The sequence below is a fragment of the Streptomyces sp. NBC_00414 genome (assembly GCF_036038375.1).
Taxonomy (GTDB): Bacteria; Actinomycetota; Actinomycetes; order Streptomycetales; family Streptomycetaceae; genus Streptomyces.
In genome coordinates, this window is the sequence record NZ_CP107935.1 from 4478878 (window position 1) to 4536548 (window position 57671).

The following is a 57671-nucleotide window of genomic DNA, read 5'->3' on the forward strand; positions in this document are numbered from 1 at the left end:
CCTACGCGGCGGGCTTTCGACGTACCGGCACGGCCCGCTCCCGGTACGTCGTCGGCTGCCGGGTGTGTGGGGGCGGACGTTCTCCTTCGGGTGGTGGGGATTTCCACAAGTGGGGGGTTGTCCACGGGCGTCCGCGGGAATCTTGGCGAGGCTGCAGTCTGGGGGCTCGATCCCTCTCCGACCGCAGGCGGTGGTACTCGTGTCGCAGCTGTCTTCCTTTCCGCGTCCGTTGGGCACGGACGTTCCCGGTACGTGCCAGGTGCCGCATTTCGCTCCTGTACGGGTGCGGGGCGGGCGGCATCAACTGCGTCGGCTGGTTCGGTGTCGGAGGCGGGCCCTGGCGGCGGGACTGGCGGTGACTGCGGCGGCCCTGGTCGCGGCCGGGCCCGGAGACACGGTGGCGCGGGACACGGGGCCGCCGCGGGCCCGGGCGGTGGTCGAGGCCGGGCGGGAGCGGCGGCCGGTCGAGAGGGTGACGGCGGCTGTGCGGATCGCCGACGGCGCTACCGTGCGGCTGCTCAGGCCCGGGGACCTCGTGGACGTGATCGCGGCCGAGCAGTCGGCGGCGGGTGACGCACGGGTGGTGGCCCGCGGGGTGCGGGTGACGAAGGTCCCGGAGCCTTTGGACAGCGTGTCCGAGGGCGGTGCGCTGGTCGTTCTGTCCGTGCCGAGGAGGACTGCTGCGCGGCTGGCCGGGGCAGGCGTGACCTCGCGGCTGGCGGTGACCCTGTGCTGAGCGTGGTCAGGGGCGTCGCCGTGGGGCTGTCAAGTCGCTCGTTGGAGTTATGGAATTGGACAGGGCGGCCGCACCCTGACGTAGGTTGCGGAGCTGTTCGTTCCACAATCTGTGCAACCGAGAAGGGTCCCCCTGGTGAGCGAGAAGAAGAAGGACCCGAGCATCCTGGACGGCTTCAAGGCCTTCCTGATGCGCGGGAACGTCGTCGACCTGGCTGTCGCGGTGGTCATCGGCGCTGCCTTCACCAACATCGTCAACTCCGTGGTGAAGGGCGTGATCAACCCGCTGGTCGGCGCCTTCGGCACCAAGGACCTCGACAAGTACAGCTCGTGCCTGAAGTCCCCCTGCGACTTCGACGAGGCGACGGGGACCGCGACCAGCGGAATCCCCATCATGTGGGGCACCGTCCTCAGCGCGACGCTGACCTTCGTGATCACCGCCGCCGTCGTCTACTTCCTGATGGTCCTGCCGATGTCCAAGTACCTCGCCCGGCAGGCGGCCCGACAGAAGGCGAAGGAAAGCACGCAAGAGGTGATCGAGGTGACCGAGCTGGCGGTTCTCAAGGAGATCCGCGATGCCCTGGTGGCGCAGCGCGGTGCCGGTGGCGCCGGCGGTGGCACTGGCGGTGGCGGCCTCAGCGAGCGGTAGCCGCGACAGCGGGGGTACGCGCCGCCTGCGCCGGCCTTGCGGCCTGGGTGGCGATCGTCGGTGGCCTCGTTCAAGCGGCGGCCGACGTGGGCCGCGCCCGCTCGGCGGCTGTCGTTCGGACGGTCCGCCGGTGGGATCAGATGTGGTGGGGCGGCTTCTCGTCCAGGAAGCGGGCCAGGTCCGCGGCGCTGTCTCCGGTCGGCCGTTCGCCCCACCCGTGGTCCGTGTCGTCCGCGGACGGCCGGCTCAGCGGGTCGTCGAAGACCAGCGCGGCCTTGGGCTCACGCGGTTCGGGGGTGGGCGTCTCACTCATACCTCCAGGGTACGCGCTGGGAGCGTGGCTCCGGGTGACGTCGGGTCGACACTGGGCTCATGACAGTTGATGCTCTGACCGATGTGACCGGGGTGCGTGTGGGGCATGCCACGCGGATCGGCGACGGCCGGCTCACCGGCACGACAGTCGTCCTGGCTCCGGAAGGCGGCGCCGTCGCGGCCGTGGACGTGCGCGGCGGCGGGCCCGGCACCAAGGAGACCGACGCGCTCGATCCGCGCAATGTGGTGAGCAAGGTCGAGGCGATCGTGCTGACCGGCGGCAGCGCGTACGGGCTGGACTCGGCGACCGGTGTGATGGCCTGGCTGGAGGAGCGGGGGCGCGGGGTGCGGGTCGGCCCCGATCCGCACCATGTCGTGCCCGTCGTGCCGGCGGCCTGCGTCTTCGATCTGGGCCGGGGCGGCGACTTCCGGGCCCGGCCGGACGCGGCGACCGGCCGCGAGGCGGTGGAGGCCGCGGCGGCGAGCGAGCTGGGCGCGCCCGTGCCGGAGGGGTGCGTGGGCGCCGGGACCGGCGCGGCCGTCGGAATGATGAAGGGCGGGGTCGGTACGGCGAGTGCCGTCCTCGAATCGGGGATCACGGTGGCGGCGCTCGTCGTGGCCAACGCCGCGGGATCGGTGCTGGAACCGGAGACGGGGGCGCTCTACGGGGAGTTGGTCCAGGGGCGGCTGAGCTGTCCGGCCGCGGAGGTCCACCGGGCGGCGCGGGCACGGCTGGCCGAGGCCGCGGCGAAGAACACGGTTCCCCCGCTCAACACCACGCTGGCGGTGGTGGCCACCGACGCCGACCTGTCGAAGGCACAGGCCCAGAAGCTGGCGGGCACGGCACACGACGGCATCGCGCGAGCCGTCCGGCCGGTGCATCTGCTGCACGACGGGGACACGGTGTTCGCGCTCGCCACGGGCGCGCGAGCGCTCGCGGTCGAGGACCCCCTCGCGTTGAACGAGATCCTCGCCGCCGGCGCGGACCTGGTGACACGCGCGATCGTACGGGCGGTTCGGGCCGCCGAGTCGGTGGAGGGCCCGGGCGGATCGTGGCTCGCCCACCGGGAGTTGTACGGAGGAGGAAGGGAGTAGGGCAGGCGCGCAAGTAGGGCTGTGGGGCGTGGGATTGTCCCGACTCTGTCACGTGATGGTGTTCGGGGCGGGCTGTGGGAACCCGGGCGGTCCGAGTCTCCCTCCTTGTTCATGGATCTTCCGCCATGGACCGGAGCGGACCGTCCCACACCACAAGAATCTGGAGCAGCCCGTGACAACGCCCGACACGACAGCGAGGCGCACGCTGGTGGCCTGTGCCGCCCTGATGGTCGGCGCCCTGACTCTCACCGCCTGTGGCAGCGACGCCAAGGCCGACAACAAGGCCGGTGGGTCCAAGTCCGGGGCGGGGATCGTGATCTCCGCGAAGGACGGTTCGGCGGGGGCGTCGATCAACTCGACCGGTGTGAAGGTCGGCGACGGGAAGCTGACCGAGGTGAAGATGACGGAGTCGGAGACGGGAGAGGCCGTACCGGGGGCGATATCGGGGAACGGGAAGAGCTGGAAGCCCGAGGAGCGGCTGGAGCGCGGGACGAAGTACCGGATATCGGCCACCGCCAGGAGTGGGAGCGGAAAGACCTCGGCGGCCGATTCCACCTTCACCACGGTCTCCGAGGACAACAGCTTCATCGGGACGTACACGCCCGACGGTGGGGCGAAGGTCGGGGTCGGGATGCCGGTGTCCTTCACCTTCGACAAGGCGATCACGAACAAGAAGGACATCGAGTCGCACATCGAGGTCTCGTCCAGCAGCGGCCAGAAGGTGGTCGGGCACTGGTTCGGCGCGCAGCGGCTGGACTTCAGGCCCAAGGAGTACTGGAAGGCCGGTTCCAAGGTCACGACGAAGGTCGACCTGGACGGGGTCGAGGGAGCGAACGGCGTCTACGGGGTGCAGGACAAGACGGTCACCTTCACGGTCGGGCGTTCCCAGGTGTCCACGGTCGACATGGACACACAGACGATGAAGGTCGTACGCGACGGGGCGACCGTCAAGACGATCCCGATCTCGGGCGGCAGCCCGGACAACAGCACGTACAACGGGCAGATGGTGATCGCCGAGAAGTTCCGGCAGACGCGGATGGACGGGTCGACGGTCGGCTACGGCGGTGAGTACGACATCGCTGACGTGCCGAACGCGATGCGGCTGACAGCCTCGGGGACCTTCATTCACGGCAACTACTGGTACGACAAGAGCAACCCGCCCTTCGGGAAGCAGGGCACCAGCCACGGCTGCGTCGGCCTCGCGGATGTGCAGGGTGCCGGGAGCGACACGAACGGCAAGTGGTTCTTCGACAACTCGCTCGTCGGGGACGTCGTGACGGTCAGGAACTCCCCCGACAAGACGGTCTCGCCGGACAACGGGCTCAACGGCTGGAACATGGCATGGAGTGCATGGACCGCCGGAAGTGCCCTCTGACCTAAGGGTTTTGAGGTTTTCGCGGGCCGCGCGGGAACTTCTCCCGCGGCACCGGCGTTTTCTGTGCGTACGTTTTCTCGGTTCCCGGACATGATGTCCGACCGAGGGGCTACGGTATGCACCCACAAGGTGACATGCAGCAACGCCGGGAGAAGCCTTGAGCGTTCCGTACGAGACGGCAGCGTACGAGCCACCCGAGTCGCCCGAGTCTCCGGAGGAGCATCTCGCGCGACTCCTCGGTCGCGCCCTGAACTCCTTCGAGCTGCCGGACGACACGATACGGCGGCTCGACCGGGCGCTGGCCCACGACAGTTCACTGCACTCCGCGCACCACAGCGCGGGGCTGCACCGCGAAACGTATCGTCATACGTGGCTGCTGGCCGATGGGAGCGCGCTCACGCTCTGGGAGCTGGTCCACAACACCGCGCCGAGCCGGGACACCCAGCACGAGGTCTACGAGGACGAGGAAGAGCTGCGTACCGCGACCGCGCGCCTGCCGCTGCCGATGGACACGCCTGACTTCGAACTGCCCCTGCTGGTGCGGCTGTCGGCCATTCCGGAACCACTGCACGCCTACGTTCCGGACGACTCGGCGGACCACGGGCGGCGGCTGCTGCGGCGCGCCGAGAACGCGGACCGGCCGGGCGAGGACATGGCCGAGCTGCTTCGTACGGCGTTCGCGCACCAGATCACCCAGGCCTTCGGGCGGCCCTGCCGGGCCGGCCGCAGAGGCCTGTGCTTCTCGCTCTACGAGCACGCGTTCCTGCTCCGCGACGGCCGCGAGCTGTCCCTGTGGGAGGTCGAACACACGGCGACGCCCGACGGACGGCACATGTGCGAGGTCTACGCGTCGGAGGAAGAGGCCCGGGAGGCCATGGAGCGCCGGGCCGCCAACCTGCGCTGAGAGCGCGCGAGCGCTGAGGACGCCAACGTGCGCCGAGGGCGCCGAGAGATGCGTGCGGGCAGCTGACCGATACGTGCGGACGCGGCCGTGGCCCGGGAGTGAGTCTCCCGGGCCACGGCCGTGTGCGGGTTCTGCGGTCGAGCGCGCCTACGCCGCGACCGGCTCCTTCGGCTGCGTCGCCGTCGAGGCCTCGGGTGCCTTCTTCGCGCTGCCGTCAGGAGCCTGCTTGCGCATGCCCTTCAGGACGATGACCAGGCCGGCCGTGACCGCCGTGCCGATCGCGATGGCCAGCAGGTAGAGGAAGGGCTTGCCGATCAGGAAGGTGACCCAGATGCCGCCGTGCGGGGCACGCAGGGTCGAGCCGAAGGCCATGGTCAGGGCGCCGGTGACGGCGCCGCCCGCCATCGAGGCCGGGATGACCCGCAGCGGGTCGGCGGCGGCGAACGGGATGGCTCCCTCGGAGATGAAGGACGCGCCGAGGACCCAGGCGGCCTTGCCGTTCTCCTGCTCGGCCGGGGTGAAGAGCTTCTTGCGGATCGTCGTCGCCAGCGCCATGCCGAGCGGCGGGACCATGCCCGCGGCCATCACGGCCGCCATGATCTTCATGGCGGAGTCGCTGGGCGCCGCGACCGAGATACCGGCCGTCGCGAAGGTGTACGCGACCTTGTTGACCGGGCCGCCCAGGTCGAAGCACATCATCAGCCCGAGCAGCACGCCGAGGAGGATGGCGTTGCTGCCGGTGAGGCCGTTCAGCCAGTCGGTGAGAGCGTCCTGCGCCGAGGCGATCGGCTTGCCGATGACCACGAACATCAGGAATCCGACGACCGCCGAGGAGATCAGCGGGATCACCACCACCGGCATGATGCCGCGCAACGGCTTCGGGATGTTCACCCGCTGGATCGCGAGGACGACGCCACCGGCCAGCAGACCGGCCACCAGGCCGCCCAGGAATCCCGCGCCGATGGTGATCGAGATGGCGCCGCCGACGAAGCCGGGAACGAGACCCGGCCGGTCCGCCATGCCGTACGCGATGTAGCCGGCCAGCACCGGGACGAGGAACCCGAAGGCCGCCCCGCCGATCTGGAACAGCAGCGCGCCCCAGCTGTCGATCTGGCCCCAGTCGAAGTGCTCGGTGACCGACTTGGCCTCGTTGATCTGGTAGCCGCCGATCGCGAAGCCGAGCGCGATCAGCAGACCGCCCGCGGCCACGAAGGGGACCATGTAACTCACGCCGGACATCAGCCACTTGCGGAGCTTCGTGCCGTAGCCCTCGCCGGGCTCGCCGGTCCGTTCGACCGGTGTGCCGCCGCCGGGCCTGGCAGCCGCGGTGGCCTCGCCGCGCGCGGCCTTGGCGCGCACATCGGCGATCAGCTCGGCGGGCTTGTTGATGCCCGCCTTCACACCGACGTCCACGGTCGGTTTGCCGGCGAACCGGTCCTTCTCCCGTACGGAGACGTCGTGCGCGAAGATCACGCCGTCCGCCGCGGCGATGACCGCCGGGTCGAGCCGGGTGAAGCCGGCCGATCCCTGCGTCTCGACGACGATCTCGACGTCACCGGCCTCGCGGCCCGCGTTCTCCAGCGACTCGGCCGCCATGTAGGTGTGCGCGATGCCGGTGGGGCAGGAGGTGACGGCGACGATCCGGAACGGCCGGTCGCCCTCACCGGCGGAGGCGGAACCCCCGTCGGCCGTGGCCTCCGGTACCGACTTCGGCGTGGTCGGCGTCGGCGTCGAAGCCGGAGTCGGAGTCGGAGCCGAAGCGGGCTCGGTGGCGTCCCCGGCGGCCTCGGCCGGCTCGTCCCCGCGGATGAGCGCCGCCGCGGACGCCGCGTCGTCCACCGACCGCAGCGCGGAGGTGAACTCGGCGTTCATCAACTGGCGGGCCAGCGACGACAGGATGGTGAGGTGGGCGTCGTCCGCACCGGCCGGAGCGGCGATCAGGAAGATCAGGTCGGCGGGGCCGTCCGGCGCACCGAAGTCGATCCCGTCCGCGCTGCGCCCGAAGGCCAGCGTCGGCTCGGTGACGTGCTCGCTGCGGCAGTGCGGGATGCCGATGCCACCGTCGAGGCCGGTCGGCATCTGGGCCTCACGGGCGGCGACGTCGGCGAGGAATCCATCAAGGTCGGTCACCCGCCCCAGGGAGACCATGCGCTCGGCGAGGGCACGCGCCGCCGCTTCCTTCGTATCGACGGACAGGTCGAGATCGACCAGGTCCGCGGTGATCATCTCGCTCATCGCGGGCTCCTTCGCTCGCGTATCGCCCGGGAAGAGTGGTGGGCGAGGGTGGGGATGGGGACGGGGGTTACTGCGGTTGCTGCCGTTACTTCCGCTACTGCGACTACTGCGGGGTGGGCTGAGGGGGTGTTGCTCATGACGCGGGCTCCGTCAGGACGCGGTCCACCGGGATCTCCGCGGTGACCGTCACCGCGGCCGGGTCGAGGTTCGCCGGGCTCGGCATCACGCTGCCCGGCAGCTGCACGGCCGCCGCTCCGTGCGCCACGGCGGAGGCGAGCGCACCGGGCCCGCTGCCGCCGGCGATGAGGAAACCGGCGAGGGAGGAGTCGCCGGCGCCCACATTGCTGCGTACGACGTCGACGCGGGCGCTCGCGAACCAGGTGCCGTCCTCGCCGACGAGCAGCTGCCCGTCCGCGCCGAGGGAGGCAAGGACGGTCCGCGCGCCCAGCCCCCGCAGTTCCTCGGCGGCCTTGACCGCGTCGCCCACCGTGGTGAGCGGGCGGCCGACCGCCTCGGCGAGTTCCTCGACGTTCGGCTTGACGACGTCGGGCCGTTCGGCGAGGGCCGCGAGCAGCGCCGGTCCCGAGGTGTCCAGCGCGATCCGGGCGCCCGCTCGGTGGGCCCGGGCGACCAGTTCCGCGTACCAGGAGGGTGCGAGGCCGCGGGGCAGGCTGCCGCAGCAGGCGATCCAGTCGGCGTCGCGGGACTGCTCGCGCACGGTCTCCAGGAGCGACTCCTCCTCCGCCGAGGTGAGTTCGGGCCCGGGTGCGTTGATCTTCGTGAGGACGCCGTCCGCCTCGGCGAGGGCGATGTTCGAGCGGGTCGCCCCGGCGACCGGGACCGGCGCGACCTCGATGCCCTGCGCGTCGAGCAGGTCGGCCACGAGCGCGCCGGGGGCGCCGCCGAGCGGCAGGACCGCGACAGTGCGCCGGCCTGCCGCGGCGACCGCCCGCGAGACGTTGACGCCCTTGCCGCCCGGGTCCATGCGCTCTCCGGTGGCCCGGATGACCTCACCGCGGTCGAGCGAGGGAACCTCGTACGTACGGTCCAGGGAGGGGTTCGGGGTGACGGTGAGGATCATGCGCACTCGTTTCCGGCCATAGGCGTTTCGCTGCACACGGAGCACTTCTCGCTAGACACAGAGCACTTCCGTGCCGCCGCGCTCGATGGCGGTGGCGTCTTCGGGGCTCAGCCCGCTGTCGGTGATCAGGAGGTCCACTTCACCGAGGTCGCCGAAGCGCGCGAAGTGCTCCTGGCCGTGCTTCGCGGAGTCGGCGAGCAGCACCACGCGGCGCGCGGCGGCGAGCGCGGCGCGCTTCACGGCGGCCTCGGCGAGGTCCGGGGTGGTCAGGCCGTGCTCGGCGGAGAAGCCGTTCGCGGCGAGGAAGACCACGTCCGCGCGGATCTCCCCGTACGCCCGCAGCGCCCAGGCGTCGACCGCCGCGCGCGTACGGTGCCGGACGCGGCCGCCGATGAGATGGAGCTGGATGCCGGGGTGGTCGGCGAGGCGGGCCGCGATGGGGAGGCTGTGCGTCACGACGGTGAGCGACGTCTCCAGCGGGAGGGCCCCGGCGAGGCGGGCGACGGTCGTGCCCGCGTCGAGGATCATCGTGCCCTCGTCGGGCAGTTCGGCGAGGGCCGCCTTGGCGATGCGGTCCTTCTCGTCCGCGGAGGTGGTCTCGCGCTCGGCGAGGTCGGGCTCGAAGTCGAGCCGCCCGGCCGGTATGGCGCCACCGTGGACCCGGCGCAGCAGTCCCGCCCGGTCGAGGGCCTTCAGATCGCGCCGGATGGTCTCGGCCGTGACCTGGAACTCCTCCGCCAGCGACACCACGTCCACACGTCCACCGTCACGCGCGAGCCGGAGAATCTCCTGCTGCCGCTCAGGTGCGTACATGCCCGTTCGCCTCCACTCTGTGCCCGAACCTGTGGTTTCACGCGCAGGCTACGCCCGAGTTTCGGGAAAGTAAACAGGTTCGGGCATCGATGTGGGCATGAACGGACATCCGGTGTGACATCCGGAAAACACTGCGAGGCCCGGCCCCTTCGAAGGGGCCGGGCCTCGCAGTGCCGGGCAGTGAACCGTCCGGTCGGTGAATCGCCTTGCTCAGCCGACGAGTTCGGGCTCCTGCTCCTTGGTGTCCAGGGCGGGCACGACGGGCGCGGTCTCCATGGCCTCCGCTCCCTCCACGTGCTGGGCGGGGCGCTTCGGGAGGGCGAACATCAGGAGGAAGATGACCGCCATGACCACGGCGACCCAGACCAGCGCCTGCTGGAAGGCGTCGACGAAGGCGGGGCCCGTCCCGGCCGGTGACAGGTGGTCGGACATCGCGCCGAAGAAGACGACGGAGACCAGCGCGAGGCCGAGGGCGTTGCCCATCTGCTGGACGGTGTTGATCAGGCCGGACGCCGAGCCGGAGTGCTCGCGCGGCACCTCGGAGAGGACCGCCTCCGTCAGCGGGGCGACGATCAGGCCCATGCCCACACCCATGACGACCAGCGGAAGGGCCATCTGCCAGGAGGCGATGGACATGCCGTACCGCTCGGACTCCCAGATGTAGAGCAGGACACCGGCGGCCATGGTGAGGGCGCCCGCCTGGAGCACCTTCCGGCCGAAGCGCGGCACCAGCTTCTGCACCGAGAGGCCGGCCGCCAGCGACACCGCGATCGAGAAGGGCACGCCCGTCAGGCCGGCCCGCAGCGGGCTCCAGCCGAGGCCGGTCTGCATGTAGAGCGTCCAGACCAGGAAGAAGATGCCGAGGCCGATCCCGAAGACGGTCTGGACGGCGATGCCCGCCGCGAAGCTCTTCACCTTGAACAGGGAGAGTTCGACGAGCGGCGACCCGTCACGCGCCGTCTTGCGCTTCTCGTACGCCACCAGCGCGCCGAAGACGACGACGGCGCCGCCCATCGAGACGTATCCCCAGGTCGGCCAGCCCAGCTCGCGGCCGCGGATGAGCGGGTAGAGCAGCATCAGCAGACCGAGGGTGACCAGGGCGACGCCGACGAGGTCGAGCTTCAGGGCCCGCGGGGCCTTGGACTCGGTGATGAACTTCCGGCCGAGGATCAGGCCCGCGATGCCCACCGGCAGGTTGATGAGGAAGATCGGCCGCCACTCCAGGCCGAACAGGTTCCACTCCGTGAGCAGCGCGCCGAAGAGGGGTCCTGAGACCGCGCCCAGGCCCACGATCGCGCCGAACAGGCCGAAGACCTTGCCGCGTTCGTGCGCGGGGAACGTGGCGTGCACGATCGACAGGACCTGCGGGACCATCAGCGCGGCCATCGCGCCCTGGAGGATGCGGGACGCGACGAGCATGTCCGGGTTCACCGCGAAGCCGCAGAGCGCGGACGCGAGGGTGAAGCCGCCGATGCCGATGAGGAAGAGCCGCTTGCGGCCGTGGATGTCGCCGAGCCGTCCGCCGGTGATCAGGCCCGCGGCGAAGGCGAGCGCGTAGCCGGCCGTGATCCATTGGATCTGGCTGAAGGTCGCACCCGCGTCCCGCTGGATCGACGGGATCGCGATGTTCACGATCGTCACGTCGACCAGGTCCATGAAGGCGGCCGTCATGACAATGGCCAGCGCGTACCAGCGGCGGCGGTCCGCCGTTGCCGCTGCCGTCGCCGGGGGCGTCGTCGGGGGCGTCGTCGACGGGTCGGCCTCCGGGCCGGGGGGTGTGGAGGTGCTGCTTGGCGAGGTCATGTTGCGAAGGTAGGGGGGATGTAGGTCAGGTCATGTCCTAGTTCTGGTGCATCCTCGGAGGAGTCGAGGATGCCGCGGCGTGTATGGAGGGTGCGGGTGCGTTGTGGCTGGTCGGGCCCACGCGGCGGAGCCGCGAAATGTCGCAGCCCCGCGTCCCTGAGAGCAAGAGATTGCGCCGTTCCCCGCGCCCCTTAAGACGCCATCTCATTTGGGTGACTAGACTTGTGGCGTGTCAAAGATCGTTGAGCGGCTGGTGCCGGACGAGTTGTGGGAGCTGTTCCAACGGGTGGTGCCCGACGCACCGTCGCGGCCCCAGGGCGGTGGCCGGCGTCGGCACGGCGACCGTGAAGTGCTGGCCGCGATCGTCTTCGTGGCGACCTCGGGCTGCACGTGGCAGCAGGTGCCGACCGCGTCGTTCGGCCCGTCCGGCGCGACGGCCCATCGGCGCTTCACCGAGTGGACGAAGGCCCGGGTGTGGGCCAAACTCCACCGCCTGGTCCTCGACGAGCTCGGATCCCGTGGCGAGCTGGACTGGTCCCGGTGCGCGATCGACTCGGTCAACATGCGGGCCCTGAAAAGGGGAACTGACAGGCCCGAATCCTGTAGACCGGGGCAAGTACGGGTCAAAGATCCACTTGATCACAGAGCGGACCGGACTGCCCCTGTCCATCGGCATCTCGGGCGCCAACACGCATGACAGCCAGGCACTGATCCCACTGGTGAAAGGCATACCGCCGATCCGCTCCCGCCGGGGACCCCGGCGACGCAGACCCCACAAACTCCACGCCGACAAGGGCTACGACTACAACCACCTGCGACGATGGTTATCCAGCCGAGGAATCCGGCACCGCATCGCCCGCAGGGGCATCGAGTCCTCGGCCCGCCTGGGCTGCCACCGCTGGACCGTGGAGCGCACGATGTCCTGGCTCGCCGGATGCCGACGCCTGCACCGTCGCTACGAACGCAAAGCCGACCACTTCCTCGCCTTCACCAGCATCGCCTGCACCTTGATTTGCTACCGCAGACTCACCAAATGAGATGACTTCTAAGGGCAAAGGACTGCGCCGTTCCCCGCGCCCCTTGAGGGCAGAGGACTGCGCCGTTCCCCGCGCCCCTGAAGGCAGCGGTTGTCGGCGTCCCGGAAAGCACTAGCAGAGGGAGAAACCATGAGTACGGACACCCCGGCTCGGCTGCTTCAGTTGTTGTCTCTTCTTCAGACTCCTCGGGAGTGGCCCGGTGGGGAGCTTTCGGAGCGGCTCGGGGTGTCGCGGCGGACCGTGCGGCGGGATGTCGACCGGCTGCGGGAGCTGGGCTATCCGGTGCAGGCGACGAAGGGCGCGGACGGCGGCTACCGGCTGGTCGCGGGGAAGGCCATGCCGCCGCTGGTCCTGGACGACGAGGAGGCGGTGGCGATCGCGGTGGGTCTGCGGGCCGGTGCGGGGCACGCCGTCGAGGGCGTCGACGAGGCCTCGGTCCGGGCACTGGCCAAGCTCGAACAGGTCCTGCCGAGCCGCCTGCGCCACCGGGTCTCCACCCTTCAGGCCGCCACCACTCCCCTGACGGCGGGTGACGGCGCAAGCATCGCGCCCGAGACGCTGACCGTGATGGCCTCGACGATCGCGGGGCGCGAACGGCTGCGGTTCGCGTACCGCGCGGGGGACGGGGCGGAGAGCCGGCGCCTGACCGAGCCGTACCGGCTGGTGTCGACCGGCCGCCGCTGGTATCTCGTCGCGTACGACCTCGACCGCGAGGACTGGCGCACCTTCCGCGTCGACCGGGTGTCCGACCCCTTCGCGACCGGGGCCCGCTTCACCCCGCGCGAGCTGCCGACGGGGGACGCGGCCGAATATCTGCGGCAGTCGATGTACCGACGGCAGGAGACGTACGAGTTCGACGTGACGTTCGCCGCGCCCGCGCAGTTCATCGCTGCGCGGCTGCCCGCCTGGCTGGGGGCACCCGAGCCGATCGACGACATGCGGTGCCGGCTGCGGGCCTCGGCCGGTGACGCGGTGGAGTGGCTGGCGGTGCGGCTCGCGATGGTGGACTGCGAGTTCACCGTGCACGGGCCGACGGAACTCGTGGCCTGTGTGCGGGACTTGGGAGGCAGGCTGAGCCGGGCCGTCGGGAACTAGGCCGTGCCCGCAGGGCCTGTCCTGCCGGACGGTGCGGCCGTCGGCAGGGTTTGCCCCCGTGACACAATGTGCCACCTGGGTCACCCCGGGGTTCAGGTTCGGGGTGGCCCAGCTGTCGTGTCCGTACGACGGCACGACCCCGCGGATGGAGTCGAGCCCCGGCGCCAGGGGGGGGAGGCGCCGGAGCTCGACTCTGGAAGAGTCCCGGCACCGGGGGGAGTGCGTCGGGACTCGGTATTTGGGGGTCCTGGAGTTTTGTGCCCCGGGACCGATGTGTTGAAGCGGCTGTAAACGGACTTCCGTGCGACTCCGATGACCGGTCTTGGCCGGTCATGCCGTGCGGCATGACCGACTCGGTTCCGCTCATCTGACCCGCGGTAGGCTCGCGTGCCCCCGAAACGCGGACCCAATCCCCGCGACGAGGATGAGTTTTCCTCACCCCGTCCCGGAGCGCCGCCGGAGCTCGGAGGCGGTGCCGCCCGCGGACCGGACAACCGCCCGGACGGTCTACGCCGCGGCGTCGAACCCCGTGGACCGGGCCAGCTTCTTCAGCTCCATCAGCGCGTGCTTCTCGATCTGGCGGATGCGCTCGCGGGTCAGGCCGTGCTCCTTGCCGACCTCGGTCAGCGTGCGCTCGCGGCCGTCGTCGATCCCGTACCGCATCTTGATGATCGAGGCGGTGCGCTGGTCGAGGCGGCCTATGAGGTCGTCCAGCTCCTCACTGCGCAGCAGCGTGAGCACGGACTGCTCCGGCGACACGGCCGAGGTGTCCTCAAGCAGGTCACCGAACTGGGTGTCGCCCTCGTCGTCCACCGCCATGTTCAGCGAGACCGGGTCGCGGGCCCAGTCGAGTACGTCGACGACGCGCTCCGGCTTCGTGTCCAGCTCCGCGGCGATCTCCGCGGGCTCCGGATCGCGGCCGTGCTCGCGGTTGAACTCGCGCTGCACACGGCGGATCCTGCCCAGCTCCTCCACCAGGTGGACGGGGAGCCGGATGGTGCGCGACTGGTCGGCGATGGACCGGGTGATGGCCTGCCGGATCCACCAGGTCGCGTACGTCGAGAACTTGAAGCCCTTGCGGTAGTCGAACTTCTCGACCGCGCGGACCAGGCCCGCGTTCCCCTCCTGGATCAGGTCCAGCAGCGGGAGACCGCTGCGGGGGTAGCGACGGGCCACCGCGACGACCAGGCGGAGGTTCGACTTGATGAAGACTTCCTTGGCCCGCTCGGCCTCGGCGACCAGCGCTTCGAGCTCCTCGCGGGAGGCCTTCACCTTTGTGTCGGTGGCCTCACCGTCGAGAAGCTGCCGCGCGAAGACGCCGGCTTCGATGGTCTGGGACAGCTCGACCTCCTTGGCGGCGTCGAGCAGCGGTGTGCGCGCTATCTCGTCGAGATACATGCCGACCAGGTCGCGGTCGGCGATCTCGCCGCCTACGACGCGAACACTGCGTGCCGCGTCGGTCTCGCCGGAGGCGGACTTACGACGGGCGACGGCACGGGTTGCCATGCGTGCTCCCTTGCGATGGTGGGCTTGCGGGTCCTAGTGGTGGCTTTGGTGGCTCGGACACCCTCCCGAGTGCCCTGCTTCCGATGGAAACAACGACTGGAATCCGGACAGAATTCCCAACCCGCCCCTCGATTTTTCTGATCTTGCAGTACCCTGTGCCGCCATAAAGGGAGGTCCGGTGCCATCGGAACGTACAGAGGTCCAGGTCAGACCCGGAGTCGAAACGGACCTCGACACCCTCACGGACATCTACAACCACTACGTACGTGAGACGCCGATCACCTTCGACACGGTGGTCTTCACTGCGGAGGAGCGCCGCCCTTGGCTGCTCTCTCACCCTGAAGACGGCCCGCATCGGCTGATGGTTGCCGTGGACGCGGACTCACAGCGGATTCTGGGGTACGCCACATCGAGCGCGTTCCGGCCGAAGCCCGCGTACGGGACGTCCGTGGAGGTGACGGTCTACCTCGCGCCCGGCGCGGGCGGCCGGGGCGTCGGCACGCTCCTCTACAAGGCCCTGTTCGAGGCGCTCTCGGGCGAGGACCTGCACCGGGCGTACGCGGGGATCGCGCAGCCCAACGAGGCGTCCGCGCGGCTGCACGAGCGGTTCGGCTTCCGGCACGTCGGTACGTACCGGGAGGTGGGCCGGAAGTTCGGGCGGTACTGGGACGTGGCGTGGTACGAGAAGGATCTCTGAGGGGGTAGCCCCCAGGGGTCCGGGGGCGGCCCCGCAAGGGAGAAGCGGTCCCCGTCAGCCGAACTGCACCGACCGCTTGGCCAGTCCCAGCCAGAAGCCGTCGATCACGGACCGCTGGGTTTCCAGATCGCCGGAGGCGTCCGCCGCGCCCATGGTCACGAACAGCGGGGCGAAGTGCTCCGTGCGCGGGTGGGCCAGCTGCCCGGCCGGGGACTTGTGGAGGAAGTCGAGGAGACCGTCCACGTCACCCGAGTCGAGCGCCTGGTGGCCCCACGCGTCGAACTCCGCCGACCAGCCGGGGATGCCGCCCTGGCGGAGCGCGGCGAGGTTGTGGGTGAAGAAGCCGGAGCCGACGATCAGGACGCCCTCGTCGCGCAGGGGGGCCAGTTTGCGGCCGATCTCCATGAGGCGGACGGGGTCGAGCGTGGGCATGGAGATCTGCAGGACCGGGATGTCGGCCGTGGGGAACATCTCGACGAGCGGGACGTACGCGCCGTGGTCCAGGCCGCGGTCCGGGATGTCCTGGACCGGCGTGCCGGGGGCGCGCAGCAGCTTGCGGACGGACTCGGCGAGGGCGGGGGCGCCCGGGGCGTCGTACCGCACCTTGTAGTAGTGCTCGGGGAAGCCCCAGAAGTCGTAGACCAGCGGGACGGACGCCGTCGCGCCGAGGGCGAGCGGGGCCTCCTCCCAGTGCGCGGAGACCATGAGGATCGCCTTGGGGCGCGGGAGGTCGGCGGACCAGGCGGCGAGCTGGCCGGGCCAGACCGGGTCGTCGGCCAGGGGCGGGGCGCCGTGCGAGAGGTAGAGGGCGGGCATGCGCTCCACGGCGGGGCGTTCCTCGGTGGCTGCGGACATGACTGCGACTCCCTCTCCTGCTGCTCGAAGGATACTGCCTGAAGAGATACTTGCTTGAAGTATCAAGCTTTACCAGGCGGAGCCTACTCCCTACTTGTTTAAGATTCAAGAAGGGGCTCGTACAGTAGGTGTATGAACACCGCATCCGCTGACGAGCCGCGCTGGCTCAGTGACGAGGAACAGCGCACCTGGCGTGCGTTCATGCACGCGACCACGCTTCTTGAGGACCATCTCGACCGCCAGCTGCAGCGTGACGCGGGCATGCCGCACATCTACTACGGCCTGCTCGTGCAACTGGTCGAGGCGCCGCGTCGACGACTGCGGATGACCGAGCTGGCGATGAAGGCGAAGATCACCCGGTCTCGGCTCTCGCACGCGATCGCTCGGCTGGAGAAAAACGGGTGGGTGCGGCGGGAGGACTGCCCCTCGGACAAGCGGGGGCAGTTCGCCGTCCTGACGGACGAGGGGTACGCGGTTCTTGAGCGGATCGCTCCCGGGCATGTGGCCGCGGTTCGGCAGGCGCTGTTCGACCGGCTCACTCCCGAGCAGCAGAAGGCGCTCGGGGAGGCGATGCTGCTCATCGCGGAGGGGCTTCAGCCGGAGGGGGCCGGGGCGGATCTTCCCTGGCTACGCTAGGGCTCTCTACGGGTTGACTCCCGCTGGCCTGCTCTTCCGGCCGGCTGCGCCGATCTGGGTCGGCCGGGGCGCGCTGTCGGGTGCGGGTGTGCTGTGGCCGGCCGCGCAGTTCCCCGCGCCCCTGAAAAGCGGGGCTGCGCCCCGGCCTTTTGTCTTCAGGGGCGCGGGGAGGTGCGCGGGGAATCCCCACCGGCCCGCAGGCTCACAACGGCGTTCGTGCCCCGAAGGGGCGCGGGGAACTGCGCGGCCAACCCCCGCCGAGCCGCACGTCCGTGACAACCGGTCGGGCCCCGTCAGGGGCGCGGGGAACTGCGCGGGCACCCCCCGCCGGCCCGCAGGATCGCGGCCGGCCACCCCGCGGAGCGCAGCGCACCGGTCGGGGCATGGCATGGATCTGCCCCGGCTCCGTAGTTCATGGAGTCGGGGCAGATCGGGGTCGTGCGTACGAAGGCGTCCCCACCCCTGCGTACGCACGAGGTCAGTGGGTGACCCGGTCTGGTCCAGGCCCGTACACCGCGGAGCGGCTAGTGGGCGATGACCGGGACCTTCAGGTCGTCCTCGGCCCCGTCGACGGCGTCGGAGGACGAGTTCATGTCCACACTCCCCGCGTTGACGAAGGTGAAGACGATCACCGCGGCCAGGACGAGGATGCCGACGGCGAACCAGATCGCGTTCGTGTAGCCGTGCACCTGGGCCTGCAGCTGGACGAGCTGCTGCTGGGACTGGGTGGTGGCGCCACCGATGTGGTCCTTCACGTACGCGGTGGTGGCCGAGGCGGCGATCGTGTTCAGCAGAGCCGTACCGATCGCACCGCCCACCTGCTGCGAGGTGTTGACCATCGCGGAGGCGACACCGGAGTCACGCGGCTCGACACCCAGCGTGGCCAGCGACATGGCCGGCATGAACGCCGTACCCATACCGAGGCCGAGCAGGAGCATGCCGGGCAGGAGCACGCCGGCGTACGAGGAACCGATCTCCAGCCGGGTCAGCAGCAGCATGCCGAGCGCCGCGACCAGGAAGCCGGGGCCCATCAGCAGCCGCGCCGGAAGGCGGTTCATCAGCCGGGCGCCGATCTGCGTGGAGCCCGTGATCATGCCCGCGATCATCGGCAGGAAGGCGAAACCGGTCTTGACCGGCGTGTAGCCCTTCACGATCTGCAGGTAGTACGTCAGGAAGAGGAACAGACCGAACATCGCGATGATCGCGAGGCCGAGCGAGAGGTAGATACCGCCACGGTTGCGCTCGGTGATGACGCGCAGGGGCAGCAGCGGGGCCTTGACCTTGGACTCGACGAAGACGAAGGCGGCCAGGAGCAGCGCCGACGCGATGAACAGGCCGATCGTGGTGGAGTCGCTCCAGCCCTCGGACTCGGCACGCGTGAAGCCGTAGACGAGGGAGACCAGACCGAGGGTGGACAGGACGACACCCGGGATGTCGAGCGGCGAGCGGTTGCGGCTGCCGACCGGCTCACGGATGACGAAGTACGCGCCGGCCGCGGCGATGATCGCGAACGGGATGTTGACGAAGAAGGTCCAGCGCCAGTTCAGGTACTCGGTGAGGAAACCGCCGAGGATCAGGCCGACGGCGCCACCGCCACCGGCGATCGCCCCGTAGATGCCGAACGCCTTGGCGCGCTCCTTGGAGTCGGTGAACATCACCGCGAGCAGCGACAGCGCGGCGGGCGCGAGCAGCGCGCCGAAGGCACCCTGCAGGGCGCGGGAGCCGAGCAGCAGTGCCTCGTTGGTCGCGGCACCACCCAGGGCGGACGCGCCGGCGAAGCCGATCAGACCGGCGACGAAGGTGCGCTTGCGGCCCCACAGGTCGGCTATGCGGCCGCCGAACAGGAGCAGTCCACCGAAGGCGAGCGCGTAGGCCGTGATGACCCACTGCCGGTTGCCGTCGGAGATCCCCAGGTCCTGCTGGGCCGAGGGAAGGGCGATGTTCACGATGGTCGCGTCGAGCACGACCATCAGCTGGGCGAGCGCGATGAAGACCAGCGCTTTCCAGCGGTTGGAATCGGGAGCCGGCGCCTTGGCGGCGTTGGCCTGGACTGTTTCAGACATGGGAGTACCCACTTCAGGACTTCGTGGCGAAAAAACGTGACGGAAGGGACGGCTCGTCACCGGCGACGTCTTCGTCGACTACGTTGTCGACGCCCCTCCTCGACGCCCTTGTCGATGACGACCGGTGGCTTGTGGTGTGAGTAGTGACTCGCGAAACGCGCGGATCCGATCGGTCGGTCAGACGCTCGCGCGATCGGTCGGACGCTCGGTCCGGCGGGCCGGGGCCCGGCCGGGCTGATCGCTCGGGTCGGTCAGGCTCGTCGTAGGTCCTCCATGGTCGCGGCCGCGCCGGGCAGTTCGGAGCGGGCGGGTGCCCGTAGTCCGTCCAGGAACAGCTGCAGGTGGCGGTGTACGAAGCGGTCCATGTTCGGGCATGCGGTGCCCGGCAGGGGCCGGGTGAGCTGGGTGAGGGCGACCATGAGGTCCCCGACGGCGACGTCGGAGCGGAGCTGGCCCGCCAGGCGGGCGCGTTCCATGAGCGTCTCGATCAGCTCCTCGACCCGAACGCGCGAGGCGACCAGGTCGGGGTGGTTCGCGTCGAAGGTCGCGGAGAGCATCGGGCACAGGGCGCCGATCCGCTCGTCGGCCGACGCGTGGACGAACCGTGAGAGTGCCTCGAAGGCGTCGCCCGTCTCGGCGAGCATCTGCTCGACCTGCTCCGAGACGCGGTCCATGACCGAGCAGACGACCTCACGCTGGAGGGCCGCCCGGTCCGGGAAGTTGCGGTACAGCGTGGCGTTGCCGATACCCGCCCGTCGGGCGATCTCGTCGAGCGGCACCTCGGCACCGAACTCGACGAACATCTCTCGTGCGGCGGCGACGATCCGCTCCCGGTTGCGCAGAGCATCGGCCCGCGGGCGGGGCACCTTGCGCTGGGCGACGGTTGCGGTCTCCACGGCGTACTCCTTCGAAGTTCTCTCGGTGGATCTGGTGGATGTTCCGGTGGATCTCTTGCAGCTCTTCTGGTGGTTCTCTCGGTGATTCGTGCCGCCCGCTCGATCCGGGGAACGTCTCCCCGTTTCATGCGGACACAGGTCTAAACGGGGAGAGGGTCCCCGGTTATTTCCCGATCCTGAAGAGATTCACTGTGACCTGGGTCACACATGATCCCGGGGTTGTCCACGCCCCGGTTTCGGCCGCCTCCCACGATCGGTCTCCTCCAGCGCGCGCCCACGCATTCGGCGGCACAGGGTGATCGGACAGGGTGCAGCCAGAAACGGCCGGCTGCCTGGAGCGAAAGGCTTCTGCATGCAGCCGACCAGCCGTCGGATACGCCCGCGCCGCCGCACCGCAGCCCTCTTCTCGGTCACCGCCCTCACCCTGGCGGTCAGCACGTCCGCCGGGTCCGGACATCCGACGGCCGGCTCGACCTCGGCGGCGGGCCCGGTGGCACCGGCGGCCGGGACCTCCCCGCTCGGCCCCTGCCTGATCAGCGGCGCGAGTGGCGTGCAGATGTCGGAAGGCATCCCCACCCCCACCGGATACGCCCGCTCCACCGGCGCCGTCCGCGCCCTGAACCTGATGGTCGACTTCTCCGACGCGCCCGGGCAGGGCAAGGCGCTCGACCGCTTCGGCGAGTTCTTCCCGCAGACCACCGACTGGTTCCGCACCAGTTCGTACGGCCGCCTCGACTACCGCCCGCAGGCACCGATAGGTGACTGGCTGCGGATGCCCAAGCCCTTCAAGGAGTACGGGATAGAACGCGGCGCCCCCTTCGATCCCGGCTACCGCGAGCTGGTCCAGGACATCGTGAGCACCGCGGACCCGAAGGTGAACTTCCAGGACTACGACCTGCTGAACGTCCTGATCACCCCGAACGCCGGCCCCTCCGCCCTGGACACGGTCCTGTCCGTCACCTTCGCCGGCAACACCGAGGCACCGGTCGCGGACGGGGTGCCCGTCGCCAACGCGTCCTTCGTCTACAGCCGCCAGGACGACGGGTCCGGCACGTACGCCGAGACCGGCTACCGCGTACTCCCCCATGAGAACGGCCATGTCTTCGGACTGCCCGACCTCTACACCCAGGACGGCGGCGGCGCGGTCGGGCACTGGGACATCATGAGCGAGGACTGGGGGGCCGACAACGACCTGCTGGGCTGGCACAAGTGGAAGCTCGGCTGGCTCGACGACTCCCAGGTCGGCTGCGTGGCCTCACCCGGCACGACCGAGCACGTGCTGACCCCGCTGGCCGAGCCCGGCACCGGCGGCAAACTGGTCTTCATACCACTCGACTCGAAGACGGGGTACGCGGTCGAACTGCGCACCCAGGCGGGCAACGACGAGTCGGTCTGCAAGGCGGGCGTGCTGGTCTACAAGGTGAACGCGGACGTCGACACCGGCCACGGCCCGATCTCGGTGGTCGACTCCACGAAGGACAGCGGCGGCTGCACCCGCAGCCCGAACGTCCACGCCGAACTCTCCGACGCCCCCTTCTCCCCCGGCCAGTACTTCAAGGACCTCCGGGCCGGCATCCGCATCACGATCGCGGGCACCGACCCCAAGGGCAACCACCGCGTGTACGTGACCCGCGGCCCCCTCTAGGGACGCGGGGCTCTCAAGGGGCGCGGGGAACGGCGCAATCCCTTGCCCTCAAGGAACGCACGGAACAGCGCGACCAGCCCCGGCTTCCAGGGGCGCGGGGAACGGCGCAATCCCTTGCCTTCAGGGGGCGCGGGGAACGCGCGACCGACCCGCACCGGGCCGCGGCCGAGTACGCCCCTTCCACCCCGTTCATTACCGTGTCCCGGACACCGTAATGGGGAGCCCATGCCACCGACCCACCTCACACCCACCCAGCCCGACGCAGTCGAACCCGCAGAGGCCGTGGCCCCGCTGATGCGCGGCATCACCGTGCTGCACCGCCTCACCGAGGCAGGCGGCACGCGGAGCCTCAGCGGCCTGGAGAAGGCCACCGGCCTCGCCAGATCAACGGTGGACCGCATCGCGGCGACCCTCGCCCGGATGGGATACCTGCGCCTGGACGGCCGGGACGCCGTACTCGCGCCACGGCTGATGGAGCTCGGCAACGCCTACCTGGCCGCCCTGCGGCTCCCCCGCCTGCTGGACTCGCGGGCCGACGCGCTCGCGGACGAGCTGGACGAGTCGGTCTCCCTCGCGGTCGCCGACCGGGACGGCATCCGCTTCATCCACCAGGCCACCCGCCGCCGCGCGATGTCCCTGAGCTTCCGCATCGGCGACCTGCTGCCGGCCGAACGGACCGCGCCCGGCCCGCTGTTCGCCACCGAGTGGACGACCGAGGACTGGGCGCGCTGGCGGGCCCGGCGGGCCGCGGACCCGCGGGACCACGGGTTCCCCGCGGTGCCCCCGCGTGAACGCCCCGCCCGGGACGAGGAGTTCGAGCAGCGGACGCACGAGGCCGGCACCCGGGGCTGGGCCCTCGACGACCAGTTGATCGAGCCGGGCCTCGTCGCCGTCTCGGTGCCCGTACGGGATCCCGGCGGGGCCGTCGCCTGTGTGGTGAGCGTGGTCAGCCACACCAGCCGCCACAGCGCGCACTCCCTGCGGGAGACCGTGCTGCCCCGGCTGCGGGCGACCGTACGCGCCATGGAACGGGATCTGCGCGAGGCGCCCGCCCGGCCGCCCGCCGCCCCCGCCGGGCTGGCCACCTGGACCGGCGCCTCGAAACAGGAGCTGGGCCGGGAGTTCATCGAGTCGCTGGCCCGCGGGCTGACCGTGATCACGGCGTTCGGGGAGGGCCGGGCCGAACTGACGCTCACCGAGGTGGCGCAGGCGACGGGTCTCGCACGGGCCACGGCCCGGCGGGCACTGATCACGCTGGAACACCTGGGCCATGTCACGGCGCACGGCCGGACCTTCCGCCTCACGCCCCGCGTCCTGGCCCTCGGCTTCCCGCCGTTGTCCCGTACGTCGCTGCCCCAGATCGCGGCCCCGCACCTCGCCGACCTCGCGGAGCGGCTGCACGACTCGGCGTCCCTCGCGGTGCTGGCGGGCGACGAGATCCAGTACACGGCCCGGGTCGCCACCAGCCGCATCATGAGCGTCAACATCACGGTCGGCACACGGCTGCCCGCGTACGCGACCTCGCTGGGGCGGGTGATGATGGCCGACCTCTCCCCGGCCGCGCGGGGGCCGTTCCTGACGGACCTGCACGCGCTGACTCCGCGCACGGTCACGGACCCGGAAGCCCTCGCGGCCACTCTGGACCGGGTGCGGGAAGCCGGATACGCCCTGGTGGACGGGGAGTTGGAGGAGGGGCTGCGGTCGATCGCGGCGCCTGTGCGGGATCGTACGGGGGTTGTCGTGGCGGCCGTGAACGTGGCGATGCACAGTTCGCGGCGGACGGTCGAGCAGTGCGTGGCGGAGGTGCTGCCGGAACTGTCCGCGACGGCCGGGCTGATCGAGGCGGACCTCCGCGTAGCGGGCCGCTTCACCCGCGTCCCCACCGCCTAGCCGCGGGGCGGGCGGGGGTGCGGCCACCAGGCGGGCCGGCGAGGGCTGATTGCGCAGTTCCCCGCGCCCCGCCTTTTGGGGGGCGCGGGGAACTGCGCAATCTTTTAGAGGCGCCGGTAGAGGCGCCGGCTCACGCGCTCTGCCGAGACGCGACCCGGTGCAGCGGCACAACCGCTTGCGCCTCCGCCCCCGCCACACCCTCCCGCCGCCGCCCCGAAGCCACCAGTTCCTTCAGCGCCGGCTCCGCCGCGAGCCGCGGCAACAGCAGCGCCCAGAAGCGCGTCAGCATGGACTGCGAGAGCCACTGCGCGTTACGACTGCCCAGCGCCCCGAACCCCACGGTCGCAGCAACCACCGCATGCGCGGCATCCTGCGGCGCGACGTCCCGCGCCAACGCCCCCTCCTTCGCCGCCTGGACCAGCAGACTCTCGACCCAGGCCTGCCACCGCCGCCGAAGATCCGCGCCGGGCGCCACCGGCACGGGACTCTCGCTCAGATCGAACCCGGCCCGCAGGATCACGTCGTGCCGCAGCCCCCGCAGCAGGGCGTGGGTCGTGTCGACCAGCACCTGCAGGGCCCCGCCGCTCCCGGCGGCCTGCCCCCGCGCGGCGCCCTCGGCGGTGATCTGCCGCAGCCGCTGCGCCGCCGCCTCCCACACCGCCGCGGTCAGCGCCGCCTTGCTGGCGAAGTGGAAGTGCAGGGCGCCGTTGCTGACTCCGGCCCGGGTGCTGATCGTCGACAAGGACACGACGTCGAAGCCGTCCTTGCTGAAGAGCTCGGCCGCCGACTCGATCAACGCGTTGCGCGTACGCACCGCTCGCTCCTGCTGGGCCATCTGAACGCTCCGTTGTTGCGAGGGCATGCCGGAAGGGCAGAAACACGATAACAAACCGCACGCGCGGTTTCTATAGTCCCTGCAACAGGACGGGCAGGGAGCCGTAGCCGTTGACGATGAAGGACTCCACGGGCTCGATCCCGTCCGCCGGTACCGCGAGCGACAGTCGGGGGAAGCGTTCGAAGAGCCCGGCCACCGCCACCCGCGCCTCGATCCGTGCGAGCGGCGCCCCCAGGCACCGGTGCACCCCGTGCCCGAAGGCCAGGTCCTCACGTCGGCCCGGCCGCAGCACATCGAAGACGGCGACATCGTCCCCGTACGCCTCGGGGTCTCCGGAGGCCGCGGCGAAGGAGACGAGGATGGGATCCCCCTTGCGGATCACCACCCCGCCGGAACCGCTCCCGGCCTGGCCCGGCGCCCCTTCGGCCGGCTCGTCCTCCCCCAGTGTGATGTCGTCCACCGCGAACCGCATCGGCGAGTACGCCGCCGGACTGTGCGCCCGCAGCGTCTCGTCCACCACGTCCGCCCAGGTCGCCCGCCCCGCGCGTACGTGGGCCAGCTGGTCGGGGTGCGAGAGCAGTGCCCCGACGGCGTTGGTGATGAGGGTGCAGGTCGTCTCCTGGCCCGCGGCGATCATGAGGTAGAGGGTGCCGAGGAGTTCCTCCTCGCTGAGCCCGCCGTCCTGGTCGCGGGCCTCGATCAGCGCGGACGTCAGATCGCCGCCGGGGTCTGCCCGCTTCTGGGCGACCAGCCGGGCCAGCATGCCGAAGACCTCGACCTGCGCGGCGGCCATCTCCACGGCGGGCACCGCCGTGCCGAACACCAACTCCAGCGCGGTGCACAGGGGTTCGCGCGCCTCCTCCGCCACCCCGAACAGTTCGCAGATCACCCGCATCGGCAGCAGTTTCGCGAACTCGGTCCGCAGATCGATCCGTTCACCGGCCGGGTGGGCGGCCAGCTCGTCCAGCAGCCCCGCCGTGAGCTCCTCGATCCGCGGCCGCAGGGCCTCGCTCCGGCGTGCGGTGAACGCGCCCGCGACCAGCCGCCGCAGCCGGGCGTGGTGCTCTCCGTAGGCGAACAGCATGTTCTCGTTGGCGACCCACGGGTACAGCGGCCAGTCGGCGTCTATCCGCCCGTCGACGAAGGCGGGCCAGTGCTGCCGCGCGTCCTTGGACACCCTCGGGTCGAGCAGGAGCTGCTTGACGTACTTCTGCCGCACGACCGCCCAGGCGGCCACCTTGCCCGGCAGTTCCACCGCGGCCACCGGCCCTCGTGAGCGCAGCTTCCCGGCCTCCGAGGCAAGATCGCGTCCCGTCACGTCCAACGCGTACGGGCAAGCGGGCATGTCCATCCGTGCACTCCGTTCGGTAGGTCGTTCGCCCGCCCCGCCGACGCGGGCGGGGCGTCTCACTGGGCGGCGGTCACGACCTCCGCCGACGACTCGGCCCGCGAGGGCTTCCCGCTCTTCCCCTCGACCCCGGCACCGGCACCGGCACCGACTTCCGTCCCGCCATCGCCATCACCATCACTGTCGCTGTCGTTCTCGCTCTCGTCCGTGGCCTCCGCCTCGCGCAGGCGCATGGCCTCCGCGTACACGCGGGCCGCGCGCTCCACGGAGAAGTCAAGGCGTACGAGAATTCCGGGCACCGCGATCGACGGCATCAGATGCCGGTAGAGGTCGGCCACCCGCTCGGCCAGGTCCGCGCGGCCGGTCATGATCCGCGACAGCACCTGGACGCCGGTGAAGGCGCCGACGAACAGCTTGGCCAGCGAGTCCACATCGGCGTGCGGCAGGACCTCACCCTTGGCCTTGGCCTCCCGGAACAGCGCGTGGGTGTGGTCCTGCCAGGCCTGCATGGGCACCCGGCGGTTGAGATGGTCCTTGGGCGAGCCCTGGTCGACGGTCAGCCGCACGCTGCCCTGGACGATCGGGTCCCCGGTGTCCTGCTTGAGCAGATAGGCGAGCAGCAGCGCCTCGTCCAGCGACTGCTGGAGTTTCAGCTCCTGTTCGGGCACGCGGGGCAGCGCGTCGACCTGCCCCGCGAGGACGGCCTGGGCGAGCTCCTCCTTGGACGTGAAGTGGAAGTAGAGGGCGCCCTTGGTCATGCCCGACTTCTTGAGGACGTCCGAGATGGTCGCCGCCTCGTATCCGACCTCGTCGAAGACCTGGGCCGCGGCGACGAGAATCGCCCGTCGCGTCCGAATGGCTCGCTCTTGCCGCGCCACGGGGAACCTCCGTACCATCCCGCTCACCGGGAAAAAGAGACCATGAGGTCTGTACCGTAGGCCCTCGACCTCGCGGCTTAGAATAAAACCAGCCGAACGGTTTCTCAAGGATTTGTTCGACCCGGACTCGTCGCACCGCGCTGAACTGTGGCAATGTCTCGATGTCGCCTTCAGCGCCCTCCCCGGCTCTCCGAGTGTGCCTCGCGCGCCTCCCCAAGCGCCCTTGAAAACAAAACCGGTTGGTACGTATCTTTGTGGGGCAGTGGTTCGCATCCGACCGATCCCACAGCCTGGGGAGTTCGATGTCCGTGCCCGCACACACCAAGACCCACCCCGTCGCCGACGAACTGGCCCGGCTCCTCTTCGAGGGCGCCGACCGCGAACGCGTCCACGGGGCCTGGCGCCGGCTCATCCGCGGCAAGGAGTTCGCCTACCGCGCGGACCTTCCGCCGCGGGAGCGGACGGCCCTCTCGTACGAGCGGCTGCGGCTGCTGAACGAGGCGGTGGGCGATCCGGTGGAGCTGGCGGCCGATCCGTACCGCCTGGCGGGACTGCACGAGTGGACGGGGCCGGTGGACGGCGGGCTGACCACCCTCGCGAGCATCCACTACAACCTCTTCCTCGGCAGCGTCCTCGACCATGACGGGGGCCGCGCCAGAGACCTCTCCCCCTTTACGTCGCTGCAGCGCACAGGAACGTTTCTGTGCACGGAGTTGGAGCACGGCAACGACGTGGCGTCGATGGAGACGGTCGCGGTGTTCGACCGGGTCACGGGCGGTTTCCGCCTGAACACTCCGACCGAGGGCGCGCAGAAGTTCATGCCCAACACCAGCCTGACCGGCGGCCCCAAGACGGCCCTGGTCGCGGCCCGCCTCCTCGTGGACGGCGAGGACCGGGGGACGTTCCTCTTCCTGACCCCGCTCAGCGACGAACAGGGCCATCTCCCCGGTGTCCGGGTCCGCCCGCTGCCCCCGCGCACCGGCACCCCGGTCGACCACTGCCTCACCGCGTTCGACCAGGTGTGGCTGCCCCGCGGGGCCCTGCTGGAGGCCGAGCACGGACGACTGTCCGCCGACGGGACCCTGACCAGCAGCCTCGGCAACAGACGCAAGCGGCTCCTGCGTTCCATCAACCGCGTCACCATGGGCAAGCTGTGCATGAGCGCGGGCACCCTGGGCATGTCCCGCGCGGCACTGACGATCGCGGTGCGGTACGCCCACAGCCGCCTCCTGGCCGGGCCGAAGGCGGGCGAGCGCATCCCGCTGGCCGCCCACCGCAGCCATCACGGCCGGCTGCTGCACTCGCTGGCCACGGCGTACGCGATGACGTTCCTGCACCGGGCGACGGTGAGCCGTTTCGCCGCGCACGCGGCGGAGGAACGGGCGGAGGTGGAGCGCGAGGTGGCCGTGGCCAAGGGGTGGATCACCTGGCAGGCACGGGAGATCACCACCGAGTGCCGTGAACGCTGCGGCGCGCAGGGGCTGTTCCCGGCCAACGGTCTGGCCGACCTGCCCCTCAACATCGAGGGCGGCATCACCGCCGAGGGCGACAACCTGGTGATCTGGGTGAAGGCCGCCTCCGAAATGGTCTTCGGCCACCGGGTCGCCGCGCGGGCCGACGGAACGGGTGGCCCAGGTGATCCCGGTGCCCCTGGTGCCCCAGGTGATCCCGATGATCCCGGTGACCGGGAGATCACTGAACTTCCCTTCCTGCGGGACCTGTTGGCCGAGGTCGAGCGGATCTGGCAGGACCGGGCGCGTGCCGCGCTGCGTGAGGGGCCCTCGGGTGACCCGGTCGGCCGCTGGAACGTGACCTCGGACGCCGCCCTGGAAATGGTCTCCGCACACGCCCGGCTCCGTGCGGCCGACGCGTTCCTGGCCGCGATCGGGCGGACCACGGATGCGCGGGCCGGGCATCTGATGCGTAACCTGTGCCGGCTGTTCCTGCTCCGGCAACTCGGTGCGCACAGCGGTGACCTGCTGGCCGAGGGGCGGATCACGGCCGATCACGTACGCGCGCTGCCGAAGGCCGTCGACACGGTCCTGGGGGATCTGGCGCCGCATCTGATGACGCTGGTCGACGCGTTCGATCTGCCGGCGGAGGTGCTGTCCAGCATTCCGATCGCCAGCGGGGGGTGTGTCGGCGGGGCCGTGAGCGACGACCTGGCGGGGCGGGTGGGGGTTGGGGCCTGCTGAGCCTTTGCCTTGGGGGGGTCGTCGTCCGGCTGCGGCCCGGTGGGGGTTGTCCGCGCAGTTCCCCGCGCCCCTGAAAGGCCAGGGTCGGCTGTCGAGTGCGGGCACGTCGTGGCTGGCCGCGCAGTTCCCCGCGCCCCTAAAAAACCGGGTCGGACGTCGGGTGCGGGTGTGTGTTGGGGGGGGTGATCGCGCCGTTCCCCGCGCCCCTTAAGGGCGAGGGGGCTGGACGCACCGTTCTCGTGCCCCTGAGGGGCAAAAGCTGGGGCGCAGCCCCGCTTTTGAGGGGCGCGGGGAACTGCGCGGCCAGCCACGACTGCCCGCAGACGCTGACGCGGTCACCCCCGCACGCGCGGACGCGCTACCGCACCAGACAAGGCCTCTTCGCGTCGAACTCCCAGTCCGGGACCAGGTACCGCATACCGGCCGCATCGTCCCGCGCCCCCAGTGACTTCGTCAGATACAGCTCGTGGGCCGCGAGCAGCCGGTCCATGTCCAGCTCGACACCCAGCCCACCCGCGTCCGGCACGGCGATCTCCCCGTCGACGATGCGCGGCGGGCTGACGGTGAGCCGCTCCAGCCCCTCCTGCCAGATCCAGTGCGTGTCCAGCGCGTTGTACTCCCCCGGCGCCGCCGCCCCGCAGTGCGTGACCATGGCGAGCGAGATGTCGAAGTGGTTGTTGGAGTGACACCCCCAGGTCAGCCCCATCGCGTTGCACAGCTGAGCCACCCGCACCGACCCCTGCATCGTCCAGAAGTGCGGGTCGGCCAACGGGATGGACACGGACTGGAGCGCCAGGGCGTGCGTCATCTGCCGCCAGTCGGTCGCGATCATGTTCGTGGCCGTCGGCAGCCCGGTCGCCCGCCGGAACTCCGCCAGGATCTCCCGCCCGGAGTACCCGTCCTCCGCCCCGCAGGGGTCCTCGGCGTAGGCGAGCGTGCCGACCAGCGGCTTGCACAGCTCGACGGCCTCGCGCAGCGACCACGCCCCGTTGGGGTCGAGAGTGACCCGCGCCTCCGGGAAGCGGCCCTTCAGCGCCCGTACCGCCTCGACCTCCTCCGCCCCCGCCAGGACCCCGCCCTTGAGCTTGAAGTCCCGGAAGCCGTAGAGGTCGTACGCGGTCTCGGCCTGCCGGACGATCGCCGCCGGCGTGAGCGCCTCCTCGTGCCGGACGCGGTACCAGTCGACGTCCGAGTCAGGCTCTCGGACGTACTCCAGGTCGGTGCGGCCAGGGTCCCCGACGTAGAAGAGGTAGCCCAGGACCCGTACGGACGACCGCTGTTGGCCGTCGCCGAGGAGTGCCGCCACCGGTACGTCGAGGTGCTGGCCCAGGAGGTCGAGCAGCGCCGACTCGACGGCCGTGACGGCGTGCACGGTGGTGCGCAGATCGAAGGTCTGGGCCCCTCGGCCGCCCGAGTCACGGTCGGCGAAGCGGTCCCCGATCGCGCGCAGGACCCTCTTGTAGTCGCCCACCTTCGCGCCCACGACCAGGGATTCGGCGTCCCGCAGAGTGCGGGTGATCTTCTCGCCGCCGGGCACCTCCCCGAGTCCCGTACGGCCCTCGGAGTCCTTGAGGACCATGATGTTGCGGGTGAAGTAGGGGCCGTGCGCGCCGGAGAGGTTCAGCTCCATGCAGTCGCGGCCGGCGACGGGATAGACGGCGAACTCGGTGACGGTCGGCTGGCTCATACGTATCGGAGTCCTTGACTGATAAGAGGGGGAAGGGGAGGAGGGGTGTCGGGTTCGGCGAGGGGCGGGCTCAGAGGCTGAGGATGTCGAGGGTCCACTCCATCGCCAGGACGCCGCCCAGGCCGAGGACCGCGAGGACCGTCGTATAGGTGGTACGGACCTTGATCGCTTCGACGACCGAGAGGTTGAAGTACTCCTTGAAGAGCCAGAATCCCGGGTCGTTGACGTGGGAGAAGGCGATCGAGCCGCAGGACACGGCGAGGACCATGATCTCGGGGTGGATGCCGCTGCCCGCGAGGAGCGGCAGCACCACGCCGGAGGCGGTGACGACGGCGACGGTCGCCGAGCCGAGCGCGACCCGCAGGATGACCGCGATGAGCCACGCCAGGATGATCGGCGAGACGGCCCAGCTGTCGGTGGCGTCCTTGATGTAGTCGGAGATCCCGCCTTCGACGAGGACGTTCTTGAAGGCGCCGCCCGCGCCGATGACCAGCAGGATCATCGCCATCGACTGGGCGGCCGAGGTGCAGGACGCATTGACGTCGGCGAGGCTGCGGCCGATGCGCGGTCCGAACGCCCAGATCGCCAGGAGCAGGGTCAGCATGAGCGCGATGGGCGCCGAGCCGATGAAGGCGACGAAGTGCAGGAGCGGGCTGTCGCCGGAGGCCGCCATGTCGATGACCGCGGCGCCCGCGATCAGTACGACGGGGAAGAGGGCCACGGACAGCGACCAGCCGAGGCCGGGCATGTCGGCGTCCTCGAACTCGCGGTCGCTGACCAGGCCCTTGGGGATGGCCGGGTCCATGGCCCTGATGAACGGCAGCCGCGGCCACAGCAGGGCGATGAACGCGCCCACCGGGACGGCGATGAACAGGCCGTAGAACAGGGTGTGTCCGACGGAGGCGTGGAAGGTCGCGGCGACCGCGGTGGGGCCCGGGTGCGGCGGCAGGAAGCTGTGCATCGTCGACAGGGCGATCGACATCGGCAGGCCGACCCACAGCAGTTTCGCCCCGGTGACCCGGACGAGGGTGAAGGCGATGGGCACGATGATGATGAACGCGACCTCGTAGAACATGGTCACGCCGATCAGCATGGACGTGACCACCATGGCGACCTGGACCCAGCGCGGCCCGAAGGCTTCCAGCAGCCGGGCGGCTATCCGCTGGGCGGCGCCGGAGTCCCCCATCACCCGGCCGACCATGGCGCCGAGCCCGATGGTGAGCATCGTGTCGCCGATCTGGCCCCCGATGCCCTCCGAGAGGACGTCCGGGATGTCGGCCACCGGTATGCCCTGGACCAGGGCGACGCCCACCGCCACGAGCAGGAGCGCGGCGAAGCCGTTGAGTTTCATCCGGGTCATCAGGAACAGCAGCACCAGAACGCTGATCCCGACTACGAGCAGAGGCATGCAGTTCCCCTTTGAACCGGCCGTGTGTCAAGCGGTGGATCGGGTGGTACGCCGGCAGTACGCCGGCGGAGCGGTATGTCAGGCGGTGGCGCGTCGGCGGGGCGCTCCGACCAGGGCGAGGCCGGCGTCGAGGATCGCCTCCAGCTCGGCGAGGTCGGCGTCGTCGGGATCGGTGAGAGGGGCCCGTACGCGGCCTACCGGCAGGCCGCGCAACCGGGCGGCGGCCTTGACGAGGGACACGGCGTATCCCGGCACGCGGTCGCGCAGCTCGACCAGCGGGACGTAGAAGTCGCGCAGGAGCTTGGTGAGCACGGCCTCGTCGTCCCCGCGCAGGGCGGTGAAGAAGGCGCTCGCGATCTCAGGGGCGAAGGCGTGCACGGCGGACGAGTAGGCGGGGACGCCGACGGTGGCGTACGCGCGGGCCTGGATCTCCGCGGTGGAGGCCCCGTTGAAGAAGAGGAAGCCGTCGGGGGCGGCGAGGGTGAGCCGCTGCAGCCGGTCGAGGTCGCTGTGCCCGTCCTTGAGGCCGACGACGGTGGGGATCTCCGCGATGCGCCGCAGGCTGTCGGCGGTGAAGGCGACCTGCCCGCGCTGGTACGCGATGAGCGGCAGCCGGGTGCCGTCGGCGATCCGGCGCAGTTGCCCGACCAGGCCGTCCTGCGGGGCGCCGACCAGGTAGTGGGGCATCACGAGCAGGGCGTCGGCGCCGGCCTCCTCGGCGATCCGGGCGAAGCGAAGTGCCTGCGCCCAGCCGTAGCCGATGCCCGCGACCACCGGCAGCCGGCCGTCGGCGATCTCCACGGTGGCCTCGACGACCGCGCGGTACTCGTCCTCGTCGAGGGAGAAGAACTCGCCGGTCCCGCAGGCGGGGAAGACGGCGCCGGGGGCGGTCGCGTCCGGTCCGGGGGCCAACTGGCCGGTCAGGTAGGCCCGGTAGGACTCCAGGTCGAGACCGCCGCCGCTGCCGTCGCCGCTGCCGATGCCGCTACCGATGCCGTCTTCGTCGTCGTCGCGGAAGCTGGTGAGGGGGAAGGACAGCACTCCGCCCGCCATACCGTCGCGCAGCCGCTGCACGACGAGGTCGGTCTCCGCCGCCCCGGCCGCCCCGCCCGCTCCGGCCGACCCGCCCGCTCCGCCTGCCTCCGAACTGAACCGCATCCCGATCTCATCTCCATATGCAGATGGCGTATATGTATGAGAACGGAGGTTAGGTCGATGAACCGGGCATGGTCAATGGGTGCGGCAGCGCGGTTTTACGATGGCGCCATGCCGGAGAGCAGCGGGGGCCGCGAAGTACGGGAAGCGAGCGGTGTACGGGGAGCGAGCGGCATGCGAGGAGCGAGCGGCGTGCGAGGAGTACGCGGGGTGCGAGGAGTACGCGGAGTGAAGTCGGCGGGCCGCACGGTCGCGCTGCTGGAACTGCTCGCCGCACGCGGCGACCGGCCCGCCCGCCTGGACGAACTGGCCGAGGAGCTGGACGTACCGCGCAGCAGCATGTACCAGCTGCTGCAGACCCTCATCGACTGCGGCTGGGTGCGCTCCGACACGACGGGGTCCCTCTACGGCATCGGCATCCACGCCCTGCTCACGGGCACGAGCTACCTCGACAGCGACCCGCACGTGCGCGTGGTGCGCCCCTACCTCGACCGGGCCTCGGACGCGCTCGGCGAGACGATCCACCTGGCGCGGCTCGACGGCCCGGACGTCGTGTACCTCGCGACCCGCGAGTCCCACGAGTACCTGCGCACGATCAGCAGGGTCGGCCGCCGGATCCCGGCACACGCGGGCGCGCTGGGCAAGGCCCTGCTCGCCGAACGCCCCGACGCCGAACTCCCCCTCCCCGAGGACCCGTTGGCCGCCCTCACCGACAACACGCACACCTCACGGGCCACCCTCCTCGCCGACCTCGCGGAAGTACGCGCCCGCGGCTACTCCATCGACCGCGAGGAGACGGTGACCGGCATCGCGGGCTTCGGCTTCGCCCTGCGGTACGACTCCCCGGCCGCGGACGCCATCAGCTGCTCGGTACCGGTGGCCCGCCTCAGCGAGTCGCACGAGGCCCAGGTGATCGCGGTCATGCGGGAGATGCGGAGAGAGATCGAGAGCGTACTTCCGTCGGCCTCGGGGGCGCCGGACTGGCGGTGAGGGGTCGCCGCACCGGCGCGGAGGGGGTGACGGGCCCGCGCTGAGGGGGTGGCGGGCCGGCGCTGCTCGTCGGCCGCTTCGACCACGTGACGGCGGACGAGACTCACCGCCTGTTACCGGCGACCCTCACCTACCTACGATCGTGACCGCTCGGTCGCCCCACCGACCCGGTGGCCCTGAACTCCACCGCCATGGAGCGAGAGAACAGAGTGCCGAGCCAGACACCACGAGGCGGCACCGGGCGGCCCCCCGAACAGACACGGGGAGCAGAAGGACCCGGCAACCCTCGCCCCCACCCTCTCCACATCCGCCAATCGCTCCCTGCAAGCCACGGAACCAGCAGGTCAGGGACGCTCCAGCCACCGCCCCGCGCCCCTGCCCCCATACACAGAACCCTCGCCGACACACATCCGCTAAGCTGTGCCTGGTCAGTCGTCGGTACGTCGCGTTGTCTGCGCAGTTGACATCGCAGGGGGCGCCGCACCGTGCCTGACCAGCGGGCTTGTAGTCCTCGCCAAAGATCCACAGCCTGGATCCCCAACAAGGTCTCCTACAAGCCCCCGCCTTCGTGGGGCTTGTAGAAAACTCCTTCGCCGCAGGTCAGCGGCCGGCCAGGAGATCGCTCCGGAACGCACACCCCTTGTTTTGGAAACGCTCGGCCGATCACCGCAGGTCAGGGCTGGTTCCCGCTTCTCGCTCAGGCACCTCTTGAGAGGTGACCGTTAGCGACGTACGAGATGCACGCTCAACATGCTGACGACAGTTTCAGCGCCATGAGATGCCAGCCTTCCGGAACGCTCTCAGATCCTCGACGGCTCCGGCCACGATCAGCAGCCGGACCTCATGGCTGACACCGCGCCCCGCTCGGCAAGCAGAGGTCGCACCTCGCCAACCACTCAGACGAAGCGGGCCACCCGGGAATAGCGGGCTGGAACATGGCGGGGAATCCCATGACGGAGATGGCCAAGGGCAATGAGGAGTCGGTCGATACACATCCGCCGATTCATAACTCGGGCGCCACGACCTGCTTCCACAACTGGGAGACAAGCCTGGCGTACTAGCACTCGTGCCACAACAAACCGACTTCGCCACTGAGTTCAGCAATCGCGAGACACCCGTGTGGGCTCGAGCGGTCAGAGTGAGCACTGCGACGCCCCGATGTCAGTGATGCCCCTTATCGTACTGATCAGGTGAAGCGTCGGAACAAACCGTGGGCTTCAGGGCGACATGGGCGCCGACAGTCCGAAAGCGGGCAGCAAGTGACACAGAGAAGCAGCAGCCATCTGGAGCAGGACGACCTCATTCAGGACCGTGAAGTCGACAACCCCCACGATGACCGGCTGGCTCACAGCCACATCGCCGACCAACTCCATGACGTGGTGCTGTCGGTCCCCACTCCGACCAACATCGCCGTGTGGGGACCTTGGGGCTCCGGAAAGTCTGGCGTAGCCAACCTCCTCCAAAGTCAGCTGGCGAAGCAACGGAACGTGCGCTTCGTACGGTTCGACGCCTTCAAGTACGCGGAGAACCCGCTACGCCGGAACTTCATCACCGCAGTCGCTACAGCCCTGGATATCAAGGACTCGCGGTTCCACGACGAGTTGTACAACGGGCGAGTCGCCGTCAAGCTCCAGTTCGAGCGTGGCGAGGTGTGGCGCCTACTGAAGACGTTCGGCCAAATGTTCGGCGCTGTTGTTGCCTTCTTCGCCGTCGTCATGTCGCTTCTTGCCTGGGTACGCGGAGGAGCCTTCCGCCCCGCGTTCGCCGACGTGACCTCCGAAGCCCTCAAAGCGGGCATCGCTCCGGCTGCACTACTGACCTCTCTGGCCGTTCTGGTGTCGCGCACACTCACGCGCGAACACAAGACGGAAGCCGCCGACAGCGATGAGCAGTTCGAAAAACTCTTCGCCGACCTCGTCGAACGCGCCGACACGAAGCGCCTGATCGTGTTCGTGGACGAGTTGGACCGCTGCACTCCCTCAGACGTGGTGGCGACCCTGAACGCCCTGCGTACTTTTCTCGGCGCCAACGGATGCGTCTTCGTCGTGGCGGCCGACCAGCAGGTCCTGGAGGAAGCACTCACCCGGGCTCTGGAACAGGCCACACCTGCCGACACCGTGAACCCGTACTACAGCAGTGGAAGCGGCTACCTGGACAAAGTATTCCAATACCAGATCAGTCTCCCGCCTCTGCTGGTACCCAGAGTGACCCGCTTCGCCGCAGACCTAGTACGCGCGCGAGGCGGCGTGTGGGCAACGTTGGACATCGATCTCACAATGAGTGTGCTCGTGCCTTCGCATGTGCGTAGCCCTCGCCGCGTGAAGGCACTGCTGAACACCTTCGCGCTGACGTACCGGCTGGCTCAGCGGCGGGCCGCGGAAGGACTGCTGGAGACCGACCCGGCAACTCGGACACCGGAGATCGCCAAACTTGTCTGCCTCCGGATCGAGTTCCCACTGTTCGCAAGAGATCTACTGCTCGACCACCGGCTTTGCGAGTACGTACTGGCGTTGGACGCCGACCCCAAGGCCGTTCTGGGCAACTACGTACGGCCAGAGGTCAGGGAAGCCGCACGCAGGTACGCGAACCTCGAAGCCGCCGTAGACCTGCACCTCATTGAGCCGAAGGAACCCGGCGAGGATGACGGCAAAGAGGAGAATGCGGCTGAGATCCGAAAAAGCCATGGTCAGCAGCTAGTGTCCTACCTCAAGCGGACACGAACGGTGCCGGGCCCGAGTGGTGACCTGCTCTATATGGAGACCAGTGGCAGCGCCTTCGGGCTGCCAGCGTCTCTGGCCGAGGCACTGGAGCAGCACGCTCAGAACGCCGAGTTGGACGCCGTAGTTGCGATCGTCGACGGGCTTCCCTCCAGTGCGCGCCCGGCCGCGCTGTCCCTGCTCACGCAGCAGGCACGAGACGCCATCGGCCTGGAGGAGGAGAACGTTGCTCACTCTGTACTGGCGGTCTGCAGCAACACCGGTGTCCCGTTGGACGGCGCTGCGGACCCGGCGGTCGAGATCCTCACGCCGATCCTGACGAACTCTGCGCACGAACTGCCTGTAGAGGTACTGGACGGATGCTGGCGGCTGGCGCTGGCAAGCAGTCGTCCGGCGGCCCTGGAGATGCGCTCGATCGTCCTGCGACACAGTGTGCTCAGGCATAGCCCCTCTATGACCGCCATGGTGGTGCGTCATGTCGAACAGGTTCTCGCGGCGGCCCCGGCCCTTGTACAACAGCTGGTCTCTCAGCATCTTCTGCTGGCCGAGAAGGAGGACATGGCGGACATGCTCGCCGAGCTCCCAGCCACGGAAGCCGCGATGCTGATGACACACATCAGTCCTCACGCCACGAATCAACTACGAGAACTGATCAAGAAACACCAGGAATGGGCCGCAGAGCAGGAGAGCTCGGAGGCCGCTGCCACGGACACTCCACGGCAAGAACCGCATTCTCCTGCCGATGCACTGCGCAGGCTGCAGGAGCTTTTGGAGCACTGGTGCGAGGCGTGCCCCGAAGCAGCGCACGTCGTCGTGGGACTGTTGCTGGCGCTGGACAGCCTGCAAGGCCGGAACATCGTGGAGGAGTGTGCGGCCTCCATCCCTGCTGTGCGGGAAACGCCTCTGGCACGGACCGTGCTGTCGAGCGCCGGCCGACGTGTCATCACCAGTTGGCCGACCTGGCTGGAGTTGCTGGACCCACGGTCGTCCACCGCCGACATGGTCGATGAGTTCGACGGGCTGCTGAAAAGGCTGTGGGCGCAGACCAGCAGACCTGACGATGCGCTGGCACCGGCGGTGGTTGGTCGCGTCGCGGACAGTTTCATGCGGCTGTTCGACCACGGGCCTTCGGACCAGCATCCGCACATCACGCCGTTCGTACTGCCATCGCTTTCACGGCCGACGACCGATGAGGAGGCCACGGAGCAGCTTCGGCTGCTCGGGGCGCTTCTCCCCCTGGCGAACAGTGGCCTGTTGAAGCGGACGCCATTCGTCCACCACCAGTCGGCAGCCCTCACCCAACTACTCACAGATGGGGACAGCCTTGTCGAATCGCAGGACAGCACACTCCTGACCTACATCGAGTCGGTCTTGACAGACTGCTTGCGCGACTTGGACTCCCCCGTGACGGCTCCGCTGGCTCCGGAGGAAGCTCGTACTCTGGTGGGCGCACTCGACGACGCCGGCTGGCTCCCAGGGCACGAGCACACTCGTCTGCGGGTGCGAGCGCACCATCTCCTGATGACCGGCGGAGTCGACAGGCACGGCATGGAAAGCATGCCGCCTGCCGCGGCCATGGCCGACCATGCCCGTAGCAACTCGGGCTCTGTCGGCGGGACTGTGGCCGCGTGGATCGCTCTGGCAGAACCTTCGGCCCCGGATCTGTTCACTGCCGTATCTGCGAGTCTGCGGCGCCCTTCCGCGCTTCAGACCGACACGGCACTGCTTCCGGCCGTGGCCTCACGGCTGGCGGCTCTGCCTCCGTTGGAACAGGCCGGCTTCTGGAAGGACGTGCTGGGAGGATCAAGCACCCACCTGCCGGAACAAACCCTGATCGGGGCAGGATGGCCGTCGCTTACGGACGGCCTCGCCGCCGAGTTGCTGGTCGACAGGTACAGCCGTGCGTCCAAGAATGCGGACCGCCGCGCCGTACTCGACTTGTGGAAGGCCGCGAACATCACTCAGCCAGCCGCTCGTCACGACCTGATCCAAGCAATCCTCCTCCCCATGCTTGACGCCAACCAGGGAGCCGCTGACCTCGCCCTGTCATATCTCCCACAGCTGATGGACTCCGTCCCCAAGGGGATGAAGAAGTCTGTGCAGACGGCCGTCGAAGCCAGCGGCAGCAAATGGACCAGTCTTGCGCAGCGTGGCGTCAAAGCGCTGAAGAGCGTCGGTTACTCAACCGAACGCTCCGGCCTCCTGAAGCTGGGCGAACGCATCAGCCGCAGCAACGACGACTGAGCATCAGCAGGTGCCCGCCGTGGCCCTCGCCGAATGCGCACAGCTCTTACAGGGCCCGGCGGAAGCAGCCTGAGGTGGAATCTCCGCGAGCCCTCGACAGGCGACAGGCAATCGTGCACGACAATGTGACGGTGAGCTTGCCGCCTGCCCCAGGACGGCGGGCGGGTGCCGACAGGTGGTCAAGTTCGACACAGTCTCACTTCAGCGAATTGCCCGATCACTGTCGGCATCATTCGCATGCAACGCAGCAGAGGTGCTGGCACTGGTTCTGACGGACGCTCAGCGTATGAGGAACGTACTCCGGAAGAAATCATGCTCCACCACACTCGCTGTGATCGACCGCCAGGAACGTGTACTGCTGTGCCGAACTCACGGACAGTCCGTTTGGTGCCCGACCCCTTCAAGAGTGATCCGGATCCGGCCGTCCAAGTTCTCCTTCATTCACACCCTGGACCCGCTCTTCTCTCACTGGTTCGTTTCCCGCACGCCAGTGATCGGCAGATTCGACCTCAGCTCGAAGGGCGACAACTCAACCGGATCAACGAACATCTTCATTGTCCGGCACAGCAGAATGAAGCCGATCAGTCTTCGCGCTCGCTCGCACTCCCGGGCAGATGCCGACTACGTGTGGCATCCGTTGTCGAACGTCGAAGATGAGATGTTCGATGTGTATCCACGCGAACTGGGCCCCCTTCTACGCGGGTATCTGGAGGGCTGGATTCCCGACGGTGTCATCACTCTCGTCGAGTGACCCCTCATCCCTCACCAAGGAGCGCGCTCTATGCCCAGTCCACACTATCGACGGCGATCTCCAACCCGCGGTCCGCTGGCCCTGGAGGTCCGGACCCTACTGGCAGCCGCAGGACTGCCAGAATCGGACAGCGACGACCGCCATCGGGCTCACGGCATGGTGGTGACCGATCACGGTGAATCCGTCGGCGTCGAATGGTTCGTCTCACGCAGTCTGCGCCGCGCCGCAGCCGACGAACAGCTACGGGGTTGGCCCATGAGTGAGGCGGACCGTGCGCACGAAGCCGCCCGACGTCATCTGCACGCGGCACTGTTCGGCCTCCTCTCGGAGGTGGGCTACCTGGTGGAGGCTGACCTGGCTGACTCTCCGGGTGCCCTGACTGTCCGAGCCGGCCGAGTCTCCACTACCACCACGTTGGCCACGGACATCAAGCGAATCCTTGCAGAGCTCCATGACTCTGCAGAAACCAAAAAGCGCCCCGACCCTTCGTCGTGACACATAGCCACGCCATCCAGACTTACGGAAGAAAGCTGCAACGTCTGAAGAGGATCTATCCAAGTACTACCAGTGGGTCAGGTCAAAAACTTCCGAGCAATATGGGTCCACCGCGTCCGAGGGGTTGTATTTCAACTGATCGTCGGCGATGAGTGAGGGCAGGGCGGCAGCCAGACCGGTGATGCCCACGGCCACGGCTCCCTCTTCATCCCGAAGAGACACGTCGAGACCGACCATTCCCGACAATCCCTCACCGGTCACGTAGAGACGCGCACTGCGCTGGTCAAGGAGAAGGAAGCCACACACGCCCAGCTTCCCGGCGAGTTCGGATTCTTCGGGCGGAACGATACCTGCGACGGCCGCGTGAAGGGCATCCGTGAGATCGAGCTCCGGACCAGCCTCCAAGAGTCGCGCCACCCCCTCCGTACCCACAATGGGAATTCCGTGCCCGTCGCGGTCGCCATCGCCACCATGATCGGAGTCCGCTGCCGTCCGTGGAACGTCGGGCTCCTGCCGCATCCGCACGATCTGCCGCAGAGTAGCGGCCAGCACGAAGGCGGGGATGTTGTCACCGTGCTGGTCCACCAGCGGCAGGTCGTAGGCCACCGAGGTCCCGACAATGCGGCCATCCCAGACGACCACTCTCCCCACCACTCGTCCGTCCCGGACGGGAAGCACACCTCGGACGACAGGGCCGCCCCCCAGAGGGGTCGCCGTGAACCGCAGCATGCCCCGGACAAGGGCGGCTTGCAGCCGTATCACTCCTGCGTTGTCCCACCGTTGCATCGGCACGGACTCCTGACTGCCGTCGGCGAGCGGGGACTTCATGTCTCGTTCACCGCATCGGGGCACTTGTTGCGCGCAACCCGCTCACAGTAGGCCGTGATCGTTCCGATCTTGTGGCTGTGGTCGGCTAGCGCGTAGTTGCCGTCCGCGGTCTTGTAGCTGTACTGGGCGATCACCTTGATCCGGGCGAGGACCGCGCCGAGACGGTTGGTCAGCACGCCGCCGTAGACACGGCGCGCTCCGTCCTTCTTTTCCGGGCGCTCACTGGTCACGATCTTGATCACTTTGGGATCGTGGATGTTGTGCGGTCCCGAGAAGTGCAGCCAGCCGAACTTGCTGTTGCCTTCCCGGGTCGGAATGTTCTTGCCCTCGCCGTCCTTGCTGACGAACTTCACCACGCTCCAGTGACTGACGCGTGCGGTGGCGTCAGAGCGCGGCGGAGCCGGACTCAGCTGGGGCACATCCACTGTCAGCCCCTCAGCCTCGGCGCGATCCACGCCGAACGACTGCGCGTACTCCTCGTCGGACATCACGCGGAGACCTTGCGGAACCGACGGTGCCGTTCGCGATGAGGCGGAAGTGGCAAATGCGGAGGCCATAAGGGTGCCTGCGACTACAGCCGAACAGACCACGGCGTTCATAAAGGTGCGCAACGGCCGTCCTTTGCGTAGCCAAACGACGCTTGAGGCGGGGGCGGCAGCGCCCCCTGTTGGCGGCTGATTCGATCACGGGCCCGGCAACATGACTAGCAAAATGCCATTGATTCACCCTTAATCGGTACGAGGTGGCCATAGGCAGGCCGACGCAACATGAGCCGAGGTCAGGATCGGCCGCTGCGGTACACGCCGAACCCAGCATCCAGGCCGCTCGCGGCAAACTCGCCGCAGACCGTGTCGACTGAGCGCGGATGGAAGTCGACATCCACACAGAGAGGCCGATGACCAGCTCCACTTCTTGATTTCCGACCTCAAATGAGGGAGGGTTTCCGGAAGCCCGACTGGTTCGTGGAGAGGCTGGACATGGCTGTCGTGCATGCGGAGAGTCCCCGGATCGGCAATCGGCTTGCCGAGTTGGGGCTGTCGGTCGAGGAGATCGGGGACGCGCTGCGGCGCGCCGAGGCCGAACGCAACTTTTGTACGCCGCTGGATCCGGTCTCCCTGCCCGGCAACATTTTCTGGGGGCGCACCGTCCGCTTCCTGAGGGAGACATACATCCCCAAGGGCTGGAGCAGTGCCAGCCCGAGCAACGTGCCGTTGCTCGTGGCGCCGTCCGGCAACTTCGCCCTGACGGCCTCCAGCGGCAGCCAGGAGACGGGGTATGCCGCGCTCACTCCCTCCACCCGATACCCGAAGGGGACCGCGGTGATGAAACGGGTGGAGGCGAACCGGCAGTTGCTGCTGTTCGGCGAGAGCGAGGCGGAGCCCGAGCAGCAGGATGTCGGCGACGGCATACCGACCTGGTTCCTGCTGTACCAGCATGTGAAGACCGATGAGGGGCGGCGCCTGCACGCGGAGCTCTCACTGCCCGACAACACTGGCAGTCGTGGCAAGATCAGCAGCTGGCATGAACGGATCATCCTGCCCTGGATCGACTTCGAGGGCTTCGCTCCGTTCGCTGACGACGCCGGCGACCAGGGCGGCATCGACATCCCCATCGAACGTCTGGCCTGACCGGACCGCTCCGACCCTTTGGTTCCTCTCCCATGACCACCGCATCCCGGATCGTCCTGGCGCGCAAGCGTCGAGGACTGACCGTCACCCGTCTCGCCCAGATGGCGGGCCTGACGTCCCGCAGGTTGTCCGACTTCGAGAACGGACGGGCCAACCCCAGCCCGCCGTCGCTGCGGGCGATCGCGGCGGCGCTGGAGTTCCCCGAATCGTTCTTCGGCGCCGAGGAAGTCGCCGAGCTGACGGTGGACTCGGTGAGCTTCCGTGCCCTGAGCAAGATGACCGCCTCCCAACGGGACATCGCACTAAGCTCCGGCCGGCTGGCCCGCGTACTGCACGACTGGATCGGCGCCCGTTTTCGACTGCCCGCTCCCGACGTGCCGTCACTGACCTCCTTCAGCCGCCTGCGATCGGAGGAAGACCAGATCCCTCATCCGGGGGAGGCCGCAGGCACCGACTGCCCGGCGGAGGAAGCCGCCGTACTGGTGCGGGCCCGCTGGGGGCTGGGGCACGCCCCGATTCCGCACACCGTGCACCTGCTGGAGGCACACGGCGTGCGCGTCTTCTCGCTCTCCCGGGACTGCCCGGAGGTCGACGCGTTCTCCTTCTGGGACCGGGGAATCCCGTTCGTGCTGCTGAGCCCCGAGAAGACCGCGGAACGCGGGCGCTTCGACGCCGCCCATGAACTCGGGCACCTCGTCCTGCACGGCGAGGAACAGATGCCGCACGGCCCGCAGGCCGAAGCCGAAGCCCACCGGTTCGCGGCCGCCTTCCTCATGCCCCGCGCCGACGTTCTCGCCCACGCCCCGCGAGGCGCGAGCACCACCTGGATCCTGCAGGCCAAGCGCCGCTGGAAGGTCGCCGCCATGGCGCTCGCCCACCGGCTGCACGAACTGGGCCTGACCACCGAATGGCAATACCGCAGCCACTGCGTGGAACTCAGCCGCCTCGGCTACCGCAAGGCGGAACCGCGCAGCGGAGTGGCCCGCGAAACCTCCCAGGTGCTGGGCAAGGTGTTCACGGCCCTGCGCGACGAGGGCACCCGCCGTGCGGACGTGGCCCGTGACCTGCACCTGCGACCTGCCGATCTCAACGACCTGATCTTCGGTCTGATCGTCACCGCGCAGGATGGCCAAGGCCAACGACACGAAGGGGCGGACAACCGGCCGCGGCTGTCTGTCGTGCGCTGACACCGCCCGTCCCTGGTCGATGCCCGTTCTTCGGCGACGTACAGGCAGAGGTTCGCTGTCTCCGCCTACGGAGTGTTCCGCAGCCGGAGACAGCCGACGCCTGGGCCGCCTCACTGACCATGGGGCGGCCGAAAGAGCCATACCGGTGCGGAACAATTCGAGCATGGATCCGCAGCGCAGTTCATCGCCTTCCGACACTGACGTGCTGCGTACGCGGTACGCGTGCCGTTTGCCGGCCTCTCTGCAGGATCTAATCGGCCCTGTGGACGGACGTGTCGAGCTGCCGCTCCATATCGCGTGGTCGGGCCTGCGCGCCTATGACCTCGGCCGACCGCGACAATGCATGAGCCTCTATCGCACCGTCCTGGCCGAAGGACAGCGCGACGACCTCGTCACCTTCCTCCATCACGACCTGCTGATCGCCCAGTGGCCCGACCTACGCCCTCTGATCAGCAGGCATATCCGCACCGTATGGGAAGGCGCCTTCCCCGAGCTCATCCCCCCGGACATCGCCTTGGCGTGAACCGCAACTGAATACGGCCGCCGGTGCGATCTGCCAGTTCGTGGACGGGGCATCGGACGTCGGCGCCCACCATCGCGTCAGGCCGCGTCACCAGCCAGCGATGTGTTCGCTGTCCGGCTGCACGGCAGGGGCATGTTCGAGGCGCCGCACCACGCTGAGTGCTGTCCGGCAGATTCGCGCCGCTACTGCGAAGAGCCCATGCGCTGCGACACGGAACCCGCTGCCGCCAGACGGAGCCGCAGCCAGCATTCAGGCCACGGTTCGGCCGGCCGAAACCGCTGCGTCGCGGACCGCTGACGGGCCTGGCCAGAGTTGATGGTCCAGGGCGTCCTCAAGCCGAGTGAGGGTGCCGATGTCCGGAAGAACGTCACCGTTGAGCACACGGGCGACCGTGGAGTGCGCAACGCTGGCGATCTCCGCAAGACCTCGTAGCGAAAGGTCGCGGGATCTCATCGTCTGCTCCAGATCGAGCGCGAGCAGCAGTCCGCAGTGCGCGCTCAGTGGGGCGTCTGCGGCAAGGGCCACATGGGGCCAGTCGCCCTCCGCAACGTAGAAGAGAGGATGCTTGTCGTTGTTACTGCGGGGCATGTTCCGATCGTGCCACGCGCCGAAAGAGGCGTAGGCAGGTCTGCGGGCAGCACGAGTCCGGCGGGCACTTAGGAAGTACCGGGGCCAGGCCGCCATGCCACCGCCTTACGACGTCCGGCTTCGGCCCCCGAGCGCACCTGGCACAGCCGCTCACGCGACAGCGCTCCTAGGCCCGGAACGATGCTCTCAGCAAATCGAGTCGACGCACAACAACGCTTGCCTGTCAGGCAGTTGGGAGTACCCAGCTATCTCCACGCAGACAATTGCCTTATTTCTACGCGGAGTTGAGAATTGGGGCGAAGAAGTACCAGGTCGCACAGGGCTTCAACTACCGTCGAGCACTACCTGATGCTTGGTCAGATTCATTTGTTAGCACGATCATTCATGCGCTTGCGCGTTCCGCTTGGAGGCCAGGTAAGGTGTGTCGCACGTCGCTTCGGACACGGATGGGGAGGGTGTGTTGAGCAGCGCGACCAGCGGGCCCACGCAGCCGTTCATCACCAAGCTTCGAGAGGTCGCGGAGGCCGAGCAGGCCAAGCGAGTCCGTGCCGATAGCGCGGTGGCCGAGGCCGAACGTATTCTCCACGAGGCGCTGCAGGCTCAGCGTGTCGCGACGGAACGGCACACAGCCGCCGTGTCCACCGCCGAAGCGGCGGAAGTGTACGCGGCGGGATTCGCTCCCACCGCAGCGCAGGCCACCTCAAAAGATGACGCCCAGGCAGACAGCCCCGCCGCTCCGGCAGATCCTCCGAGAACCCAGGAGCGGTCCCTCCTGCAGCTGATCGCAGATGTCATGAACGTGGGAGAGGTCATCCCATCTACGGAGATCTACGAACGCGTGCGACAACTCCGCCCGGAAACGGGCAAAGGATCAACTCGCGGATCTCTTACCCATCTGCGCAAGCGGGGCACCGTCGAGCGCGTCGGCAAAGGTCTCTACCGCTTGCAGGTCATTCCGGCGGACTACCGGAGGCACGCCTAGAGAGCACAGACGCATCACCCTAGTGACGCGCAAATAGGCGCCGCCGGAATACTCGCGAGGTCTTCCAGCGGCGCCCGTGACACGTCAGCTGAGGGCCCACGTATCAGGGTCAACTCTAAGGCATGGCCAGCTGTTCTCGCAGTGGCGTGTCAGTTAACCCGTGCCCGGCCCTCCCCAGGAAATACCCATATTTCCCGATGACTTGAGGGCCCACCATGACTTCTTTCATACGTTCCGCCGTCGGCGGACCCGCCGCCCCTACCCCTGTCCGCCCTGTGGTGGCTGCCGGGGGTGCTGATCAGTGACATCCTCCGCGCCGAACAACCGGAGCCCGTTCATGCTCCCCACCGAGCGTCTGACCCCACGGCGCCAGCTTGAGATCGTCGACATCATGCTTGAGGCCGGCGGACCCGACTGCCTCCCCGTGGCTGTGCAGACCATCGCCTCACAACTGGGCATCTCCGTCAAGACCGTCTCCCGCGCTTCGGCATTCCTCAGTCACACGGGAATCCTCTGGACTGGCAAATCGGGGTGGACCCTGACCTCACTCGGATCCAAACTGGCCCGGCTGCGCTCCACCGATACAGCGCGCGCACGTCTCCTACTGCGGGACCACTGGCAGGGCAGCTGGTTCGACAAGCGTGCTCTGAAGCAGCTGGCTTCCGGTCCGATGGAGGACGCGAAGCTGGCCGAGGCCCTGAGCGCGGGACTGCCCGGACCGCGCGAGCGCGGGCTGTATCTGACGGAATGGATGGCGTACGCGCTACTCCTCGACCGTGACGAGCATGGGCTGTTCACCCTTCCCTCCTCACAGCGCGCTTCCACGACCTCGGGCCCCGAGACCGCCGCCGGCCCGTTCGGAGTCCTTGACCCGTTGCTCAACACGCCCACCGAGCAGTTCTCCGCTCTGCCCGATGCCGATTTCATCGCGCTGATGGACGCCTATCGCACAGTCTTCGCGTCGCTCACCCCGAAGACCCAGAGCCAGGCGGAGCACTGATCCGCCCGCCCCGCTGAGACCGGGGCGGGCGTCGAGAACCCCGCTCCGGTGCAGCGTCCGCTGACGCTTTCCGTCGTGCGCGGACATTCCCTTCACGCCGCCCAGCCGACGCGGTGCACAACGACATGGCCGCGCCGCGCTTCGCTCTGCCAGCGCGGCGTCACCCTTTCACGCTCTTCCTGTTGCCGCGGAGATCATCCATGCCCAGAGTGTCGCATGTACGGAACACCACTGTTTCAACCGCTTTAATCCCTTTGTTTCTGCCTCCTGTCGTGCGGGGATCGGAGCCGGTTGTGCTGGTGCCACCCCGGCGAAGGGCCCTCATGGTGGGAAACGACCCCTCTCTCACGTACGCGTTCGACCGTGTTCAGGACGCCTGGCAGAGCATGGCCGCCCACGGCGAGTTCACCGAGCAGACCCTGGACAAGTTCGGCCTGCTGCTCAAACGCTGCGAGCGCTACCTGCAACTGCGCGGCGCCGTCGTCCTCGGTGACGTCACAGCCGATCTGGCGGAGGACTTCGTCACCGCCCGCGGTCGCAGTCGCCACGGTCACGTCACCGACTCCGCGGCGGCCACCATGCGGCTGCGCCGCTCGGTGGTCCGTACCGCCTACCGCACTCTGCGCGAACTCGGCTTGAGCGACGCCGACCCGGCCCGGGACATCGTCCTGCCCGCCCGCGCGATCAGCGGTGTCCGGCCGCTCGCCGAGGACGAGGTCATCGATCTGCGCCATCGTGCGTCATTCGTCACCCGCCCCAGCCGCCACGGGGCCGCTGCCGCACTCGCGCTGGCCGGTGGTCACAGCGGGGAGATCGGGCACATCCGCGTACGAGATCTCGACATCGGCCGGCGCCGGGTGTGGATGCACGGCTCCACGAAAGTGGACGCGCGCTGGTGCCCCCTGGACGACTGGGGCCTCAACGTCCTGGCCAGCCGGGCCAGATTCGTCAGCGCACGCCAGCTCCGCAAGGAGTCCGCGCCGAACGCCCGCCTCGCCGTCTCCGACCGGCACGGCTCGGATGCCTACCTACAGGCCCGCGCGTGTGTCGCCCTGGGTGACCTGCTCAAACGCATCGGCCTGAGTGACGAGGAAGACGTCAAGCCGTCCTCGGTCACCGCCTGGGCCGCGGTCGCGGAGTTCGAACGCACCGGGCGCATCGAGGACGCTGCCCGTCGTCTCGGCCTGCGCTCCCTGGACCGCGCCGCCGCCGTCATCGGTCACAACTGGCACACCACCATCTCCGAGGACGAGCAGGAGGTCCTCCGTGCCTGACGACATCTTCGGCGACGCTCTTCCTCAGCACCTCCGGTCCCGCAGAAAGCGCCAGCTCAGCGACAAGGAACAGCGCAACCAGCAGCAGCGAATCGGGGACTGCCTCAACGAACCCCTCATCTACGAGATGGCCGAACATCTGCCCGCGCCCGCCAGCCGCGGCTGCCCCCGCCAGTACCCAGCCGTCGTCTACCTCCTGCTCTCCGCCATGATGACCGTCACCGGCTCCAAACGCTCCGCCGTCGGCACCCTGGACGACGCGCAGTGGAGGGGTGTCCGCGCCTCCGTACGACGAAACGCCGGACGTACCGCAGCAGCCCTGCTGCCACTCACCGCGCCGAGCCGCTTCCAATATCAGTACGCCGAGCTGAATCTCCTGGCCCCCAGCATCGAGATCCTCCAAGACGTCTTTGAGCAGCGTGCCATCCAACAGGCCCTTCACCAGGGACTTTTCCCTGAAGACGTCACACGCAACTGGGTAAGACCCGAGCGACGCCGGCTCCTCGTCGGTGACGCTACTGTCCCCAAAGCGCCCTCAAAAGCGGAACACGCCTTCACCGTCGACACCACCACCGGGGAAAAACGCAGACACCGAGTCGACCCTGCTGCCCGCCTCCACTACGAGAACGGCGAGAAGGAGAAACGCCTCGCGCGAGGCACGAAGTGGTTCTTCGCCTCGGCCCGGGACGACGGCTACTGGCGGCGCGTCATCCTGGCCGTCCGGCACGTCGCCGGCGGCGAATACGAGGACGAAGCCGCCGTCGCCGTACGGTCCTTCACACAGCTCAGCAGACTGCTGCCCGGCTGCATGGGCGTCATCTACGACGGAGCATTCCGAGGTATCCACCGCGACGCCCTCGCCCGCCTCGGACTCCTGGTCATCAACAAGCAGCACGGCTCAGTCAAGCCACGCGCCTACGAGCTCCTGCGCTTCGGGCGCTGCCGCCACGACCTGTGGTGCGACCAGGGCCGCATCGCCGAGCGCGTCCTTCTCGACGACGGAACGAGCACCCTACTACCGGTCCCCGTCAGCCGCCTCGAACACCGCCAGGGCCGTACCAAGTCACGCTGGTACCACCTGCTGCACATCCCTTGCCGCCACGGCGCCCACCCCTACCGCGTCCAAGTCGGGATCACCACGACTCCCGACGACCGCACCGGCACGGACCCGGACACCGGCCGTCGATTCAAGAGCGACACCGAACGCGACTTCCACCGCGCCGAGTACCTCCAGCAGATCCCGGAGCCCACCCTCGCCCACCAGCGGCTCTACCCCTACCGCAGCGACTCCGAGTCCGTACACAACCAGCTGGATCAGAGCATGTGGAACAACCGCATGATCTCCTACGGCCTCGAGCGCCAGAAGGTCTTCACTCTCGGCTTCGCCCTGGCCCAGAACGCCACCAGTAGACGCATCTTCCTGGAGAGCTCAGGAGTCACACGAGCGGTGAAGTGCGGGCAGAAGTCCGCATAGCACTGGCGCAAGAATGAGCGGCCTGCTCAACGCCCGCCTCGTCGCCTTTTCCATGGACGCCTGAACTGAACCTTCTTCGCGGCCCTGGACAACTGGAGACTGTGACATGGCAGTCAGCCGGGCAGTATCAGTCGGCAGGTCTCCCCCGGCCGTACCGACACCGCGCGGTCCGGCAGCCGGACGTCGATGGGCAGCCGGTCCGACGAGGGCACGGTGAGATCCAGGCTTCCCCGTTCCATGCGCAGCCGTACACCCCAGTGGCCCTGGTAGCGCAGGGCGAAGCCGTAGGAGGAGAGTTCCGGCAGGGGAACCGGGTCGAGCCACAGGGCGCCCTGGCGGGTTTCCAGGCCGGTGAGTCCGCGCTGAACGAGGTCGAGGGTGCCGGCCATGGCGCCCAGGTGGATCCCTTCCCCCGTGGTGCCGCCCTGCAGGTCGGCGATGTCGCCCCGAAGTGCCTCCTGGCAGTACCGCCAGGCTTCGGCGCGCCGGGCCCGGGCCAGCACCCAGCCGTGCACCAGGCCGCTGAGGGTCGAGCCGTGACTCGTACGGCTCAGGTAGTGGTCGACCGTGCGCTGCCAGGTGGTTTCGTCGAGGCGGTGACCCAGGCGGCCGAAGAGTTCCTGGAGTTCAAAGGGTGAGAAGAGGTAGCCGAGCATCAGCACGTCGGCCTGCTTGGATGCCTGGTAGCGGTTGACGGAGTCGCCCTCCGCCTCCAGGATCCGGTCCAGACGGCGGATGTCGCCGTACCGCTTGCGGTAGCCGTCCCAGTCGAGTTCGTCGAGCGCCCCGTAGCCTTCGAACTGGCTGATGACGTCGTCGTGGAAGGGCACGTGGAGGGTGCGGGACACGTCCTCCCAGAGTTCGAGTTCGCCGCCGTCAAGAGCCGTCCGTTCGACGAGTTCGCGTCGGCGCGGTTCGGGGAGGTTCCGCAGGATTTCGAGGGCGCGGGTGAGGACCCAGGCGGCCGTGACGTTCGTGTAGGCGTTGTCGTCGAGGCCTGGTTTCTCCGCGTCCGGGTACGCGTCGTGGTACTCGTCGGGCCCGACCACCCCGCGGATGCGGTGCCGTCCCAGACTCTCGTCGTACGTGGCCGAGTCCGCCCAGAAGCGGGCGATCTGCAGGAGCATCTCGGCGCCCTTGGTGTGCAGGAACTCGGTGTCCCCGCTCGCCTGGCAGTACTGCCACACGTTGTACGCCACAGCCGATCCGACGTGGTGCTGGAGCCGGGAGTGATCGGGCAGCCAGCGTCCGGAGCGGGGGTTGAGGTGCAGTTCCTGGGTCTCCTCGCGGCCGTCGCTGCCGCTCTGCCAGGGGTAGAGGGCGCCTGTCCGGCCGGCCTCCCGGGCTGCACGGCAGGCCGCTTCGAGCCGTCGGTGCCGGTAGCGGAGCAACGCGCGGGACACCTCGGGGAAGTGCAGGTTGAGATAGGGCAGGACGAACAGCTCGTCCCAGAAGACGTGCCCCCGGTAGGCCTCACCGTGCAGTCCCCGGGCCGGTACGCCCACGTCGAGGTCGGCGGTGTGCGGGGAGAGCGTCTGGAGCACGTGGAACAGGTGCAGCCGCAGGATGCCGCCGGCCTCGCCCGGCACGTCCAGCCGGGCCCGGCTCCACAGCTGGTCCCAGGCCGTGATGTGCGACTCCAGCAGGTCGTCGAAGCCGGGTGCCCCGGTCACTCGGTCGACCGCGGCCCGCAGAGGGTCGCTGATCGCGGGATCGTGTGAGGTGTGCAGGGCGACGGTCTTGTCGACGGTCACCGTGCGGCCGGGAACGAGGTGCAGGCGTGTGCGCTGCGCGGCGCTCAGGGACATATGACGGATCGCCACGGGCTCGTCGGCGGTGAGCCGGGCCGCCATACCGACACGGATGTCCGACGTACGCGTACGGCAGCGCAGCCAGACGGTGTCCGGGCCCGCGGTGTCCGTCTGCACATGCGTCAGATGGCGGCCGTCCAGGTCCTGGTACCGCGCCACGCCCGCGTTGGTGACGGCGCCGTCGAGGGCCGCCTCCACGTCGAGGTCGCCGGAGAAGTTCTCCGCGGTGAACTCGGTGCGCAGGGCCGCCAGATGAGGGTCGGCCATGTGCGTGAGGCGCAGCTGGCGTACGGCGAAGGTGCGGCCTTCGTCGTCGGCGTACCGCGTCCGGCGTTCCAGCAGGCCGGACGCGAGGTGCAGGGTCTGGCCGTGGTCGAGCACGGTCGCGGTGTCCGGGGTGAACCAGGGGCCGGGTCCTTCCTCGCCCCGCAGGCGGAAGCGGAGTGGCAGCCAGTTCGGCAGATTCACCATGTCCTCGTTCTCGACCCGGCGCCCCGCCACCTCGGAGGTGAGCCGGTTGTAGCAGCCGGCCGCGTACGTGCCCGGGTAGTGCACGTCGTCCGCCGCGCACTCCGCCAGCGCCCCACGGGTGGCGATGTATCCGTTGCCCAGCGTGCACAGTGACTCCCTGAGCCGCTCGTCCGCGGGGTTGTAACCCTCGTACGCCCAGGTCCCGTCCGTCACTTCGCCTCTCCCGTCCCGATCAGCTCTCCGAGATCCCGTACGACGAGGTGGGCGCCGTGCTGCAGAAGTGCCTCCCGTGTGCCGGGGACGGCCGTGCGGTCCACTCCGACGACCAGGGCGAAGCCTCCCCGACGGCCCGCTTCCACCCCTGCCAGAGCGTCCTCGACCACGGCGGCGCGGTCAGCGGGGACGCCGAGGCGGCGGGCCGCCTCCAGGAACAGGGCGGGGTGCGGCTTGCCCGGCAGGTCGAGCCGGGCTGCCTCCCCGCCGTCGACCAGGGTGTCGAAGAGATCGAGCACTCCGGCCCGGGTGAGGAGCTCACCTGCGTGGCGGGACGCGGACGCGGCGGCGAGGGGCACCTCCCTCCGGTGCAGGGCGCGCAGCAGGCGTACGGTCCCCGGGTAGGCGTCGATGCCGTGCTCGCGGAGCCGGTCGGTGAACAGCTCCTCCTTGTCGGCGGCCACCTCCCGTACCGTCTCGGCGGGCAGATCGAGACCGCGTGAGACGAGGAAGGCCGCGGCGCCGTCGAGACGGGACTTGCCGTCCACGTACCGCAGGTAGTCGTCCCGCTCGTCGAACGGTCGCCGTTGGTGGGGGTCCTCGGGCGGGTGCGCGCGCAGGAAGGCGTCGAAGGCCGTCTTCCAGGCGGCGGCGTGCACCCGGGCCGAGTCGGTGATCACCCCGTCGGTGTCGAGGACGACGGCCCGGACCTTCCGGAGCACGGGGGCGAGGGCATCGCCTGCGGGCCCGGACCGTGCCGCGGGCGAGGTCACGGCTGTCCCGCGGGGCGGTCGGTTCCGGCCGCCCTCTCGGCCTGCGGGGCCCCTGCCCCGGTACGGTCCCGTGCCCCGCGTCGGCAGGTGCGGGCGGATCCGGTGCTGCCCGGTGGTCGGACGACGGTCATGTGTGCTCCTGAGTGAGGAGGGGTGAGAGGACCGGGTTCCTCGTGCACTGTTTCCACGGTCACGCCTGTTGGGGCACTATCGCCACCGGACAGTCCGCGTGGTGCAGCAGCGTGTGTCCCACCCTGCCGAGCTGCAGGCCGAAGTGGCCGTGCCTGCGCCGGGCCCCGACCACGACCAGGTCCGCGGCCGCCGAGCGCTGCAGGAGCACCTTGCGGGCCGGCCCTTCGACCGTGGTCCTGCGCACCCGCACCGCCGAGTGGTCCGCGACGCCGTCGTGGACGACTGCGTCGAGCAGCGCCGAGGCCCGTTGCTCGTGGTAGTGCTCCGGTTCGCCCGCCATGCTCGGATGGTCGGTGCTCTCGTACGCGGGACACCGCCAGGCCCGTACGACATCCAGCGCGCACCCGCGCGCTTCCGCCTCGCGGAACGCGAACCGGGCCGCCTCACCACTCGCCGCCGGATCCCCGGCACCGAGCAGGATGCGTTCGTGCGTCGCCTCCAGTGCGGCCTTGTCCCCGCGGACAACGATCACCGGGCAGTGGGCACGGGCGGCCACCGCCAGACCGACCGAGCCCAGCAGCAACCCCGCGAGCTCGCCGCGACCGCGCGAGCCGGTGACGAGGGCCGAGGCGTTGCGGGCCGCCTGCAGCAGCGCGGTCGTCGCGTCCTCCGGCACGACCTCTGTGGAGACCTTCACGGACGGATCACGCTGCCGGGCGCGCTCGGCAGCGGATGCGACAAGGGCCTCGGCAGCTGCCTGCTCCGACGGGCGTCCGGCGTCCCTGCCCTGTTCGACGCCTTCGTAGCGTTCCCACAGGCTTGCGTGCACCAGGCGGATCGGCAGACCGTGGCGGGCCGCCTCGTCCACCGCCCAGTCCGTCGCGTGAAGGCTGGACTCCGATCCGTCCACTCCCACCACCAGGGGCAGCTCCATCATGGCCACCGCCTTCCATACGAGTCGGGTCGTTCCACCGCGGACAAGGGACCACTGTCACCGTGGCACCGGTGTCCGGGTGGTACGAGGGGCTGTTCGGCCCTTGTCGGGCACGCTCGGCATCGTCCGGGGAGTCGGCCGCCGACGAAGGGGCCAATGACCGCGTAGCCGCAGGAACAACGAGTCGGTCACCGCGACCGTGACCAGCAGCACGGCTACGGCCACGACCAGCAGCACAGCGAACAACTGGTAGAAGTCCGGCGTGAGTGTCGTACGCACGACTGTCACCTCCTGGGGAGCCATGCGTCTGGCATCGCTCCCACCTTCATCCAACTCCGCTGCGTGTCTGCGCACTTGAGCCGGTCGGTACGGTCCGTTGGGTCGAACGTCCTTGGTGGATGGGGTCGAACTCCGCCCCGTACGCCTCTCGCTGTGCGGCGCCGTCCGCGCTCGGCTGGAAGGCAGCAGCCATCCACTGGGGAGGAACCGCCATGTCGAAGACAGCCCCGCACACGCCTGGGACCGCCGGTCCGCGGCGGCCACGGGCAAACGCGCACACCCTGGACGTCGCCCACGTCAACGGCGACGTCTACGAGGCCGACGTCCGTGGGCACCACCTGCTGGTCGACCAGCCCACGGACGCGGGTGGCACGGACACCGCGCCCACACCCGTCGAACTGTTCGCGGCGTCCCTCGCCACCTGCGTCGCGTTCTACGCCGGCCGCTACCTCACACGCCACGGCCTGCACCGCACGGGGCTGCGGGTCAGGGCGGAGTTCGCCATGGCCGAGGACCGTCCGGCCCGGGTCGCCTCCGTCCGTCTCGGCATCACACCGCCGCCCGGACTGTCCCAACAACGCCGTGCCGCTCTGCTCGCCGTCGCCTCGCACTGCACCGTCCACAACACACTGCACCAACCACCCGAGATCGACATCGAGCTCGTCCCGTGAGCACTACCGGACGCCGAGTCCCGTGAACACTCCCGGACGCTGAGCGAGGACCTCATGAAACGCTTCCTTCCGGACAAAGTCCCGCGCCGTCCCCCGGCGGCGCGTTTCCGGCCGCCCAGGCCGGAAGCGGCTGTTCTGGCCATCACCTCCGCCGCCCTCGCGGCAGGCGGTGTCTTCTGGCTGACCGGTGCCACCGGTCCGGCCGACCTGTGCTGGGGGCTGGGCACCGTCGCGGCCGTCGGACCCGCCGTGGCCTGGGTGCTGGCCGCGCTGCGCCGCGGCCACGCCGGGGTGGACCTGATCGCCGTCCTCGCGCTCGCAGGGACACTGGCCGTGGGCGAATACCTGGCCGGTGCCCTGATAGCGCTGATGCTCGCCACCGGTCGCACCCTGGAGTCCGCCGCACAGCGGCGGGCCTCCCACGACCTGCGCGCCCTGCTGGAACGTGTACCGCGCACCGCCCGCCGACGCGTCGGGCCCGAGGTGGTGGCGGTACCGCTCGCCGAGGTCGCCGTCGGTGACCTGCTGGTCGTCGGCCCCGGCGAGGTCGTCCCCGTCGACGGCCTCGTGGTCGCCGGCCCGGCCGTGCTGGACGAGTCGCCGCTCACCGGGGAGTCACGGACGGTGGAGCGCGGGCCGGACCAGCCCGTCCGCAGCGGTGTGGTCAACGCGGGTGGCGCCTTCGAGCTGCGCGCCTCCGCCACCGAGCAGGACAGCACGTACGCGGGGATCGTGCGGCTGGCCCGGCAGGCCGGGGCCGAATCCGCTCCCGTCGTGCGCCTGGCCGACCGCTACGCGGCCTGGTTCCTGCCCCTGGCCGTGGCGGCGGCCGGGCTGGCCTGGCTGATCAGCGGTTCCGCGGTACGGGCGGTGGCGGTCCTGGTGGTCGCCACACCGTGCCCGCTCCTCCTGGCGGCGCCGGTGGCGGTCGTCTCCGGGCTGTCGCGAGCCTCTCGGCTCGGTGTGGTGATCCGAGACGGCGGCGCTCTGGAGAACCTGGGCCGGGCGCGGACCCTGCTGCTCGACAAGACCGGCACGGTCACCAGCGGTCACCCGCAGGTCCTGGACGTGACCGCGGCGCAGGGCTGGGATCCGGCGGAGGTCCTGCGCCTGGCCGCCTCGCTCGACCAGTACTCCCCACATGTTCTGGCCCGGGCCCTCGTACGCGCCGCCCGGAAGCGTGGCCTGCGACTGACCGTGCCGGTCGACGTCTCGGAGACGCCCGGCACGGGACCCTCCGGTGTGGTCTCAGGCCGCCGGACGGCCGTCGGCCGTCTCGACGTCCGCGTGGACGCGTCGGCCTGGACACGCTCGGTCGACAACCGCGCGCTCCTCGACGGAGCGGCGGTCGCATGGCTCACCGTGGACGACCGGCCCGTCGGCGCCGTCCTCCTCCGCGATCCCCTGCGCCACGATGCCCCCAGGACCGTACGCCGCCTGCGTGCGGCGGGTATTCGCCGCCTTGTGATGCTCACCGGCGACCGACCGGAGCCGGCCCGCGAGACAGCCGTCGTGCTCGGCCTCGACGACGTGCGCGCCGAGCTCACCCCGGCCGACAAGGTCGCCGCTGTGCGCGCCGAACGCGACCACACGGTCACCGTCATGGTCGGCGACGGCGTCAACGACGCGCCGGCGCTGGCCGCCGCGGACATCGGCGTGGCCATGGGGGCGCACGGCTCCACCGCTTCCTCCGAGGCTGCGGACATCGTCCTCACCACGGACCGCGTGGACCGGCTGGCCGACGCCGTCTCCATCGCCGTACGCGCCCGGCGACTGGCCGTGCAGAGTGCACTCGGCGGGATGCTGCTGTCCCTCGCCGCCATGACGGCGGCCGCCTTCGGCCTGCTGCCGCCCGCCGTAGGCGCTCTGCTCCAGGAGGGCATCGACGTCGCCGTGATCCTCAACGCGCTGCGCGCCCTCCGCATCGACCGTTCGGCGCGGCCGACCCTGGAGCCCGCCACGGAAGCCCTGATCCACCACTTCGCGGCCGAACACGACGACCTCCAGGACGTTCTCGGAGCCGTACGAGATGCCGCGGACCGCCTGTCCGACGGCCCCGGCCCCGAGGCCCTCTCCTCCGTCCGCACGGCCCACCGGCTGCTCACCGAACGGCTGCTGCCGCACGAGTACGCCGAGGAACACCAGCTCTATCCGGCGCTCGCCCCCGCCCTCGGCGGGCCCGAGGCGACAGCAACCATGAGCCGTGCCCACGCGGAGATCGAACGGCTCGCCCAGCGCGTCGCCACCCACCTCACGCTCGCCGGCGCAGACGGACACCTGGCGCCGCAGCAACTCGACGACCTGCGCGCCTGCCTCTACGGGCTGCACACCGTGCTGCGCCTGCACTTCACCCAGGAGGAGGAGAGCTACTTCTCCCTCGCCCCATGACCGCACACCGTATGGCCCGGCAAGTCGGTGACGTACCGGGCAGTGGCGCCCCGCCGCCCTCCCCGGTACGAACGGCATCGCATGCCGAACGGCCTCGATCGTCGGGCCGGTCGGCCCACAGTCGGCACGTTTCCCACGCGTTGTAATCGAGTTGAGGAACGTCTCGGCTCTTCCGTGAGAAAGGGGGAGATCGGCATGACAACGTCCCGCGTCCTCAGCCGTCTCGTGCTGGGCGGTGTGCTCCTGGCCCTCGGGGCGTCGGCGCCGGCCACGGCGACCGGCCATCGGGCGGACGCCCCGGTCTCCTCGGCCACAGCTCCTGGCCGAGGAGGCAGCCCGCAGTCCACCGTCGACCGGGTCGCCGACTTCTACGGCGCCTACATCGACGTCCTGTACGACTCCGGCCGAGGGCGGTTGGCCGACTCTTTGCGCGGCCACTACCTTACTGCCGAGCTGCGCCGATCCCTGGCCCGCTGGGAATCCACCCACC

47 protein-coding genes and 1 pseudogene (1 of these 48 running past the window's edge) are annotated in these 57671 nt (G+C 69.4%); 26 read left to right on the forward strand and 22 right to left on the reverse strand.

What is annotated here, in order from left to right:
* Positions 1 to 190 precede the first annotated feature (190 nt).
* Both OHS59_RS19200 and mscL read left to right on the forward strand, forming a co-directional pair.
* Complete coding sequence (locus tag OHS59_RS19200) at positions 191 to 736, forward strand: hypothetical protein (RefSeq protein ID WP_443061467.1); 546 nt, start codon at positions 191 to 193, stop codon at positions 734 to 736.
* A 135-nt stretch (positions 737 to 871) separates the two neighbouring features.
* Positions 872 to 1384, forward strand: a complete 513-nt coding sequence (gene mscL, locus OHS59_RS19205; protein WP_328494632.1) for a large conductance mechanosensitive channel protein MscL — start codon at positions 872 to 874, stop codon at positions 1382 to 1384.
* Between the two features lie 136 nt (positions 1385 to 1520).
* Here mscL and OHS59_RS19210 read toward each other — a convergent pair whose 3' ends face one another.
* Positions 1521 to 1697: a hypothetical protein gene (locus OHS59_RS19210; RefSeq protein WP_328494633.1), complete on the reverse strand. Its 177-nt coding sequence runs from the start codon at positions 1695 to 1697 to the stop codon at positions 1521 to 1523.
* A gap of 59 nt (positions 1698 to 1756) precedes the next feature.
* Here OHS59_RS19210 and OHS59_RS19215 point away from each other — a divergent pair, with 59 nt between their 5' ends.
* The 3 genes from OHS59_RS19215 (at position 1757) to OHS59_RS19225 (ending at position 5070) form a co-directional block, all read left to right on the forward strand.
* Positions 1757 to 2791, forward strand: a complete 1035-nt coding sequence (locus OHS59_RS19215; protein ID WP_328494634.1) for a P1 family peptidase — start codon at positions 1757 to 1759, stop codon at positions 2789 to 2791.
* Positions 2792 to 2963: 172 nt separating this feature from the next.
* Positions 2964 to 4166, forward strand: a complete 1203-nt coding sequence (locus tag OHS59_RS19220; protein WP_328494635.1) for a L,D-transpeptidase — start codon at positions 2964 to 2966, stop codon at positions 4164 to 4166.
* Between the two features lie 157 nt (positions 4167 to 4323).
* Positions 4324 to 5070 (forward strand): DUF6227 family protein, encoded by a 747-nt coding sequence (locus OHS59_RS19225; RefSeq protein ID WP_328494636.1) that lies wholly within the window; start codon positions 4324 to 4326, stop codon positions 5068 to 5070.
* A gap of 147 nt (positions 5071 to 5217) precedes the next feature.
* On the opposite strand, the gene OHS59_RS19230 is transcribed toward OHS59_RS19225, so the two are convergent.
* The 4 genes from OHS59_RS19230 to OHS59_RS19245 all read right to left on the reverse strand — a co-directional run bounded on the left by OHS59_RS19230 (position 5218) and on the right by OHS59_RS19245 (position 10870).
* On the reverse strand, positions 5218 to 7305 hold the full coding sequence (locus OHS59_RS19230) for a PTS fructose transporter subunit IIABC (protein WP_328494637.1): 2088 nt from the start codon (positions 7303 to 7305) through the stop codon (positions 5218 to 5220).
* Positions 7306 to 7438: 133 nt separating this feature from the next.
* On the reverse strand, positions 7439 to 8386 hold the full coding sequence (pfkB, locus tag OHS59_RS19235) for a 1-phosphofructokinase (RefSeq protein ID WP_328494638.1): 948 nt from the start codon (positions 8384 to 8386) through the stop codon (positions 7439 to 7441).
* Positions 8387 to 8437: 51 nt separating this feature from the next.
* The gene (locus OHS59_RS19240) at positions 8438 to 9199 is read right to left on the reverse strand and encodes a DeoR/GlpR family DNA-binding transcription regulator (RefSeq protein WP_328494639.1); all 762 of its coding nucleotides are present in this window, start codon (positions 9197 to 9199) and stop codon (positions 8438 to 8440) included.
* Between the two features lie 210 nt (positions 9200 to 9409).
* Positions 9410 to 10870 carry an MFS transporter gene (locus OHS59_RS19245; RefSeq protein ID WP_328499275.1) on the reverse strand — a complete coding sequence of 487 codons (1461 nt, stop codon included), beginning with the start codon at positions 10868 to 10870 and terminating at the stop codon, positions 9410 to 9412.
* 370 nt (positions 10871 to 11240) lie between these two features.
* On the opposite strand from OHS59_RS19245, the gene OHS59_RS19250 reads away from it, so the two are divergent.
* Together OHS59_RS19250 and OHS59_RS19255 are read left to right on the forward strand one after the other, a co-directional pair.
* A protein-coding gene (locus tag OHS59_RS19250) for an IS5 family transposase (RefSeq protein ID WP_328499002.1) occupies positions 11241 to 12039 on the forward strand; the annotation gives its coding sequence in 2 pieces (ribosomal slippage) (positions 11241 to 11576 and positions 11578 to 12039; 798 coding nt in all).
* A gap of 129 nt (positions 12040 to 12168) precedes the next feature.
* The gene (locus tag OHS59_RS19255) at positions 12169 to 13134 is read left to right on the forward strand and encodes a helix-turn-helix transcriptional regulator (protein WP_328494640.1); all 966 of its coding nucleotides are present in this window, start codon (positions 12169 to 12171) and stop codon (positions 13132 to 13134) included.
* Positions 13135 to 13641: 507 nt separating this feature from the next.
* Here the strand turns inward: OHS59_RS19255 and OHS59_RS19260 are convergent.
* Positions 13642 to 14640, reverse strand: coding sequence for a sigma-70 family RNA polymerase sigma factor (locus tag OHS59_RS19260; protein ID WP_328494641.1), 999 nt, complete (start codon positions 14638 to 14640; stop codon positions 13642 to 13644).
* 178 nt (positions 14641 to 14818) lie between these two features.
* On the opposite strand from OHS59_RS19260, the gene OHS59_RS19265 reads away from it, so the two are divergent.
* The gene (locus OHS59_RS19265; RefSeq protein WP_328494642.1) at positions 14819 to 15337 is read left to right on the forward strand and encodes a GNAT family N-acetyltransferase; all 519 of its coding nucleotides are present in this window, start codon (positions 14819 to 14821) and stop codon (positions 15335 to 15337) included.
* A gap of 54 nt (positions 15338 to 15391) precedes the next feature.
* Here the strand turns inward: OHS59_RS19265 and OHS59_RS19270 are convergent, their stop codons facing one another.
* The gene (locus OHS59_RS19270) at positions 15392 to 16192 is read right to left on the reverse strand and encodes a dioxygenase family protein (protein WP_328494643.1); all 801 of its coding nucleotides are present in this window, start codon (positions 16190 to 16192) and stop codon (positions 15392 to 15394) included.
* Positions 16193 to 16324: 132 nt separating this feature from the next.
* On the opposite strand from OHS59_RS19270, the gene OHS59_RS19275 reads away from it, so the two are divergent.
* On the forward strand, positions 16325 to 16828 hold the full coding sequence (locus OHS59_RS19275) for a MarR family winged helix-turn-helix transcriptional regulator (RefSeq protein ID WP_328494644.1): 504 nt from the start codon (positions 16325 to 16327) through the stop codon (positions 16826 to 16828).
* Positions 16829 to 17352: 524 nt separating this feature from the next.
* Here the strand turns inward: OHS59_RS19275 and OHS59_RS19280 are convergent.
* Together OHS59_RS19280 and OHS59_RS19285 are read right to left on the reverse strand one after the other, a co-directional pair.
* Entirely contained in the window at positions 17353 to 18891 is a 1539-nt protein-coding gene (locus OHS59_RS19280) for an MFS transporter (RefSeq protein ID WP_328494645.1), read from the reverse strand.
* 251 nt (positions 18892 to 19142) lie between these two features.
* Positions 19143 to 19787 carry a TetR/AcrR family transcriptional regulator gene (locus OHS59_RS19285; protein WP_328494646.1) on the reverse strand — a complete coding sequence of 215 codons (645 nt, stop codon included), beginning with the start codon at positions 19785 to 19787 and terminating at the stop codon, positions 19143 to 19145.
* A gap of 352 nt (positions 19788 to 20139) precedes the next feature.
* On the opposite strand from OHS59_RS19285, the gene OHS59_RS19290 reads away from it, so the two are divergent.
* Positions 20140 to 21432, forward strand: a complete 1293-nt coding sequence (locus OHS59_RS19290; RefSeq protein ID WP_328494647.1) for a M6 family metalloprotease domain-containing protein — start codon at positions 20140 to 20142, stop codon at positions 21430 to 21432.
* A gap of 225 nt (positions 21433 to 21657) precedes the next feature.
* Complete coding sequence (locus OHS59_RS19295) at positions 21658 to 23322, forward strand: IclR family transcriptional regulator domain-containing protein (RefSeq protein WP_328494648.1); 1665 nt, start codon at positions 21658 to 21660, stop codon at positions 23320 to 23322.
* A 130-nt stretch (positions 23323 to 23452) separates the two neighbouring features.
* Here OHS59_RS19295 and OHS59_RS19300 read toward each other — a convergent pair whose 3' ends face one another.
* The 3 genes and pseudogenes from OHS59_RS19300 to OHS59_RS19310 form a co-directional block, all read right to left on the reverse strand.
* Positions 23453 to 24157 carry a ScbR family autoregulator-binding transcription factor gene (locus OHS59_RS19300; RefSeq protein WP_328494649.1) on the reverse strand — a complete coding sequence of 235 codons (705 nt, stop codon included), beginning with the start codon at positions 24155 to 24157 and terminating at the stop codon, positions 23453 to 23455.
* 70 nt (positions 24158 to 24227) lie between these two features.
* Positions 24228 to 25508, reverse strand: coding sequence for a cytochrome P450 family protein (locus OHS59_RS19305; protein WP_328494650.1), 1281 nt, complete (start codon positions 25506 to 25508; stop codon positions 24228 to 24230).
* 209 nt (positions 25509 to 25717) lie between these two features.
* A pseudogene (locus OHS59_RS19310) lies at positions 25718 to 26383 on the reverse strand (ScbR family autoregulator-binding transcription factor); the annotation flags it as partial.
* A gap of 302 nt (positions 26384 to 26685) precedes the next feature.
* Between OHS59_RS19310 and OHS59_RS19315 the strand changes: the two are divergent.
* A complete protein-coding gene (locus tag OHS59_RS19315) occupies positions 26686 to 28578 on the forward strand; it encodes an acyl-CoA dehydrogenase family protein (RefSeq protein WP_328494651.1) in 1893 nt (630 codons plus the stop codon).
* Positions 28579 to 28936: 358 nt separating this feature from the next.
* Here the strand turns inward: OHS59_RS19315 and OHS59_RS19320 are convergent, their stop codons facing one another.
* The 3 genes from OHS59_RS19320 to OHS59_RS19330 form a co-directional block, all read right to left on the reverse strand.
* Entirely contained in the window at positions 28937 to 30265 is a 1329-nt protein-coding gene (locus OHS59_RS19320) for an enolase C-terminal domain-like protein (protein ID WP_328494652.1), read from the reverse strand.
* Positions 30266 to 30335: 70 nt separating this feature from the next.
* Positions 30336 to 31673, reverse strand: coding sequence for a gluconate:H+ symporter (locus tag OHS59_RS19325; RefSeq protein ID WP_328494653.1), 1338 nt, complete (start codon positions 31671 to 31673; stop codon positions 30336 to 30338).
* Positions 31674 to 31751: 78 nt separating this feature from the next.
* Positions 31752 to 32831 carry a 5-dehydro-4-deoxyglucarate dehydratase gene (locus OHS59_RS19330; RefSeq protein ID WP_328494654.1) on the reverse strand — a complete coding sequence of 360 codons (1080 nt, stop codon included), beginning with the start codon at positions 32829 to 32831 and terminating at the stop codon, positions 31752 to 31754.
* Between the two features lie 171 nt (positions 32832 to 33002).
* Between OHS59_RS19330 and OHS59_RS19335 the strand changes: the two genes are divergently transcribed.
* The 4 genes from OHS59_RS19335 (at position 33003) to OHS59_RS19350 (ending at position 40025) form a co-directional block, all read left to right on the forward strand.
* Positions 33003 to 33818: an IclR family transcriptional regulator gene (locus OHS59_RS19335; protein WP_328499276.1), complete on the forward strand. Its 816-nt coding sequence runs from the start codon at positions 33003 to 33005 to the stop codon at positions 33816 to 33818.
* A gap of 1259 nt (positions 33819 to 35077) precedes the next feature.
* The gene (locus tag OHS59_RS19340) at positions 35078 to 38779 is read left to right on the forward strand and encodes a KAP family P-loop NTPase fold protein (RefSeq protein ID WP_328494655.1); all 3702 of its coding nucleotides are present in this window, start codon (positions 35078 to 35080) and stop codon (positions 38777 to 38779) included.
* Positions 38780 to 39110: 331 nt separating this feature from the next.
* On the forward strand, positions 39111 to 39530 hold the full coding sequence (locus OHS59_RS19345; RefSeq protein ID WP_328494656.1) for a hypothetical protein: 420 nt from the start codon (positions 39111 to 39113) through the stop codon (positions 39528 to 39530).
* Between the two features lie 156 nt (positions 39531 to 39686).
* Positions 39687 to 40025, forward strand: a complete 339-nt coding sequence (locus OHS59_RS19350) for a hypothetical protein (RefSeq protein ID WP_328494657.1) — start codon at positions 39687 to 39689, stop codon at positions 40023 to 40025.
* 66 nt (positions 40026 to 40091) lie between these two features.
* On the opposite strand, the gene OHS59_RS19355 is transcribed toward OHS59_RS19350, so the two are convergent.
* The gene (locus OHS59_RS19355; RefSeq protein ID WP_328494658.1) at positions 40092 to 40667 is read right to left on the reverse strand and encodes a hypothetical protein; all 576 of its coding nucleotides are present in this window, start codon (positions 40665 to 40667) and stop codon (positions 40092 to 40094) included.
* A gap of 182 nt (positions 40668 to 40849) precedes the next feature.
* On the reverse strand, positions 40850 to 41341 hold the full coding sequence (locus OHS59_RS19360; protein ID WP_328494659.1) for a hypothetical protein: 492 nt from the start codon (positions 41339 to 41341) through the stop codon (positions 40850 to 40852).
* Between the two features lie 489 nt (positions 41342 to 41830).
* Here OHS59_RS19360 and OHS59_RS19365 point away from each other — a divergent pair, with 489 nt between their 5' ends.
* The 3 genes from OHS59_RS19365 to OHS59_RS19375 all read left to right on the forward strand — a co-directional run bounded on the left by OHS59_RS19365 (position 41831) and on the right by OHS59_RS19375 (position 44191).
* The gene (locus OHS59_RS19365) at positions 41831 to 42481 is read left to right on the forward strand and encodes a hypothetical protein (protein ID WP_328494660.1); all 651 of its coding nucleotides are present in this window, start codon (positions 41831 to 41833) and stop codon (positions 42479 to 42481) included.
* 32 nt (positions 42482 to 42513) lie between these two features.
* Positions 42514 to 43668: a helix-turn-helix domain-containing protein gene (locus OHS59_RS19370; protein ID WP_328494661.1), complete on the forward strand. Its 1155-nt coding sequence runs from the start codon at positions 42514 to 42516 to the stop codon at positions 43666 to 43668.
* A 163-nt stretch (positions 43669 to 43831) separates the two neighbouring features.
* A complete protein-coding gene (locus OHS59_RS19375) occupies positions 43832 to 44191 on the forward strand; it encodes a hypothetical protein (RefSeq protein WP_328494662.1) in 360 nt (119 codons plus the stop codon).
* Between the two features lie 249 nt (positions 44192 to 44440).
* On the opposite strand, the gene OHS59_RS19380 is transcribed toward OHS59_RS19375, so the two are convergent.
* Positions 44441 to 44779 carry a helix-turn-helix domain-containing protein gene (locus tag OHS59_RS19380; RefSeq protein ID WP_328494663.1) on the reverse strand — a complete coding sequence of 113 codons (339 nt, stop codon included), beginning with the start codon at positions 44777 to 44779 and terminating at the stop codon, positions 44441 to 44443.
* Positions 44780 to 45239: 460 nt separating this feature from the next.
* On the opposite strand from OHS59_RS19380, the gene OHS59_RS19385 reads away from it, so the two are divergent.
* The 4 genes from OHS59_RS19385 (at position 45240) to OHS59_RS19400 (ending at position 49509) form a co-directional block, all read left to right on the forward strand.
* Positions 45240 to 45761, forward strand: coding sequence for a hypothetical protein (locus tag OHS59_RS19385; RefSeq protein WP_328494664.1), 522 nt, complete (start codon positions 45240 to 45242; stop codon positions 45759 to 45761).
* A gap of 337 nt (positions 45762 to 46098) precedes the next feature.
* Positions 46099 to 46761, forward strand: a complete 663-nt coding sequence (locus tag OHS59_RS19390; protein WP_328494665.1) for a hypothetical protein — start codon at positions 46099 to 46101, stop codon at positions 46759 to 46761.
* A gap of 323 nt (positions 46762 to 47084) precedes the next feature.
* Positions 47085 to 48035, forward strand: a complete 951-nt coding sequence (locus tag OHS59_RS19395; protein ID WP_328494666.1) for a hypothetical protein — start codon at positions 47085 to 47087, stop codon at positions 48033 to 48035.
* Positions 48028 to 49509, forward strand: a complete 1482-nt coding sequence (locus OHS59_RS19400; RefSeq protein WP_328494667.1) for a hypothetical protein — start codon at positions 48028 to 48030, stop codon at positions 49507 to 49509. Before OHS59_RS19395 ends, OHS59_RS19400 begins: the two co-directional genes overlap by 8 nt.
* Positions 49510 to 49622: 113 nt before the next feature.
* On the opposite strand, the gene OHS59_RS19405 is transcribed toward OHS59_RS19400, so the two are convergent.
* The 4 genes from OHS59_RS19405 to OHS59_RS19420 form a co-directional block, all read right to left on the reverse strand.
* Positions 49623 to 52004, reverse strand: coding sequence for a glycoside hydrolase family 65 protein (locus OHS59_RS19405; RefSeq protein ID WP_328494668.1), 2382 nt, complete (start codon positions 52002 to 52004; stop codon positions 49623 to 49625).
* On the reverse strand, positions 52001 to 52726 hold the full coding sequence (locus tag OHS59_RS19410) for an HAD family hydrolase (RefSeq protein ID WP_328494669.1): 726 nt from the start codon (positions 52724 to 52726) through the stop codon (positions 52001 to 52003). Before OHS59_RS19410 ends, OHS59_RS19405 begins: the two co-directional genes overlap by 4 nt.
* Positions 52727 to 52967: 241 nt before the next feature.
* Complete coding sequence (locus OHS59_RS19415; protein WP_328499277.1) at positions 52968 to 53843, reverse strand: universal stress protein; 876 nt, start codon at positions 53841 to 53843, stop codon at positions 52968 to 52970.
* A 57-nt stretch (positions 53844 to 53900) separates the two neighbouring features.
* Entirely contained in the window at positions 53901 to 54122 is a 222-nt protein-coding gene (locus OHS59_RS19420; RefSeq protein WP_328494670.1) for a hypothetical protein, read from the reverse strand.
* A gap of 212 nt (positions 54123 to 54334) precedes the next feature.
* Here OHS59_RS19420 and OHS59_RS19425 point away from each other — a divergent pair, with 212 nt between their 5' ends.
* From OHS59_RS19425 to OHS59_RS19435, 3 genes are all read left to right on the forward strand, one after another.
* Positions 54335 to 54793: an OsmC family protein gene (locus OHS59_RS19425; protein WP_328494671.1), complete on the forward strand. Its 459-nt coding sequence runs from the start codon at positions 54335 to 54337 to the stop codon at positions 54791 to 54793.
* Between the two features lie 54 nt (positions 54794 to 54847).
* Positions 54848 to 57181 (forward strand): heavy metal translocating P-type ATPase, encoded by a 2334-nt coding sequence (locus OHS59_RS19430; protein WP_328494672.1) that lies wholly within the window; start codon positions 54848 to 54850, stop codon positions 57179 to 57181.
* Between the two features lie 195 nt (positions 57182 to 57376).
* Positions 57377 to 57671 carry the 5' portion of a hypothetical protein gene (locus OHS59_RS19435; protein ID WP_328494673.1) on the forward strand. It continues 197 nt past the right edge of the window, so 295 of the gene's 492 nt are visible here — the first part of the coding sequence; its start codon is at positions 57377 to 57379; its stop codon lies off the right edge, out of view.

Excerpts from the sequence above, each read along its gene's own strand:
- OHS59_RS19210 (WP_328494633.1), bottom strand. The coding sequence starts at position 1,697 with ATGAGTGAGACGCCCACCCCCGAACCGCGTGAGCCCAAGGCCGCGCTG.
- OHS59_RS19215 (WP_328494634.1), top strand. The coding sequence starts at position 1,757 with ATGACAGTTGATGCTCTGACCGATGTGACCGGGGTGCGTGTGGGGCAT.
- OHS59_RS19230 (WP_328494637.1), bottom strand. The coding sequence starts at position 7,305 with ATGAGCGAGATGATCACCGCGGACCTGGTCGATCTCGACCTGTCCGTC.
- pfkB (WP_328494638.1), bottom strand. The coding sequence starts at position 8,386 with ATGATCCTCACCGTCACCCCGAACCCCTCCCTGGACCGTACGTACGAG.
- OHS59_RS19240 (WP_328494639.1), bottom strand. The coding sequence starts at position 9,199 with ATGTACGCACCTGAGCGGCAGCAGGAGATTCTCCGGCTCGCGCGTGAC.
- OHS59_RS19245 (WP_328499275.1), bottom strand. The coding sequence starts at position 10,870 with ATGACGGCCGCCTTCATGGACCTGGTCGACGTGACGATCGTGAACATC.
- OHS59_RS19255 (WP_328494640.1), top strand. The coding sequence starts at position 12,169 with ATGAGTACGGACACCCCGGCTCGGCTGCTTCAGTTGTTGTCTCTTCTT.
- OHS59_RS19260 (WP_328494641.1), bottom strand. The coding sequence starts at position 14,640 with ATGGCAACCCGTGCCGTCGCCCGTCGTAAGTCCGCCTCCGGCGAGACC.
- OHS59_RS19270 (WP_328494643.1), bottom strand. The coding sequence starts at position 16,192 with ATGTCCGCAGCCACCGAGGAACGCCCCGCCGTGGAGCGCATGCCCGCC.
- OHS59_RS19275 (WP_328494644.1), top strand. The coding sequence starts at position 16,325 with ATGAACACCGCATCCGCTGACGAGCCGCGCTGGCTCAGTGACGAGGAA.
- OHS59_RS19280 (WP_328494645.1), bottom strand. The coding sequence starts at position 18,891 with ATGTCTGAAACAGTCCAGGCCAACGCCGCCAAGGCGCCGGCTCCCGAT.
- OHS59_RS19290 (WP_328494647.1), top strand. The coding sequence starts at position 20,140 with ATGCAGCCGACCAGCCGTCGGATACGCCCGCGCCGCCGCACCGCAGCC.
- OHS59_RS19295 (WP_328494648.1), top strand. The coding sequence starts at position 21,658 with ATGCCACCGACCCACCTCACACCCACCCAGCCCGACGCAGTCGAACCC.
- OHS59_RS19300 (WP_328494649.1), bottom strand. The coding sequence starts at position 24,157 with ATGGCCCAGCAGGAGCGAGCGGTGCGTACGCGCAACGCGTTGATCGAG.
- OHS59_RS19305 (WP_328494650.1), bottom strand. The coding sequence starts at position 25,508 with ATGGACATGCCCGCTTGCCCGTACGCGTTGGACGTGACGGGACGCGAT.
- OHS59_RS19315 (WP_328494651.1), top strand. The coding sequence starts at position 26,686 with ATGTCCGTGCCCGCACACACCAAGACCCACCCCGTCGCCGACGAACTG.
- OHS59_RS19320 (WP_328494652.1), bottom strand. The coding sequence starts at position 30,265 with ATGAGCCAGCCGACCGTCACCGAGTTCGCCGTCTATCCCGTCGCCGGC.
- OHS59_RS19325 (WP_328494653.1), bottom strand. The coding sequence starts at position 31,673 with ATGCCTCTGCTCGTAGTCGGGATCAGCGTTCTGGTGCTGCTGTTCCTG.
- OHS59_RS19330 (WP_328494654.1), bottom strand. The coding sequence starts at position 32,831 with ATGCGGTTCAGTTCGGAGGCAGGCGGAGCGGGCGGGTCGGCCGGAGCG.
- OHS59_RS19335 (WP_328499276.1), top strand. The coding sequence starts at position 33,003 with ATGCGAGGAGCGAGCGGCGTGCGAGGAGTACGCGGGGTGCGAGGAGTA.
- OHS59_RS19350 (WP_328494657.1), top strand. The coding sequence starts at position 39,687 with ATGGTGGTGACCGATCACGGTGAATCCGTCGGCGTCGAATGGTTCGTC.
- OHS59_RS19360 (WP_328494659.1), bottom strand. The coding sequence starts at position 41,341 with ATGTCCGACGAGGAGTACGCGCAGTCGTTCGGCGTGGATCGCGCCGAG.
- OHS59_RS19365 (WP_328494660.1), top strand. The coding sequence starts at position 41,831 with ATGGCTGTCGTGCATGCGGAGAGTCCCCGGATCGGCAATCGGCTTGCC.
- OHS59_RS19370 (WP_328494661.1), top strand. The coding sequence starts at position 42,514 with ATGACCACCGCATCCCGGATCGTCCTGGCGCGCAAGCGTCGAGGACTG.
- OHS59_RS19375 (WP_328494662.1), top strand. The coding sequence starts at position 43,832 with ATGGATCCGCAGCGCAGTTCATCGCCTTCCGACACTGACGTGCTGCGT.
- OHS59_RS19380 (WP_328494663.1), bottom strand. The coding sequence starts at position 44,779 with ATGCCCCGCAGTAACAACGACAAGCATCCTCTCTTCTACGTTGCGGAG.
- OHS59_RS19390 (WP_328494665.1), top strand. The coding sequence starts at position 46,099 with ATGCTCCCCACCGAGCGTCTGACCCCACGGCGCCAGCTTGAGATCGTC.
- OHS59_RS19395 (WP_328494666.1), top strand. The coding sequence starts at position 47,085 with ATGGTGGGAAACGACCCCTCTCTCACGTACGCGTTCGACCGTGTTCAG.
- OHS59_RS19415 (WP_328499277.1), bottom strand. The coding sequence starts at position 53,843 with ATGGAGCTGCCCCTGGTGGTGGGAGTGGACGGATCGGAGTCCAGCCTT.
- OHS59_RS19425 (WP_328494671.1), top strand. The coding sequence starts at position 54,335 with ATGTCGAAGACAGCCCCGCACACGCCTGGGACCGCCGGTCCGCGGCGG.
- OHS59_RS19430 (WP_328494672.1), top strand. The coding sequence starts at position 54,848 with ATGAAACGCTTCCTTCCGGACAAAGTCCCGCGCCGTCCCCCGGCGGCG.